This is a genomic window from Streptomyces sp. NPDC001135 (assembly GCF_053598395.1).
Map to the genome: position 1 here is coordinate 436,934 of NZ_JBSFKD010000002.1, position 56,793 is coordinate 493,726.

Here is a 56,793-nt window from a genome sequence, read left to right on the forward strand (position 1 = left end):
GTTGCCCAGGCTCGGTTTGTTGGGATTTTTGTTTTGCTCCACTCTTGCTCTGACTTCCCCAGCGCGGCCGTGCGGTGTGCACGGCCGCGCGGAGCGGGATCGGTCAGACCCTGGGCTGAGCCCGGCGCAGGCCCAGGCCGACCAGGACGGCGGTGGCCAGGACGATCGCCGCGTCCAGGGCGAGCACCGTGTGGACGCCGGTCAGCAGGTCGCCGGAGGTGGTCGCGAGCACGCCCAGCAGCGGGATGCCGACCGTGATGCCGACCTGCTGGGTGGAGGTCACCAGACCGGTGGCCAGGCCCTGTTCCTCGTCCGGGACACCCGAGGTGACGGTCAGGCCGTAGGAGATGATCGCGCCCAGGTGGCACATGCTGGCCAGGGACACGGCCGCCGTGGCGAGCCAGACCGACCAGGTGTGGGCGTCCAGCGGGAGCAGGGCCGCGATCAGCGCGCCCTGGCCAGCCAGCGAGCCGACCAGGGTGCGGCGGGCGCCGAAGCGGCCGATCACCTTCGGGGCGAGTGTGCCGGCGACGGCCGACAGCACGCCCTGGACGCCGAAGACCAGGCCCGTCTCGAACGCGGACAGGTGCAGGATCTCCTGCAGGTACAGGGTCAGGACGAAGATCACCGTCGACATCATCGAGAAGGTGACCAGACCGCCCACGTTGCCCCAGGCCACCGTGCGGCGGCGCAGCATGGGCAGCGAGACCAGGGGTGCGGCCGAGCGGGACTCGATCACCGTGAACGCGGTCAGCAGGAGGAGACCGGCGATCAGGGTGGTGATCACGTCCGGGCGGGCGAAGCCGTGGTCGGCGGCGGTGGACAGGGCGTAGATCAGGGACAGCAGGCCGGTGGTGACGGTGACCGCGCCCGGCACGTCCAGACGCGGGCCCTCGGGAGTGCGCGACTCCGGCAGCAGGCCCGGGGCCAGCGGCAGCACGATGAGCGCGAACACCGTCAGCAGGGCCATCGTGGAACGCCAGCCGAGCGCGTCCGTCAGCACACCGCCGGCGATCATGCCGACCGTGAAGCCCAGCGACATCAGGGTGCCGGAGATGCCGAGCGCACGGTCGCGGGCCGGGCCCTCCGGGAAGGTGGTGGTCAGCAGGGACATCCCCGTCGGGACGATCGCCGCCGCACCGAGGCCCTGCAGCGCGCGTCCGGTGAGGAAGGACGCCGGATCCCAGGCCAGGGTCGCCAGCAGCGAGGCCGCGCCGAACAGGGCCAGGCCGGTCAGGAACAGCCTGCGGCGGCCGTACAGGTCGCCGATGCGGCCGAAGAGGAGCAGGAAGCCGCCGGAGGGCAGCGCGAACGCGGTGACCGCCCACTGCAGGGCCGAGCGGCTCATACCGAGGTCGGTGCCGAGGTCGGGCAGGGCGACGTTCAGGACGGAGAAGTCCAGCGCGACCATGAACTGGGCCGCGCACAGCACGAACAGGACGAGCTTGTCACGCGTCGACAACCGGGGCGGCCGGGGGGTGTCGAGCGGGGTGCCCGTGGGGGTGGTGGGCTGGGTGGTGGTGTCGATCGCCATGGCACGAGCTTCCGGCCGGCGGAAGAATCGTGGGGAGTCGGAACTTATGGTGGTGGTGGCACCACCAGACACGACGGGGGAGGAGCGGTACGTGCCTGCTGCGGGGGCGACGAGGAGTGAACGGCGCAACGAGCTGCGCGAGTTCCTGATGAGCCGGCGGGCCCGGGTCAGTCCCGAGGAGGCCGGACTGCCTGCCGGGGGCGGCCGGCGCCGTACGCCGGGACTGCGCCGGGAGGAGGTCGCCGTTCTCGCCGGGGTGGGCGCCTCCTGGTACCAGTGGCTGGAGCAGGGGCGGGAGATCTCCGTCTCGCCGTCGGTGCTCGACGCGGTGGCGCGGGTGCTGCGGCTGAGCGACGCCGAGCGCCGGCACCTGTATCTGCTGGCCGGGCTGAACCCGCCGGCGCCCGAAGTGGTGCACGGCAAGCGGGACATGTGCGACGGGCTGCGGCGGCTGATCGACACCTGGATGCCGTATCCGGCGCACATCATGGACCTGTACTACAACTGCGTGATGTACAACGACGCGGCGGCGATCGTGCTCGGTATGCGGCCGGACACCACCCAGAACTGTCTCGTCGACTTCTTCACCGATCCGCTGTACCGGTCACGGAGCCACAGCTGGGAGGAGAACGCCCGTACGGTCGTGGCGCAGTTCCGGGCCGCGTCGGCGGCCCGGCCGGACGACGACGGGTTCCGGGCGGTGCTCGCAGAGGTGTCCGAGCGCAGCCCCGAGTTCGTGGCGCTGTGGGCCGAGCGGGACATCGAGGAGCAGGGGCAGGTCCGCAAGGAGCTGGACCATCCGCTGGCCGGGTTGCTGGTCGTGGAGTCGACGGTGATGAAGGTGCCGGCCCGGCCCGATCTGATGATCGTGCTGCACACTCCGCTGGAGGAGGCGAACACCGCGGCGAAGCTGGAGTGGCTGGCCTCTCCGGAGGGGCGGCGGGGCGCGATGTACCCCGTGGCGGGGTGAAGGGCGGGGCGGCGGGCGCGGCTTCGTATGCTCGGGGCATGACCGAGAGCAACGCGCTGGATCCCGAGGACCGCAAGATCGTCACCCTGGCCCGTTCCGTGCGGGCCCGTAACGGTGTGCCGGAGGGGGCGGCCGTACGGGACGAGACCGGGCGTACGTATGTCGCCGGGGCGGTGTCGCTGCCGTCGCTGACGCTGAGCGCGCTGCGTACCGCTGTTGCCATGGCGGTGGCGTCGGGGGCCACGTCGTTGGAGGCGGCGGCGGTGGTGAGCGAGGCGGAGTCCGTGGCGGCCGAGGACCGGGCCGCTGTCGCCGACCTCGGAGGTGCGGGGACCCCGGTGCTGCTGGCCGGCCCCGACGGTGTGGTGCGGCTGACTGTCCCCGCGGGCTGAGGCTGCACCGGCCGAACGACAGGTCGGCTGGAATTCAACCTTGTTGGGGCTGTGCTCCTGCGCATCAATGGAGCCGTACGTTCCGACGGGCCGTCAGATCCGCACCGCCCACGCAGTGTGTCCGCACCCGCCTGCTCAGGCCTCCCCGCCCGTCGGCGTCCCCCCACACGGCACTCCCCACAGGGAAGGGAAGCGGATCCCCATGAGAGGCAAGCGCACGGCAACAGGTGCGGCGCTGGTCGCCGGGGCCCTCGCGGTCACCGGACTCGCCTTCGCGCCCACCGCGGCCGCCGTCACCCCACAGTCGGCGGCCATCACCGCGAGCTGCGGCATCTTCGGCGGCGGCACGGCCACGCTCACCGCCACCCAGAGCGGCACCTCGGCCACCATCACCCTCACCTCCTCCGCCATCACCGCGCCGGTCGCGGTGGCCCAGGACTCCATCTCCTCCACCCTCACCCTGGCCAGGGCCGACGGCGGATCGGTGGTGTTCAGCGGGACCAGGAACCCCGCCATGAACACCGGCGACGCCGTCAGTGTCGGCCCGCTCCCGGGTACCGTCGCCTCCGGTGACAGCCTGGACGCCTACGGCGGCTCGCTGAAGATGGTGATCTTCGGCGTCACCGTGACCTGTACCGCGAGGGGTCCGCAGTCGCCCGGCCCCTTCGTGTTCGACTGACTGAACTGAGCGATCTGTTCCGGATGCCGCAGAAACTGATGATCCGTCAGCTTTCTGCGGCATCTCCATTGACTTCTCACCCGCGCTCCTCATCAATGCCCCCTGTCGGCGCAGACGAGCCGCTGCGCCCGCAACCCTCAGGAGGGGGCCCCATGGGTTCGACACCCCCAAGACCACGAAGATCCCGACGATGGCGCTGGAGCTCGCTGCTCGGGGCGACCGCGCTCGCGGTCACCGCGGGCGGCGCGCTGGCCTGTCCGGCCGGCGCCGCCGGCACGAACGTGGACTTCGCCACGCACTGCATCCCGCCCGCCGTCGCGGGCCTGCCGCCGATCGACGGCACCACGACCGCCGGTGTGTCCGTGGACAACGCCAGTCCCAAGGTCGGCGACACCGTCACCGTGACCTACACCGTGGTCACCGCCGCGGCGTCCAATCCCACCGACCTGGCCCTGCCGGCCGACATCATGACCCCGACCGGGAAGGTCACCCTCGGTGGCGCACAGACGGGCGATGTGACCGTCGCGGGGCCCAGGAAGAACCCGCCGGTGCCGGGCAAGGCCGCCTTCCCGTCCTTCTCCATGACCGGGACGTTCACCGTCACCAAGGCCGGCCAGATCACCCTCTCGCCCGGCGACTACAACATCCACACCAGCTACATCATGGAGCTGGACACCCCCTGCACGGTCACCAGTCCGCCCGCCCCGGTGTCCCAGACCGTGACGGCGACCGACGGGACCCCGGCCAACACCCGGGCCATCTCCCTGAGTTCGGCATCGGGTGACCCGGGCGCCAGTGTCACCGTGAGCGGTACGCACTTCACTCCGGGCGCGGCCGTCACCCTGGCCGGGCGCTCCGGCGGCACCCAGACCGCGGACACCGCGACCGTGACCGCGAACACCCAGGGCTCCTTCAGCGGTTCCCTCGTCGTCAAGGACAGGACGACGACCGGGATCGTGGCCTACGAGGGCGGCTCCTGGACCGCGGACAAGGGGGCCGGACCCGCGGCCTACGTCGTCAACGACAACACTCCCGTCCCGCCCGGCAGCCAGAAGCTGACCACCACCGTCAAGGCGGGCACGCTGTCCATGTCCCAGGCCGGGGACTCCGTCGCGCTGGCGGCGGTCGACTTCGGCAAGGGCGGGGCCTCCACGGGCAAGCTCCAGACGGTGACCGTGCGGGACTTCAGAGGCGGGCCCGCCGGCTGGTCCCTGACCGGCAAGGTCACCGACTTCACCGGCCCCGGCGGCAAGATCGACGCGGGCAGGCTGAGCTGGACCCCGGCCTGCGCGACCAAGCCGGGCAGCCCCAGCACCTGCAAGGCCGGCTCGGCGGGCGTCCTGGGCGGCTCGGGAGCGACCCTCGCGTCGACCTCCGACGGCACGCTGACCGGCGGTGAGTTCACCGTCGACGCCGGACTCTCCCTGGACGTACCGGCGTTCACGCCTCCGGGCGGGTACTCCGGCGTGCTCACGCTGACGCTCACCTGAGCGTACGGGCGTCCGCACCCGCCCGTTCCCCTGTCTCTCGTCCGTGGGGGTCCGCACCCATGCGCAAGCTGTACGTCCTCCTCCTGGGCCTGGTGCTGGCATGGCAGGCCGCACCCGCCCACGCCGCCGACAACGGCAGCTGGTCCGTCTACCCGGTCGCCTCGGAAGTCGCCGCGCGGCCCTACTTCTACCTCTCCGCCGACCCCGGCCAGACCCTCACCGACAAGGTCGCCGTCCAGAACAAGACCGGCAGGCCGCTCACCTTCCGGCTCTACGCGGCCGACGCCTACAACACCGCCCGGGACGGCGGGTTCGCCGTGCGGACCGTCGGGGAACGCATGCTCGGGGTGGGTGCGTGGGCGCGGGTCGCGAAGTCCCGGATCACCGTGCCCGGGCACCGGACCGTCACCGTGCCCTTCACCGTGCGCGTCCCCGACGGGGCCGGACCCGGTGACCATCCCGGTGCGATCGTCGCCCTCGACGAGCGTGTCGACCCCGGCAGCGGCCGGCTCGCGCTGGGTGTCCAGCGGGCCGTCGGCGCCCGGATCCACCTCCGGGTCAGCGGGCCCACCCTGCCCGCGCTCTCCGTCGGGCAGGTGCACATCAGCCACCACCAGCCGCTCGTCCCCGGCCTCGGCGCCAGCACGGCGACCGTCACCTACACCCTGCGCAACACCGGGAACGTCACCCTCGACCCCAAGGTGGAACTGAAGGCGCGCGGACTGTTCGGCCGTACGCTGCTCGACCGGGAGCTGACCCGGGTGCCGTCCGAGCTGCTACCGGGACAGCGGGTCCGGCTCACCGAGACCTGGCGCGGGGCGCCCCAGCTCGACCGGGCCGATGTGACGCTGACGGCGAGCGCGCCCGGTACCCGGCAGTCGGCGAGCGCGTCCTTCCTCGCGCTGCCGTGGCTGGTCGCGACGCTGGTGTTCGTCGCGGGCGTGGCGACCGGGGCGCTGCTGGTCAGAGCGCGTCGGGGCCGCGTTCGCCGGTCCGCACCCGGACGACCGTCTCCACGGGTACGGCCCACACCTTCCCGTCCCCGATCTTCCCCGTCTGCGCGGCCCTGACGATCGCGTCGATCACGGCCTCGGCGTCCGCGTCCTCCACCACGACCTCGATGCGGGCCTTCGGCACCAGGTCGACCCGGTACTCGGCGCCCCGGTACACCTCGGTGTGGCCGCGCTGCCGGCCGTAGCCGCTCGCCTCGGTCACGGTCAGACCGTGCACGCCCAGTTCCTGCAGGGCGGTCTTGACCTCGTCCAGCCGGTACGGCTTGACGATCGCGGTGATGAGCTTCATGCCTGGGTGTCGACCTTCTGGGTGGGGGCCTTGTGGGCGGAGGCGAGGACGGGCGAGGTGACCGGGGCGCCGTGGCCCAGCACGCCGTGATCGTATGCCGTCTCGGCGTGCACCGTAAGGTCCAGGCCGGTGTACTCCTGCTCCTCGCTCGCGCGCAGGCCCATCACCTTGTCGAGCAGCTTGCCGAGGCCATAGGTCACCGCGAAGGCGTACCCGGCCACGACGGCCACGGCGAGCGTCTGCCTGCCGAGCTGGGCGAGCCCGCCGCCGTAGAAGAGGCCCTCCGGGCCGCCGGTCATCGCCTTCTCGGCGAACAGGCCGATCAGCAGGGTGCCGATGACACCGCCGACCAGGTGGACGCCGACGACGTCCAGGGAGTCGTCGTAGTTCAGCTTGAACTTCCAGCTCACGGCGTAGGAGCAGACCACACCGGCGGCGAGGCCGACGACCAGGGCGCCGAGCAGCGGGACCGTGCCGCAGGACGGGGTGATCGCGACCAGGCCGGCCACCGCGCCGGAGGCGGCACCCAGGGTGGTGGGGTGCCCGTCCCTCTTCTGCTCGACGAAGAGCCAGCCGAGCAGACCGGTGCAGCCGGCGGCGAGGGTGTTGAGGAAGGCGGCCGCCGCGAGGCCGTTGGCGCCGAGGGCGCTGCCCGCGTTGAAGCCGAACCAGCCGAACCAGAGCAGGCCGGCGCCGAGGACCACCATGGGCAGGTTGTGCGGACGCATGGCGTCCTTCTTGAAGCCGAGCCGCGGGCCGAGGACCAGGCACAGGGCGAGGCCGGAGGCGCCGGAGGTGATCTCGACGGGCAGACCGCCCGCGAAGTCGAGCGCGCCGAGCTTGTCGAGGATCCAGCCGCCGGGGCCCCACACCCAGTGGGTGACGGGAACGTACACGAGCAGGGTCCACACCGGGACGAACACCAGCCAGGCCGGGAATTTCATGCGGTCGGCGACCGCGCCGCTGATCAGGGCGGCGGTGATGATCGCGAAGGTGAGCTGGAAGGTGGCGAAGAGCAGGGTGGGGACCGTGCCGTGCGCGCTGGCCGGGGTGATGTGCGCCATGCCGGCGTGGTGGAGCCCGCCGATGAGCCCCGCGAAGGCGTCGTCGCCGAAGGCGAGGGAGTAGCCGGCCGCCAGCCATACGACCGTGACCAGGGCGATCGACACGAAGCTCATCATCAGCATGTTGAGGACGCTCTTCGTGCGGACCATGCCGCCGTAGAACAGGGCCAGGCCCGGGGTCATCAGCAGGACGAGGGCGGTCGAGGCGAGCAGCCAGGCGGTGTCGCCGGTGTTCACGTGCGCGGCGGCGAGGGTCACGGGCGTCTCCAACGGGGTGGGGGCTCGTCAGAGGGTCACCGGTGCGCGTTTCCGGTCGTCTACGGGTGTGTTTCCGTGACGTTTCGTTGCGTGAGGGTTACCGAAACCTCACGGTGCGGCGGGGGGTCGTGGATCAGGGACAATGAACGGCATGAGCGTTCGCACCCAGTCTTCCGAGCAGTCGGCCGAGGCCGTCCACCGCGCCGGTTTCGCCTGCTTCGTGGGCCGCCCCAACGCGGGCAAGTCCACCCTCACGAACGCTCTGGTCGGGCAGAAGGTGGCGATCACCGCGAACCAGCCGCAGACGACGCGGCACACGGTGCGGGGCATCGTGCACCGGCCCGACGCCCAGCTGATCCTGGTGGACACCCCGGGGCTCCACAAGCCGCGCACGCTGCTCGGCGAGCGGCTCAACGACGTCGTCCGCACGACGTGGGCCGAGGTCGACGTGATCGGTTTCTGCCTGCCGGCGAACGAGAAGATCGGTCCCGGTGACCGCTTCATCGCCAAGGAGCTGGCGGCGATCAAGAAGTCCCCGAAGGTCGCCATCGTCACCAAGACCGACCTGGTCGACTCGAAGACCCTGGCCGAGCAGCTGATCGCCATCGACCAACTGGGCAAGGACCTGGGCATCGAGTGGGCGGAGATCGTGCCGGTCTCGGCGGTCGGCTCCAAGCAGGTCGACCTCCTGGCCGACCTGCTGATCCCCCTGCTCCCCGAGGGCCCCGCGCTCTACCCCGAGGGTGATCTGACGGACGAGCCCGAGCAGGTCATGATCGCGGAACTGATTCGCGAGGCCGCGCTGGAGGGGGTCCGCGACGAGCTGCCGCACTCGATCGCCGTGGTCGTGGAGGAGATGCTCCCGCGCGAGGACCGTCCCGAGGACCGCCCCCTGCTGGACATCCACGCCAACGTCTACATCGAGCGCCCCAGCCAGAAGGGCATCATCATCGGCCCCAAGGGCAAGCGCCTGAAAGAGGTCGGCATCAAGTCCCGCAAGCAGATCGAGGCCCTGCTCGGCACCCCCGTCTTCCTCGACCTGCACGTCAAGGTGGCCAAGGACTGGCAACGCGACCCGAAGCAGCTCCGCAAGCTGGGTTTCTAGCCCGTCTCGCCGGTCCGTCCGCCCGGCCGGTCAGGGTCTGCTGGGGGAAAGGTCCTGCAAGCCCACCACTCTCAGCAGCCGGAGCTGTTCGTGGGACTCCGTGCCGGGGCGGGCCGTGTGGATGATCAGCAGCTGGTGGTACTCGTGGCTGAGCAGCACCTCGCAGTCCAGCTCCAGCAGGCCGACCACGGGGTGCTGGAAGCGCTTGGTGCCCGGGCGCCGCAGGCCCACCTCGTGTTCCTCCCACAGACGGTCGAACTCCCCGCTCGCCGAGCGGAGTTCGGCGACCAGCGCGGCCGGTTCCGGGTCGTCGGGGCGGGCGGCGGCCACCGCGCGCAGGCTCGCCACGTGCCCGCGCGCGTGCTCCGGCCGGTCCTCGGGCGGGAACAGCTCCCGGGCGGCCTGGTCCAGGAAGAACCGGCGGGTCAGGTTGCGTTCCCGCGGCGGGCGGGACATCACGTCTCCGACGAGTGCCCTGGCCATCGCGTTCTGTGCCAGCACCTCACCGCAGTCGGTCACCACCTGCGCCGGGGTGTCGTGCAGCCGGTCGAGGACCAGCAGCAGGCCGGGGCGGACATGCCTCGACACCGCCTCGCGGCGCGGGGGCTCCTCGCCGGTCAGGTGGAACAGGTGGTCGCGTTCGTCCTCGCTCAGGCGCAGCGCCCGCGCCAGTGCCGTGAGCATCTGGCGGGACGGGCGCGGGCCGCGCGACTGCTCGAGGCGCGTGTAGTAGTCGACCGACATGCCGGCCAACGCCGCCACCTCCTCTCGGCGCAGGCCCGGTGTACGGCGGCGGGCGCCGGCCGCCAGCCCCACGTCGGACGGGTCCAGGCGGGCGCGGCTGCGGCGCAGGAAGTCGGCGAGTTCGGCTCGGTCCACCCCCCAAGCGTGGGGCAGCGCAGCCGGCTTATCCAGGGAGTGCCGATCCCCTGATCGACGGGTCTCTCCCGGCCCGGGCGCCACCGTTCGAGGCTGGCGGCACCGGATCGAGAGGAGCAGACCATGGTGACGACACTGGTCACGGGGACCACGGGACAGGTCGGCCGGCGCTTCGTGCCGAGGCTGCTGGCGCAGCGACGGCCGGGCGAGCGGGTACGGGTCCTGGTCCGGGACGCGGCGCGCGGCGAGCGCTTCGCCGAGCTGGGCGCCGAGGTCGTCGTCGGCGATCTGCGCGATGCGGAGGCGCTCGGCAGGGCGGTGGCCGGAGTGGACGCGGTCGTCAACGTCGCGGCGTCCTTCCGCGGGGTGCCGGACGAGGAGGCGTGGGCCGTCAACCGGGACGCGGCCGTGGCCCTGGGCCGGGCCGCGCTGGCCTCCGGAGTCGGGCGCTTCGTGCAGGTCAGCACGGGGCTGGTGTACGGCGTCGGGCGGGGGCGCCCGCTGACCGAGGACGACGAGACCCGGCCCGGCGGTGCGATGTGGGGCGCCTACGCCGAGTCCAAGGCCGTGGCCGAGCGGGAGCTGCTCGCGCTGGAGGGCATGGAGGTGCGCATCGGCCGGCTCCCCTTCGTCTACGGCGAGGGCGATCCCCATCTCGCCCAGTCCCTGCGGTGGGCCAGGCACTGGGCGTCCACCCAGCGGCTGCACATGGGCCACCACGCCGACGTCGCCCAGGGGCTGCTGCGCCTGCTGTACGCGCCGGCGGTCGGCGGGCCCGTCTACAACATCGCCGACGACGCCCCGGTGACGGCGGTCGAGCTGCACCGGCTCAACGGCGCCGAGGTGCCCGCCGACCTGCACACCCGGACCGATCCCGACCCCTGGTCGGGGATCATGTCCACCGAGCGGATCCGCCGGGACCTCGGCTTCCGCCCGCTCTTCCCGACCGTGTGGACCGCTCGGGAGGCCGGCTTGCTCTGACCTACTCGACCCCTCTGATCCGCCCCACCAGCACCGCCCCCGCCAGCCCGGTCACCGCCGCCACCAGGTACAGCACCCGGTACCCGCCGAGGTAGGTCACGATCGGCGCGGCCAGGGCGGGGGCCGCGACCTGCGGCAGGGCGTTGGCCACGTTGATCACGCCGAGGTCCCTGCCCCGGTCCAGGGCCTTCGGCAGGACGTCCGTCATCAGCGCGAAGTCGACGGAGGTGAACACGCCGAAGCCGACACCGAGCACGGCCGCCGCCACGATCGCGCCGGGCCAGGTCTGCCGGCCGGCCAGGGCCGCCGTCGCCACCGCCATCAGCACTCCCGACCAGACGACGAACGGCTTGCGCCGGCCCACCCGGTCCGACCAGGCGCCGCCGGCCACGACGGTCGCCATCAGGGTCAGGCTGTTGACGCCGGTCAGGACCAGCACGCCCCGCTCGGGGTCGGCGTAGTGCAGGCCGTCGCGGAGGTAGTAGAGGAGGTACAGCAGGACGAGGGAGTTGCTGAGGTTGATCAGGAAGCGGGTCAGCCAGGCCCAGCCGAGGTCGGGGTGGCGGCGCGGGCTCAGCCAGAACCCCGCCAGGAACGACCGCCACGACCACACCGGCCGGTCCGCCTGCGCCAGTCGCAGATCCGGGTGGCGCAGGACGTACGGCAGCACCCCCGCCGCCGTGCACACCGCGCACGCCGCGTACCCGGCGCCGATTCCGCCCGCCGCCGTGGCGAGGCCCGTGCCGCCGACCACGCCCAGGATCTGCGCCGCCCCCAGCCAGCCGCCCACCGTGCCCCGCTGGAGCCGGGGCACCCGGTCCGGTACGGCCGCCGTCACCGCCGCGAACGCCGCGTTCAGGGTGAGCTGCACCAGGCACCAGGCCACCGCCATGGACCACACCCCGCCCGCCCGCGCGAGCAGCAGCAGGGACACCGCGCCGCCCGCCGCCCCGCCCACGATCCACGGCGTACGGCGGCCCCGGCGGGCCGTCGTACGGTCGGACAGCGCGCCGAAGAGCGGGTTGGCGAGCAGCGAGACCACCGCGCCGGCGCCGGTCACCCAGGCCAGCAGCGTTTCCTTGGACATTCCGGAGCCGGGTGCGAAGCCGGTCGCCTGGGAGGCGAGCAGGATCTGCAGCGGGCCGAACCAGCCGACCCAGATCGCCCCGTTGGCCAGCGCCAGGGCCGCCGTCCAGCCCCGGCCGACGGGTTCGACGGGGTCGGCCAGGGCGGCGGCCGGAGTGCCGGCCGGGCCGCCGGCCGTGGTCATCCCTGGGTCCGCAGCAGGTCCCGGAACCAGTGGTAGGAGGCCTTCGGGGTGCGCTTCAGCGTCTCGTAGTCCACGTGCACCAGGCCGAAGCGGCGCGCATATCCCTCGGCCCACTCGAAGTTGTCCATCAGGGACCACACGAAGTAACCGCGTACGTCCACGCCGGCCTCCAGCGCGGTGTGCAGGGCGCGGAGGTGGGCGTCCAGGTAGGCGATGCGGTCCTGGTCGTCGACGCCGTCGTAGGAGCAGCCGTTCTCGGTGATGACGATCGGCGGGAGTGCGTCGCCGTACCTCTCGCGGAAGCCGCACAGCAGCTCGGTGAGGCCCTCCGGGACGACCGGCCAGCCGAAGTCGGTCACCGGGCGGCCCTTGATCTCCCGGACGGAGAAGGGCAGTTCGGCGGGCAGGGCCAGACCGCCGTACTCGCTGTCGGTGCCGCCGGGTGCCCCCACCCGTGTGGGAGCGTAGTAGTTGATCCCGTACCAGTCGACGGGCTCGGCGATGGTCTTCAGGTCGTCCCGCACATCGCCCGGCATCAGCTCGCCCAGGCCGTCCGGGTAGGCGCCGAGGACGACCGGCTCGGCGAACAGGCGGTTGAGCAGGACGTCGTAGAAGCCGGCCGCCTCGACGTCCGCCGGCTCGGCGGAGGCGGGCCAGGTGGGCCCGTGGGAGTTGGCGATGCCGACGTCCGTGGCCCCGGCCGCGCGCAGGGCCCGTACCGCGAGGCCGTGGGCGAGGAGCTGGTGGTGGGCGGCCGGGAGCGCGTCGAAGAGGAGCCGCTTGCCGGGGGCGTGGGCACCGAGGGCGTGGCCCAGGAGGGTGTGCTCGGCGGGCTCGTTCAGGGTGATCCACTTGCTGACGCGGTCGCCGAGGCGCTCGGCCACGACCGTCACGTGGTCGGCGAACCGGGCCGCCGTGTCCCGCTCCAGCCAGTCCAGCGAGGCGGGCAGGTCCCAGTGGAAGAGGGTGGGCACGGGCCGTACGCCCGCCGCGCACAGCTCGTCCACCAGGCGGTCGTAGAAGTCCAGCCCGCCGGGGGAGTTCACGCGGGGCCAGGAGACCGAGAAGCGGTACGCGTCCACGCCGAGGCCGGCGAGGAGGGCCACGTCCTCGCGGTAGCGGTGGTAGTGGTCGCAGGCCACCGCCGCCGTGGAACCGTCCTTCACCCGCCCCGGTTCGGCCGTGAACACGTCCCACACGGAGGGCTCGCGCTCCTCGGCCGCTCCCTCGATCTGGTGGGCCGAGGTCGAGACACCCCAGAGGAAGCCCTCCGGGAAACGCGGTATCGGGGGAGCCGGGTCGCCTGCGTCAGTCGCCATGGCCGGATCATCCTTACCCCCGGTAACAGAAGTCAACGCCCCGGCGGGAACCGGCGCTCACGCGCCCTCCTTCAGTACCCGGGACACCAACTCCCGCTGATCCTCGGTGAGTCGGGGATCAGCCGCGTACACCGTGCGGCCGTCCACGGTGATCTCGTACCGGAAGCCGTCCGGGACGCCGGCGGGCTCGGTGTCCTGGCCGGACGCGAGGACGCGTCCGGCCAGGGCCTGCCACTCGGGGGCGTCGGGCCGGCCCGTGGTGTCCACCTCGGCCCGGCGCTCGATGCCCGCGAAACCGCCCGTGCGCCTCACTTGAATCCGCATGGGCCCAGTGTCCAGTACGCGGGGGCGCAGTACTACAGCGTCCGCACCCCGACCTGTTCCCACGCCTTCTGCACGGCCTGGAGCTCGTCCCCGGCGCCGTAGCGCTCCCGGGCCGCCTTCACCGTCAGCGTGGCGAAGTCGGCGAACAGCGCGTCCTGCTTGAGGTCGCCGCCGGTCAGCACGTCGTACCAGACCTGCCCGGCCTTCTCCCAGGAATGTCCGCCGATGGCCGTGGCGACCAGGTAGAAGGCGTGGTTCGGGATGCCCGAGTTGATGTGCACGCCGCCGTTGTCGCGGCCGGTGCGGACATAGTGGTCCATGGTCGCCGGCTGCGGGTCCTTGCCGAGGTTCGGGTCGTCGTACGCCGTGCCCGGGGCCTTCATCGAGCGCAGGGCGGTGCCGTGGATGCCCGGCGCGAGCAGCCCGGCGCCGATCAGCCAGTCGGCCTCGGCGGCGGTCTGGCCGAGCGTGTACTGCTTGATCAGCGAGCCGAAGACGTCCGAGACGGACTCGTTGAGCGCGCCGGACTGGCCGAAGTACTCCAGGTTCGCGGTGTACTGGGTGACGCCGTGGGTCAGCTCGTGGCCGATGACGTCGACCGGGAGGGTGAAGTCGAGGAAGACCCGGCCGTCGCCGTCGCCGAACACCATCTGCTCGCCGTTCCAGAAGGCGTTGTCGTAGCCCTCGCCGAAGTGCACGGTGGCGTCCAGCGGCAGCCCGTCGCCGTCGATCGAGTGCCGGCCGTACGCCTTGAGGTACAGCTCGAAGGTGGCGCCGAGGCCCGCGTAGGCGCGGTTGACGGTGGCGTCGGAGCCCGGGGCGGAGCCCTCCTCGCGGACCTTGGTGCCGGGCAGGTCCTGGGTGTGGTGGGCGTCGTAGATGGTGCGGTGCGGCTGGTCGGCGGCGGCGCCCGCGGGAGCGGCGACGGAGGGCGCGCCGACGACCGTGGTCAGCCGGCGCTTGGTGCGCTGGTAGGCGTCGTGCTCCAGGGACCGGCGGGCCGGGGCGGAGAGCGCGGCGTCCTCGGCTTGCGCGAGCTTGTCGAGGACGTGCGGCGGCACGATCGTGCAGAAGACGGGCTCGAAGCCCCCGTTGGTCGTCATGTCCCGCACCATCGCACTCAGTGACGTAGATGTCACTAGCTGCCACCATGATTGGTGAAATACCGGGACAGGGGGCGCCACGCTCCGTGACGGTGTGGTAGGGCGATGTGGTGCGGCGCACTTTTTGTCCCTTTTATGACCTCAGTCCCGCATACTGATACGCGTCCCCCGGGTCCGGGACGGCTCGACTAGGCTGCGACGCATCATGCGTTTCGGGCTGCTTCTCCTTAGCTGCCGCGGCGAGGGCCTGTAGTCACAAGGCCGACCCCCTCCCCGCGGAGCTTTGACGTCGCGTCGTCGGCCGTCCACCCGGACATCCGGATCTCCGGACACCCTGAGGAGCCCACGCACCATGGCCAACCGCCAGCAGCCCAGTTCCCTGCCGATCCACAAGTACGGCCGCTACGAGCAGGTCGACATCCCGGACCGCACCTGGCCGGACCAGCGGATCACCGCCGCCCCCCGCTGGCTCTCCACCGACCTGCGCGACGGCAACCAGGCCCTGATCGACCCGATGTCGCCCGAGCGCAAGCGCCGGATGTTCGACCAGCTGGTCAAGCTGGGCTACAAGGAGATCGAGGTCGGCTTCCCCGCCTCCGGCCAGACCGACTTCGACTTCGTGCGCTCGATCATCGAGGAAGAGGGCGCGATCCCGGACGACGTCACGATCTCCGTGCTGACCCAGGCCCGCGAGGACCTGATCGAGCGGACCGTGGAGTCCCTGAAGGGCGCCAAGCGGGCCACCGTCCACCTGTACAACGCGACGGCTCCCGTGTTCCGGCGCGTGGTCTTCCGCGGCTCCAAGGACGACATCAAGCAGATCGCCGTCGACGGCACCCGCCTGGTGATGGAGTACGCCGACAAACTGCTGGGCCCCGAGACCGAGTTCGGCTACCAGTACAGCCCCGAGATCTTCACCGACACCGAGCTGGACTTCGCGCTGGAGGTCTGCGAGGCGGTCATGGACGTCTGGCAGCCCGGCCCGGACCGCGAGATCATCCTCAACCTGCCCGCCACCGTGGAGCGTTCGACCCCCTCCACGCACGCGGACCGCTTCGAGTGGATGCACCGCAACCTGTCCCGCCGCGAGTACGTCTGCCTGTCCGTCCACCCGCACAACGACCGCGGTACGGCCGTGGCGGCGGCCGAACTGGCCCTGATGGCCGGCGCCGACCGCGTCGAGGGCTGCCTGTTCGGGCAGGGCGAGCGCACCGGCAACGTCGACCTGGTCACCCTGGGCATGAACCTGTTCTCGCAGGGCGTCGACCCGCAGATCGACTTCTCCGACATCGACGAGATCCGTCGTACGTGGGAGTACTGCAACCAGATGGAGGTCCACCCGCGCCACCCGTACGTGGGCGACCTGGTCTACACGTCCTTCTCCGGCTCCCACCAGGACGCCATCAAGAAGGGCTTCGACGCCATGGAGGCCGACGCGAAGGCCAGGGGCGTCACCGTCGACGACATCGAGTGGGCGGTCCCGTACCTGCCGATCGACCCGAAGGACGTCGGCCGCTCCTACGAGGCCGTCATCCGGGTCAACTCCCAGTCCGGCAAGGGCGGTATCTCCTACGTCCTGAAGAACGACCACAAGCTGGACCTGCCGCGCCGGATGCAGATCGAGTTCTCCAAGCTCATCCAGGCGAAGACCGACGCCGAGGGCGGCGAGATCACGCCGAAGGAGATCTGGGCGGTCTTCCAGGACGAGTACCTGCCGAACCCGGACAACCCCTGGGGCCGCATCCAGGTCAGGACCGGCCAGTCGACCACGGACACCGACGGCGTGGACACCCTGACCGTCGAGGCGACGGTCGACGGCGAGGACACCGTCCTGACCGGTTCCGGCAACGGTCCGATCTCGGCCTTCTTCGACGCCCTGGAGTCCATCGGCATCGACGTACGCCTGCTGGACTACCAGGAGCACACGATGAGCGAGGGTGCCTCCGCGCAGGCCGCCTCCTACATCGAATGCGCGATCGACGGCAAGGTCCTGTGGGGCATCGGCATCGACGCGAACACGACGCGTGCGTCGCTGAAGGCCGTCGTCTCCGCGGTGAACCGCTCCGCCCGCTGACCGCCCTGACCGGGCCTTTCGGTGCCCTGACCGCTGTATACGGCGGTCAGGGCACCGTCGTTTATCGGCCATCGTCCCGCCCGGGTCACGGACAGGTCTCTTCCGGGGTACTGACTCAGCGTCCGTGATGTGGCTAACATCACGCCAGCGCGGCGATGTTGCCGTGCGGTTACGGAGGTGCGACGTGCTGCCAGTACGGGGACGAGACGGCCAGGCCCTGCGCTTCCTGGGCACACGCACCGCATGGACACCGATCGGGGACGGCGAGTTCTTCTGCCCCGGCTGCGGGGGCGACCGCAACTACCAGCGGCTCACCGGGCGCCGCCGGCTCACCCTGCTCGGGGTGCCCCTGCTGCCGCGCGGGACGGCCGGACCGGTCGTGGAGTGCGCCGCCTGCCGCCAGCACTACGGCACCGACGTCCTCGACCACCCCACCACGCGCCGCTTCTCCGCGATGCTCCGCGACGCCGTGCACACCGTCGCCCTCGCCGTGCTCGCCGCGGGCGGCACCTCCTCCCGTACGGCACTGGAGACGGCCGCCACCACCGTGCGCGCGGCCGGTTTCGACGGCTGCACCGAGGACCAGCTGGCCGCCCTGGTCGAGGCCCTCGCCGCCGACACCGGCCGGGTCCTCGGCGGCGAGTGCGGCACCAGCCTGACGATAGAGCTGCACGAGGCCCTGGACCCGCTCGCCCCGCACCTCGCACCGGCGGGCCGCGAGTCCCTGCTCCTCCAGGCCGCCCGCATCGCCCTCGCCGACGGCCCCTACACCCCCGCCGAACGCGACGCCCTCAGCACGGTCGGCGCCGCCCTGACCATCTGCGCCGACGACGTCACCCGCCTCCTGGCCGCCGCCCGCACACCGTCCTGACCCGCCCGGCTCCGGCCCCACGGATCGCCTGATCGAGCGGTTCCCGCCGGTTCCCCGGGGGCCCGGACGGGTGGGCCCGAGGGGCCGGTGCGGCCGGGTTCCGGGAGCCGGACCCGGGTGCGTGCGGTCCCGGTGTCGCCCGTACGAGTGATCCCCGGGACGAATCGGGACCGACGGTTCCGGGGAGCATGGGTGGGTGACACCGAAGAGCCGCACCCTGCTCACCGCCCTCGCGCTCCTCACCTCGCTCGCCGCCCGCCCACCCGCCCACGCCGCCTCCGCCTGCGTCTCCTCGCAGCCGTACGTGTCGGGGCAGGACGGCTATCACACGTACCGCATCCCGGCCGCGGTCAGGACGTGGGACGGCACGGTCCTGGCCTTCGCCGAGGGCCGGCACGACAGCGCGGGCGACACCGGGGACATCGACGTCGTGCTGCGCCGCTCCACCGACGGCGGCTGCACCTGGGGCCCACTGACCGTGGTGACCGCGGGCCATGGGGACACCCGGGGCAACCCGGCGCCGGTCCTGGACCCACGCACCGGCGCCGTCATCCTCGTGACCTGCGGCAACAGCGGCTCGGTGACCGAGGAGCAGATCATGCGCGGCGAGGTCCCCGACGAGTGGGGCCGCCGGGTGTTCGTACAGCGCAGCGGGGACGACGGCCGCCACTTCACGCCCCCGGCGGACATCACCGCGCAGGTGAAGCCGCCCGGCTGGCGCTGGTACGCCACAGGCCCCGGCCACGCGGTCGTCCTCACCCGGGGCCCGCATGCCGGCCGCCTGCTCGTCCCCGCCAACCACTCCGCCGCCCCGCCCGCCGGCTCCTCCGACACCGGCGAGGAACCCAGGTACTACGGCGGTCACGCCCTCTACAGCGACGACGGCGGGCGCACCTGGCACCTCGGTTCCGTGGACGCCACCTACGACGGGGTGACCAACACCAACGAGACGAGCGCCACCCAACTCCCCGACGGCCGCATCTACTTCAGCGCCCGCGACCAGAACGGCAGCGCGCCCGGCAACCGCCTCGACACCTACTCCTCCGACGGCGGCACCACCCTCGACCGCCCCTACGCCGTCCAGCCCACGCTGGACGACGTCCCCATGGTCCAGGGCAGCGTCCTCCAACTCCACGGACCCGGCGCCCCGTTGGTGTTCTCCGCGCCCTCCGTACCGACCGCCCGCCGCGCCCCGGCCCTCTGGACGAGCACGGACGCCGGCCGCACCTTCACCCGGCTGCTCACCCTCTCTGACCGCCCGGCCGCCTACTCCGACCTCGTCCAGCTCGGCCACGCCACGGTCGGCGTCCTGTACGAGACGGGCACCGCGCACGCCTACGACACCCTGGAGTTCCGTCGGGTGACGATCCCCTAGAGAAGGCCGGCCGCCGCCAGGAACTTGCCCACCCTCTCGGTCTCCTCCCCGGACAACGGCACCTGCGGCTCCGCGGTGACCGGGCAGTCGATGACACCCCGCAGATGCAGCGCGGCCTTGAACGCGCCCAGCGCCGACGAGCTGCCGCCCATCCGCGCCGGGTCCCCGACCGCGACCATCCCGAACAGCGCGCACAGCCGCTCCTGCTCGGTCCGTGCCCCGTCCCAGTCGCCGGCCCGGCACATCCGGTACAGCCGGACGTACCCGTGCGGGTCGACGTTGGCCAGCCCCGGCACGGCCCCGTCGGCGCCCAGCGCCAGCGCGGAGTCCACGATCAGCTCCGAGCCGGTCAGCACGCTGAACCCGGGGTTCGCCCGGGCGCCGGTGACGATCTCGCGGAAGGCGGCCAGGTCCCCGCTGGAGTCCTTGATCCCGGCCAGCACCCGGTCGGCGGCCAGCCCCAGCACCACGTCGGCGGGGAGCTTGGTGTGCACGGCGACGGGAATGTCGTAGGCGATGACCGGCACCGTGGACGCGGCGGCGATCCGGCGGTAGTGGTGGACGATCTCGGAACGGTGGGTGCGGGCGTAGAACGGGGCGGTGACGACGACCGCCTGCGCCCCGGCCGCCGTGACGGCCCTGACGTGGTCCAGGACGCGCGGGGTGGTCATGTCGATCGCGCCGGCGAGGACGGGCAGCCCCCGGCCCACATGGCCGACCACCGCCTCCACGACCTGCCGCCGCTGCCGGTCCGTCAGGAACGCCGCCTCGGAGGTCGACCCGAGCAGGAACAGCCCGTGCACCCCGCCGTCCACCAGATGGTCGACCAGCCTGAGCAGCGAGGGGACGTCCACCTCGCGCTGCGGAGTCAGGGGTGTGCAGACGGGCGGGACGACACCGGTCAGCGGGACGGGGAACGTCATTCAGGGCTCCTGGCGTGCTAGGTCGCGAGTCGACTGGTCCTCCTCGACAGGATGGTGGCAGCGGTACCGGTGTCCGGGCCGTGACGCGGCCGAGAAGTCCGGCATCGCCTGCGCACACAACCCGTCCGCCTTCCAACAGCGGGTGCGGAACGGGCAGCCGCTCGGCGGCCGGGTCGCCGACGGCACCGGCCCCGTCAGCGGGATCGGTTCGAGGGGGTCCAGCAGACCGGGCGTGGCGGAGAACAGGGCACGCGTGTACGGGTGCCGGGCGGAGTCGGTGACCCGGTCGGCCGGTGTCTCCTCGACGATTCGGCCCAGGTACATGGTGATCACCCGGTCGCTCATCCGCCGTACCGTCTGGATGTCGTGCGAGACGAACACCAGGGCCAGGCCGAGGCGCTCCTTCAGGTCCAGCAGGAGGTTCAGGATCTGCGCGCGGACCGACACGTCCAGGGCGCTGGTCGGCTCGTCGGCGACGACCAGGGCCGGGTCCAGAGCGAGCGCGCGGGCGATGGCGACGCGCTGCCGCTGCCCGCCGGAGAGCTGTCCGGGCAACGCGTCCGCCAGGGCCGAGGGCAGACCGACCAGGGCCATCAACTCCCTGACCCTCTCCTCCCGTTCCGCTCTGGTGCCACGGTCGTGCACGTCCAGCGGATCGCGCAGGATCCGCCGTACCGTCAGCCGCCGGTTCAGGGCGGTCGACGGGTCCTGGAAGACCATCCCGACGCCCGCGCCGACGGTGGCCCGGCGCTCGGCGGGCGGCATCGACCCCAGGTCGCGGCCCTGGAACACCACCGTCCCGGAGGTCGGCCGCTGGATGCCCACCAGCACCCTGGCCAGGGTCGACTTCCCGCACCCCGACTCGCCGACCACGCCCACCGTCTCCCCGGCGGCCACGGCGAGACCGGCGCCGGTCAGGGCGTACACCCGGTCGCGCCTCAGCAGCCCGCCGCTGCGCGCCCTGTGCACCACATGGACGTCCCGCACCTCGACGACGGCGTTCACTGCACCACCTCGTTCTCCACCGGTACCGCCGGGTGATGGCAGGCGGCCGTGTGGGTGGCCGTACCGGCGGGGACCGGGGCGCTGCGGTGACACACCGGCGTCGCCAGCGGGCAGCGGTCGGCGAAGCGGCAGCCCGCCGGGAAGTGGGCCGGGGACGGTACGACTCCCCTGATCTGCGTCATCCGTTCCTCGGCCGACTCCAGTGACAGCACGCTGCCGAGCAGACCGCGCGTGTAGTGGTGGGCCGGTGCCGCCACCACGTCGGCGGTCACCCCGCTCTCCACGATCTGCCCGCCGTACATCACCACCACCCGGTCGGTCACGTCGGCGACCAGCGCCAGATCGTGCGAGACCAGGACCAGCGCGAAGCCCAGCTCCCCGCGCAGCCGCAGCAGCAGCTCCATCACCTGGGCCTGCACGGTGACGTCCAGGGCGGTCGTCGGCTCGTCGGCGACGATCAGGCTCGGGTCGCGGGAGAGCGCCATGGCGATCAGGACGCGCTGGCGCTGGCCGCCGGAGAGTTCGTGCGGGTAGCTGCGCAGCGTGCGGTCGGGGTCCAGACCGACCAGCTCCAGGAGCTCGCGCGGACTGCGGCGCCCACCGCGCCGGACGAGCTGCCTCAGCTGCGCACGGATGGTCATCGCCGGGTTCAGCGAGGACAGGGCGTCCTGGTACACCATCGCCATCTCGTGCCCGAGCAGCCGCCGCCGTACCCGCATCGGCTCGGCGAGCAGGTCACGCCGGCGGAAGCGCACCTGGCCGCCGATGCGCGCGCCCCTCGGCTGCAGCCCCATGACCGTGAGCGCGGTCAGCGACTTCCCGCAGCCCGACTCGCCCACCAGCCCGAGCACTTCCCCGGGGTACACCTCGAAGCCGACCCCGGCCACGATGTCCACGCCCCGGTGCCGGTCCGGGAAACCGATGGTGAGGTTCTCCACGGCGAGCACCGGCTGACCGGAGGGGCCGGGGCGGGTCCGGGCCCGGGACCGCAGCCGCCGGGCCGCTTCGGCGAGTCCGGGCAGCGGGAGCACCTCACCGCTGCCGGGCTCCGGCGCCTGAAGCCGGTCCCGGGGCGCCGCCACCTCCCGGGGCGCCGCCACCTCCCGGGGCGCCGGTGCCGCCCACGCGTCGGAGACACCCTCGGAGAGGATGTTCAGCGACAGCACGGTCAGCAGGATCAGCAGCCCGGGGAAGACGGTCGCCCACCAGCCGCCGGTCAGCACCATGTTCTTGCCGTCGGCGATGACACTGCCCCAGGACGGGTCCGGCGGACGCACCCCGGCGCCGATGAAGGACAGCGACGCCTCGAACACGATCGCCTCGGCGACCTGGACCGTGCAGAAGACGAGCACGGGGGCGGCACAGTTGACGGCCACGTGCCGCAGCACGATGTGCGCGGTACGGGCGCCGATCACCCGTTCCGCCGTGACGTAGTCCTCCCCGTACTGATCGAGGACGTTCGCCCGTACGACCCGGGCGACGGGCGGCGTGAACAGGAAGGCGATGGCGCAGATCAGCACGCCGATCCCGCCGCCGAACACGGCGACCAGCACGGCCGCGAGCGCGATCCCCGGGAACGCCATCACCACGTCCAGGCAGCGCATCAGCGTCTCGTCGACCGCTTTGCGGGAGGTGGCGGCCACCGCTCCGACGACCGCCCCCACGACCAGGGCGAGCCCGGTGGCGCCCAGCCCGATCGCCAGCGACCAGCGGGCGCCGTACATCAGCCGGCTGAGGACGTCCCGGCCGAGGCTGTCCTGCCCGAGCCAGTGCGCGGCGGACGGATGCCCGCTGCCGCCGACCGGGTCCTGCTGGTCGAGCGGGTCGTCCGGGGCGAGGAGCGGAGCGAGTACGGCGACGAGGACGACGAGGGCCAGGAAACAGACGGCCGCCTTCGACAGCAGCGGCAGCCGACGCCGGCCGCGCGGCCGGACGCCGGGCCGGGTGAGCCGCTCGGTGAGGCGCGCACGCGTGACCATCAGACCGCCCTCAGACGTGGGTTGACGAGGAGGTAGAGGATGTCGATGACGAGGTTCACGACGACGAACCCGGTGGCCGTGGTGAGGACCACCCCTTGGACGACGGCCGGATCACCGTTCTGCACGGCGTCGATCATCAGCTTGCCCATGCCGGGCAACGAGAAGATCGTCTCGATGACGACGGCACCGCCGAGCAGATAGCCGACCCGCAGGCCGAGCACGGTCAGGGGGTTGACGAGGGCGTTGCGCAGGACGTTCCGGCCCACCACGACGCGGGGCGGCAACCCGCTCCCGACGGCCGTACGGACGTAGTCCTTGTCCAGTTCCTCCACGACGGAGGTGCGCACGATCCTGGTGAGCTGGGCGGCCACCGGCAGTGAGAGCGCGCAGGCGGGCAGCGCCATGGTCCTCAGCCAGCCGGTGACGGAGTCGGCCGGGTTGATGTAACCGCCGGTCGGGAACCAGCCCCGGTCCACCGCCAGGTACTGGATCATCAGCAGCGCCAGCCAGAACCCGGGCGCGGCCACTCCGACCAGCGAGACCACCCGGATGACCTGGTCCGGGATCCGGTCCCGGTACACGGCCGCCGTGACCCCGCCCGCCAGCGCCAGCACCACCGCGATGGCGAGGCCCAGGAAGGTCAGCTGGAGGGTGAGCGGCAGCGCGGTGGTGACCTGGTCGGCCACCGGGGCCCGGGTCAGGGCGCTGGTGCCGAGGTCGCCGTGGAGCAGGGCGCCGACGAAACGGGCGTACCGCACGGGCAGCGGGTCGAGCAGCCCGTTGCGCTCCCGGAAGTCGTGCAGCTGCCGCGGTGTCGGATTCGCCCCCTGGAAGAACGCGGACGCCGGGTCGACGTCCGAGAACCGCATCACCAGGAACACGAACAGCACGATCCCGAGCAGCAGCGGCACGAGCAGGGCGATGCGTCGCAGCAGGATCCGTACGACGGCTGTCATCCCGCTAGGCCCAGCCGGCCTGGAGGAGGTTGATGCCGGGGTACGGCTGGGCCCTTATCCCGGTGAGCTTGCGCGGGTCCCAGGCCGTCATCAGCTCGTTGTGGACGACCGGGTAGAGCACGGCCTGCTCGGCGACGACGTCGATGTAGTCCTGGATCATCGCCTTCTTCCTCGCCGGGTCCGGCTCCCGGGTCGCCCGGTCCATGTCCCTGAAGAGCTGCTTGGCGACGGGATCGCCGGCCCACCGGGTGTACCCCATCCACAGGTTCTGCGGCCCGTAGTTGTAACGCATGATCAGATCGGCGTCGAGGCCGAACTGGTTGGGGTTGGAGGCGGCTGCGACGACCTGGTAGTCCTGCCTCTGGTCCATCTTGGTGAAGACGGCGGTGGTCTCCTGCGGCGCGAGGGTCGTCTCCACGCCGACCGCGTCCCAGGAGGACTTGATGGTCGGCAGGCAGTCCACGATCCAGCTGACGTTGACGGCCAGGACCTCGATCCTCAGATCGCTGACCCCGGCAGCTTCGAGCAGGGCTTTCGCCTTCCGGGGGTCGTAGTCGTAGACGGTCTTGGCCCGCCGGTGGCTCGGGTTGCCCTCGTTGAGGAAGGAGGACGCCGGCTTCCCGTGCCCCTTCAGCGCCACCCGCACCATCTTCTCGGTGTCGATGGCGTAGTGGAGGGCCTGGCGCACCCGGACGTCGTCGAAGGGCTTGTGCCGGGTGTTGAACATCAGGAAGAGGTTGTTCATCCCGGCGCCGCCCGCGACCTTCAGCCCGCCCTGCTCCAGGCGGGCGATGTTGGCGTACGGGATGTTGTCCGCGATCTGCGCACCGGCGCCGGTCCCGGAGATCTTCGCCACGCGGGGAGCGGCGTCCACGATGGTCAGCCAGTTCATACGCCGGAAGGCGGGCTTGCGGGGTCCGTTGTAGCCGGCGAACGCCTCGAAGGTGGTGTTGGACTTCGGGTGGTGCGCGGTCTGCCGGTACGGCCCCGATCCCACGGCCAGCCCCTTGACGGCGTCGTCCCAGGCGCCGGGGCCGGCGAAGACGTGCTTCGGCATGATCTTGGCCAGGGTGAGCCGGGAAAGCCCGTCGGGGAAGGGGAACTCGAGGAGGAGCTCGACGGTGCGGGAGTCGACCTTCCGGACGCCGCTGAGCCAGCCGGCGAAGAAGCCCTTGGCGAGCGTCTGGGTCTTCGGGTCGAGGATCCGGTCGAAGACGAACACGACGTCGTCGGCGGTGACGGGCTTGCCGTCGTGGAAGGTCGCGCCCGAGCGGAGGGTGAACCGCCAGGTGGTGGCACCGGCGTCCGTGGGCACCTCGGTGGCGAGCGCCGGATACGGCACCCGGGTGATCGGGTCGGTGTCCAGCAGCCCCTCGTAGATGTGGTGGTTGGCGGCCATCGCGAACGCCGACGCCGTCTGGGTCGGATCCCAGCTGCCGTCGTTGCCGTAGCCGATCACGGCCGTCAGTGTCCGGTCCTTGCCGCTGCCGCCGCCTCCCGTGTCGTTCGTGGACTGTGGCCCGGTGCAGCCGGCCAGCACGGGCGGCAGAACGGCGGCCGCGCCCAGCGCACCGGTGCACCTCAGAAACGACCGGCGGCGCGGCGCCGGCGCGTCGGGGGTCTCGTCGTCGGTCACGTCGTCGCGCACGGGTCCTCCAGCAGGTGGGTGAGGGGAGGGTGGGGACACGACGTCCTACGTCCTACGTCCGGTCGGTAGCGCGACCATAGGAGGGGGCGTGGGGGTGGTCAAGACGGCGCACACGAATGGCCTAGCCGCCACAGGTCGCGACCACCCGCCCCCGGCGCCCGGCGGGTGTGGCGCCCGCTGAAGGCCGCCAACCCCGGCGAGCCGGCCCGCACTTGACGGGCAGGGGTTGCCGGTGAGTTTAGTGGCGGAGCGTCACATCGAATGTGCGAAGCGTGAAACTGCGAGGGGCAGGGGAGCAGGGTGTAGGTGCGGCGTAACCACCCGCGCGGCGCTGTGTGTCGAGGAGGCGGAGGAAGCGTTGGAGGAAGTGTGGTCGAAGAAGCCCGCTGTCGGCAGCCATGTCGTGGACACCCGCACGGGCAGGCTCGGCATCGTCATGGGAGCCGAGGGGCCCTATGTGCAGCTGAGACCGTATGGCGGGGGCCGGGAGTGGGACGCCGAGCCCGGTGCGCTGCGCGCCGCGACCGCCGCCGAGCGGCTCAGGGCGGCCACCGCGTACGCCAACGCCCGCAGCCGTGGGGAAACGCTCTAGCCGCTCCCCGGCATGGGCGAGAATGGTGCCATGAGCCTGTTCCGCGACGACGGCATCGTGCTGCGCACCCAGAAGCTGGGTGAGGCGGACCGGATCATGCTGTGCTGTTCCGGGGGCCAACCCCCGGACCCCCGGCCGGTGGGAAGCGGGGGTGGGCTGTGAGTCTGTTCCGCGACGACGGCATCGTGCTGCGCACCCAGAAGCTGGGTGAGGCGGACCGGATCATCACGTTGCTCACGCGGGGGCACGGGCGGGTGCGGGCCGTGGCCCGGGGGGTGCGGCGGACGAAATCCAAGTTCGGGGCCCGGCTGGAACCCTTCTCCCACGTCGACGTGCAGTTCTTCGCGCGGGGGAGTGAGCTGGTCGGGCGCGGACTGCCGTTGTGTACGCAGAGTGAGACCATCGCACCGTACGGCGGCGGGATCGTCACCGACTACGCCCGGTACACCGCCGGGACGGCCATGCTGGAGACCGCCGAGCGGTTCACCGATCACGAGGGGGAGCCGGCCGTGCAGCAGTATCTGCTGCTGGTGGGCGCCCTGAGGACGCTCGCCCGGGGTGAGCATGCGCCGCATCTCGTGCTCGACGCCTTTCTGCTGCGCTCCCTCGCCGTCAACGGATACGCCCCGAGTTTCACCGACTGCGCGAAGTGCGGCATGCCCGGGCCGAACCGGTTCTTCTCCGTGGCCTCCGGCGGCTCCGTCTGCGTCGACTGCCGGGTCCCCGGGAGTGTCGTACCGTCGCCGCAGACCCTGGTGCTGCTCGGGGCGCTGCTTACGGGAGACTGGGAGACGGCGGACGCGTGCGAGGCCCGGTACGTCCGCGAGGGCAGCGGGCTGGTGTCCGCCTACCTGCACTGGCATCTGGAGCGCGGGCTGCGTTCGCTCAGGTATGTGGAAAAGACGTAGAGGGAGACGAGAAGCACATGGTCGTACGCGGGATCCTGGGGCGCCAGCGGCGCGAGTACAAGGCGCCGGAGCCGCATCCGTCCGGTGCGCGTGCGCCCAGGCTCCCTGGCGAGCTGGTGCCGAACCACGTGGCCATCGTCATGGACGGCAACGGGCGGTGGGCCAAGGAACGGGGCCTGCCGCGCACGGAAGGGCACAAGGTCGGTGCCGAGCGGGTGCTCGACGTCCTGCAGGGGTCCATCGAGATCGGTGTGCGCAACATCTCCCTGTACGCCTTCTCCACCGAGAACTGGAAGCGCTCGCCCGACGAGGTCCGCTTCCTGATGAACTTCAACCGCGACTTCATCCGCAAGACCCGCGACCAGCTCGACGCACTCGGCATCCGGGTGCGCTGGGTGGGGCGCATGCCCAAGCTGTGGAAGTCGGTCGCCAAGGAACTGCAGATCGCCCAGGAGCAGACGAAGGACAACGATCTGCTCACGCTGTACTTCTGCATGAACTACGGCGGGCGGGCCGAGATCGCCGACGCGGCGAAGGCGCTGGCCGAGGACGTGCGGGCGGGGCGGCTGGACCCGGGGAAGGTCAACGAGAAGACCCTTCAGAAGTACCTGTACTACCCGGACATGCCGGACGTGGACCTCTTCCTGCGCCCCAGCGGCGAGCAGCGCACCTCCAACTACCTGCTCTGGCAGAGCGCGTACGCCGAGATGGTCTTCCAGGACGTGCTGTGGCCCGACTTCGACCGCCGTGACCTGTGGCGGGCCTGTGTCGAATTCGCCTCCCGCGACCGGCGGTTCGGCGGCGCCGTCCCGAACGAGGAACTCCTCGCCATGGAGGCCGCGATGAAGGGCGATTCCACCTCGTAGCCATCGGCGGTTCACACGGGGCGCCGAGGATACGGGACTCATGAGACGACTCACGCCCGTCCTCGCCCTCGGCGCCCTGCTGCTCACCGCGCTGCCCGCGCACGCCGTCGGCGACGGTCCCGCGCACCGCGACAGCTACGGCACCAAGGCCCCGTACGAGCCCCGGCAGAGCCCGCACACCTATCAGCGGCCCCCGGCCGGTTACACCGCCGTCCTCACCGAGAACGTCTCCCGGCACGGCTCCCGTGCGGCGACGGACGGCGAGGACGGCGACCTGGTCCTCGCCCTGTGGGACGAGGCGCGGGAGCAGGGGCAGCTCACCGGGAGAGGCGAGGAGTTCGGTCCGCGTGTGCGGGCGCTGACGGCCGCCATGGAGAAGGTCGGGTACGGCAACCTCAGCGGGCGCGGGCGGCAGGAGATGCGGGACACGGCGACGCGCATGGAGCACCGGCTGCCCGACCTGTTCGCGGAGATCGCCGACCGGGGCGAGAAGATCGACGTGGTCAGCTCCGGGCAGGGGCGGGCCGTGGACAGCGCGGGGGAGTTCACCGGGGCGCTCGCGGCGGCCGACCCGGCGCTGGAGCCCTTGATCGGGGCGACCCGCACGGACAGGGACCTGCTGTACTTCCACAAGGCGGCGGGCGGCGCCGCGTACCGCGACTACCTCGCGAACGACCAGCGCCTCAAGGACACCCTGAACGCGATCACCGACCAGCCCCGGACGCACGAGGCCGCGCGCAGTGTCCTGCGGCGGATCTTCAAGGACGCCTTCGTCGACCGGATCCCCGACCAGGTCGGCGCCGCGCGGGCCGTCTACGACCTGTACGCCATCGCCCCGGCGATGAGCGAGGAGAGCCCGGACGGTGAGGGCTGGGGGATGGAGCGGTTCGTCTCCCGGTCGGACGCCGAGTGGTTCGGGTATCTGTCGGACGCCGAGGACTTCTACGAGAAGGGGCCCGGCTTCTCCGACAGCGACATCACCTACAGGATGGCGGACGTCCTGCTCGACGACTTCTTCCGGCAGGCCGAGGCCAAGCGGGCCGGTACCGGCGATCTCGGGGCCGAGCTGCGCTTCACCCACGCCGAGGAGATCATTCCCCTGGCGGCGCTGATGGGGCTGCCGGGCAGCGCGAGGCCGGCGGCGCCGGGGGAGGCGTACACGTACGCCGGCAATCCCTGGCGGGGGGCGTCGGTGGCTCCGCTGGGCACGAACATCCAGTGGGACGTCTTCAGGAAGGGCGACCGGTTCCTGGTCCGCATGCTCTACAACGAGAAGGAGACGGCGTTCAAGGCGGGCTGCCGTCCGATCGGCAAGGGGAGCGCCTTCTACGACCTGGACGAACTGGAGCGCTGCTTCGGAAGAGCCTGAGGCGAGGAGCCCGGGGCTCAACCGGCGGCGCACTCCGCGCACGTGCCGAAGATCTCCACCGTGTGCGCCACGTTGACGTAGCCGTGCTCCGCCGCGATGGCCTCGGCCCACTTCTCCACCGCCGGGCCCTCCACCTCCACCGCCCTGCCACAAGCACGGCACACCAGGTGGTGATGGTGCTCACCGCTGCTGCAGCGGCGGTACACGGACTCGCCGTCGGACGTGCGCAGGACGTCGACCTCACCGGCCTCGGCGAGGGACTGCAGCGTGCGGTAGACGGTGGTGAGCCCGACCGAGTCGCCCTTGTGCTTGAGCATGTCGTGCAGTTCCTGCGCGCTGCGGAACTCCTCGACCTCGTCCAGGGCCGCCGCCACGGCTGCACGCTGGCGGGTCGCGCGGCCCTTCACGGGCGGTCCAGCGGTCGTCACCGTTGTCTCCTCACGTTTCGCTTGTGCCCGGGCGGCCATTGTGCCAGCCCGGACCGTCAGCGGTCAGACGCCGATCTCGTCCGCGGCTCCCCTCGTGGCCGGAATCGTGCACTCCGCCGGGTCCCCGGCGGGGTGCGCGGCGGCGGCCGAGCGGGCGCGTCGGCGGGCCAGCGGGGTGGCCAGGGCGGTGAGCGCGACGAACGCGGCGATGGTCAGCAGGACGATCGTCGCGCCGGGCGGGACGTCCTGGTAGTACGAGGTGACCGTGCCGCTGATCGCCACGGTGACGCCGAGGGCGACGGCGATCGCGAAGGTCACCGCGAAGCTGCGGCTGAGCTGCTGTGCGGCGGCGACCGGCACCACCATGAGCGCGGAGACCAGGATCAGGCCGACCACCCGCATGGCGACGGTGACCGTGACGGCCGCGGTGATGGCGATGAGGAGGTTCAGGGCACGCACCGGCAGCCCGGTGACCCGCGCGAACTCCTCGTCCTGGCTGACCGCGAACAGCTGGCGGCGCAGTCCGAGGGTGACCACGACGACGAACGCGGCGAGCACGGTGATCGCCGTGACGTCCGACGGGGAGACCGTCGACAGCGAGCCGAACAGGTACGAGGTCAGGTTCGCGTTGGAACCGCCGGGTGCGAGGTTGACGAACATCACACCGCCGGCCATGCCGCCGTAGAAGAGCATCGCGAGGGCGATGTCGCCGCGGGTCCTGCCGTACCAGCGGATCAGTTCCATCAGGACCGAGCCGAGCGCGGAGACGGCCGTGGCCATCCACACCGGCGAGGCGTGCAGCAGGAAGCCGAGGCCGACGCCGGTCATCGCCACGTGCCCGATGCCGTCGCCCATCAGGGGCTGGCGGCGCTGGACGAGGTAGATACCGATCGCGGGCGCGGTGATGCCGACCAGGACGGCGGCGATGAGCGCCCGCTGCATGAAGGCGTAGTTCAGGAGGTCCATCAGCTCAGCAGTCCCGTGCGGATCGGTTCGGCGCCCGCGGGTGCGTGCGGGTGCACGTGGTCGTGGCCGGGCAGGGCGTGCTGGCCGAGTGCCTGCGGGGGCGGGCCGTCGTGCAGCACGCAGCCGTCGCGCAGGACGACCGCCCGGTCGATCAGGGGCTCCAGCGGCCCGAGTTCGTGCAGGACCAGCAGGACCGTCGTACCGGCGGCCACCTGCGCGCGCAGGGTCCGGGCGAGCACCTCCTGGCTGGCCAGGTCGACGCCCGCCATCGGCTCGTCCATGATCAGCAGTTCGGGTTCGGCGACGAGCGCGCGGGCGATCAGCACCCGCTGGTGCTGTCCGCCGGACAGGGCGTTCACCGAGTCCCGGGCGCGGTCCGCCATGCCGACCAGCTCCAGGGACCGGCGCACGGCCGCCCGGTCGGCCTTGCGGAAGACGCCGAAGCGGGTGCGGGAGAGGCGGCCGGAGGAGACGATCTCGGTGACCGTCGCGGGGACGCCGCCGGCGGCCGTCGTGCGCTGCGGTACGTAGCCCACGCGCGCCCAGTCGCGGAAGGAGCGGCGCGGGGTGCCGAACAGCTCGACCGTGCCGCCGCTGACCGGGACCTGGCCGATGATCGTGCGGATGGCCGTGGACTTGCCGGAGCCGTTGGCGCCGAGCAGGGCGACGACCTCGCCGCGGCCGACGGTGAGGTCGATGCCGCGCAGCACGGGACGCGCGCCGAGTTCGGCGGTGACCCCGCGCAGGGTTATGACGGGCTCTCCCATGATCCTGCCTTCCCTGTCGGTCACTTGGCGCCCAGGGCCTGCTGGAGCGCCCTGAGGTTGGCCTGCTGGACGGAGAGGTAGTCCTTGCCGCGGGACTTGGCCGTGATGCCCTCGACCGGGTCCAGGACGTCCGTCCTCAGGCCGGCGTCGTGCGCGATGGTCTTCGCGGTCCTGTCGCTGACGAGCGTCTCGTAGAAGACGGTGGAGACGCCGTCGGCCTTGGCCATCGTCTCCAGGTCCCTGACCCGGGCGGCGCTGGGCTCCGACTCGGGGTCGAGACCGTTGATGGCCTCCTCGGTCAGGCCGTAGCGCTCGGCGAGATAGCCGAAGGCGGCGTGGGTGGTGACGAAGACCTTGGTCTTCGTGTGCGCGAGTTTGTCCCTGAACTGCTTGTCCAGGCTGTTCAGCTGCTCGACCAGCGCCGCGGTGTTCTTCTTGTAGTCGGCCGCGTGCTTCGGGTCGGCCTTCTCGAAGGCCTTGCCGACCCCCTCGGCGACCTGGGCGTAGCGCACCGGGTCGAGCCAGATGTGCGGGTCCTTGCCCGCCGACTCCTCGTTCTGGTGGGTGTCGTGCGCGGCCGCGTGGCCGCCGACCTCGTTGCCGTGGTCCTCCAGCGTGGTCAGGGAGGCCGCGTCGATCTTCGTCTTCACCGGGGACTGGGCCACCGCGTCGTCGACGGAGGGCTGGAGGTTCTTCAGGTACAGGACCGCGTCGGAGTCCTCGAGACCCGCGATCTGCCGGGGGCTGAGCTCCAGGTCGTGCGGTTCCTGGCCGGGGGAGGTCAGACTGGTGACGTGGACGTGGTCCCCGCCGATGCGCTCGGCGAGGAATGCCATGGGGTAGAAGGACGCTACGACGTCGAACTTGCCGGTGTTCGCCGCTTCCGCCGTGTCCCCGGAGCAGGCCGTGAGGGTGCCGAGGCCGAGGGCGGTCACGGCGGTGATCGCGGCGGCGGGTATGAGGCGTCGTCGTACGTTCATGACAGTCATTTTCAACAAATATGGAAACCGTTGTCAACAATGCCTGTCGGGGCTGCTAAGCAGGGGGCCGATTTGGTCGTGGGGGAGCCTGCGCCGGTAACCTGAATCATTCGCAAGCTGGAAGCATCTCGCTTCAACGCCAGTCGCCGTAATCGTCATGAAGAGAGCACCGTGGCCGCCGACAAGATCGACACCATCGTCAGCCTGAGCAAGCGCCGTGGCTTCGTTTTCCCGTGCAGTGAGATCTACGGCGGACAGCGTGCCGCCTGGGACTACGGACCGCTGGGTGTCGAGCTCAAGGAGAACATCAAGCGCCAGTGGTGGCGCTACATGGTGACGTCGCGCGAGGACGTGGTCGGTATCGACTCGTCCGTCATCCTGGCCTCCGAGGTCTGGGTCGCGTCCGGCCACGTCGCCACCTTCACGGACCCGCTGACCGAGTGCACCGCGTGTCACAAGCGGTTCCGCGCCGACCACCTGGAAGAGGCGTACGAGGAGAAGAAGGGCCACGCCCCGGCGAACGGCCTCGCGGACATCAACTGCCCGAACTGCGGCAACAAGGGCCAGTTCACCGAGCCCAAGCAGTTCTCGGGTCTGCTGTCGACGCACCTCGGCCCGACCCAGGACTCCGGCTCGGTCGCGTACCTGCGCCCCGAGACCGCCCAGGGCATCTTCACCAACTTCGCCCAGGTGCAGACCACTTCGCGCCGCAAGCCGCCGTTCGGCATCGCGCAGATGGGCAAGTCCTTCCGCAACGAGATCACGCCCGGCAACTTCATCTTCCGCACCCGCGAGTTCGAGCAGATGGAGATGGAGTTCTTCGTCAAGCCGGGCGAGGACGAGAAGTGGCAGGAGTACTGGATGGAGCAGCGCTGGAACTGGTACACCGGCCTGGGCCTGCGTGAAGAGAACATGCGCTGGTACGAGCACCCGCAGGAGAAGCTCTCCCACTACTCCAAGCGCACCGCCGACATCGAGTACCGCTTCCAGTTCGGCGGCAGCGAGTGGGGCGAGCTGGAGGGTGTCGCCAACCGCACCGACTACGACCTCGGCGCCCACTCCAAGGCCTCCGGCCAGGACCTCTCCTACTTCGACCAGGAGGCCGGCGAGCGCTGGACGCCGTACGTCATCGAGCCCGCGGCGGGTGTCGGCCGTACGATGCTGGCCTTCCTGCTCGACGCCTACGTCGAGGACGAGGCGCCGAACGCCAAGGGCAAGATGGAGAAGCGCACGGTGCTGCGCCTCGACCACCGTCTGGCCCCGGTGAAGGTCGCGGTTCTGCCGCTGTCCCGCAACCCTGAGCTCTCCCCGAAGGCGAAGGGTCTCGCCCAGGCGCTGCGGCAGAACTGGAACATCGAGTTCGACGACGCCGGCGCCATCGGCCGCCGTTACCGCCGCCAGGACGAGATCGGTACGCCGTACTGCGTGACCGTCGACTTCGACACGCTCGAGGACAACGCCGTCACGGTGCGCGAGCGGGACTCGATGAAGCAGGAGCGCGTGTCGCTGGACCAGATCGAGGGGTACCTGGCCCAGCGCCTGCTGGGCTGCTGACGCCCGCTGCCCGAGCCGTCGCCCGCCCTCCAGCCGACCCGGTCGGCCGGAGGGCGGGCGTTTTGCTCACAGCTCCAGGTCCACGAACAGCGCGGCGTGGTCGGATGCCTCGTCGGCCTTCGACGTCACGGTGTCGAAGTGGTTCGGGTGCGCGAAGATGCCCCGCGTCTCCAGGCCCACCCGCTGCACCTTCGACCACGGATCGGGCGGCAGCAGGATGTAGTCGAGCTTGTCCCGCGTCGAGTGGCAGGTGCCGTGGGTGCCCGGCTCGCCCCGGTACAGGGGGTGGCTCATCACGTCGCGCGGCGGGGGGTCGGCGCCCAGCAGCACCCCGACGGGCTTGCTGTCCGGGAAGTCGTTGAGGTCTCCGGCGACCACGACGTTCGGGGTGCGCTTGAGCGCGGCCCGGTAGATCTCGGCGACCCGTTCCGCCTGGGACAGGCGCAGCCGGGGGTCGTCGTTGAACTTGCTCTTGAGGTGGTTGCCGAGGAGCACCAGGCTCTCCCCGCCGCCGAGCTGGATCTCGTACTCGGGGCAGTCGCGGCTGAACAGGGGCTTCGTCGGGTCCGCCGGGTCCGGGTCGAAGAGGTGCGGCCGGACGGAAGTGATCGGGAGGCGGCTGAGGATCCCGATGTCGATGCCCCGCGGGTCGTTCCCGTCGATCAGCAGATTGAAGGGGTACGGCTGCCAGCCCAGGCCCAGGCCCAGGACGTGCTGGTTGAAGCGCGCCAGGGTGAGCCGGTCCTCGACCTCGGGGACCAGCAGGACGTCGGCGTTGACCTCTCTGACCACCCGTCCGGTGTTCTTCACCGCGGCCATGTCCAGGTCGTCCTGCCGGAGTTCGGCCCAGCCGGCCCACTCGCCGCGGCCGCCGGCGCGGATCTGCAGCTCCGTGGGGTGGGACCCGGGCGCAGGCGTGTCGAAGAGCCCGCTGCCCTTCCCGGGGCGGTTCTGGTTGACGTAGATGAGCGGCGGGTTGTCGGGGTCGCTGCTGTAGGCCTGGTAGGCGAGGATCAGGTCGGCTATCTCCTTCTTGTCCGACTCGGAGTACGTCGGCTTGTCCAGGAGAGTGACCAACTTGTCGAAGGCGTCGAGGACTTGCTTCCGCTGTGCCGCGTCGGAGAGACGGAAGACGGAGGGGCGGCGGAAGAGGTTCTCGGTGTTGAAGGTGGCGATACGGACGACCATGGCGGGCCTCCTTCGGGCGGCGCGAGGGCACCGCACGGCCGGCGGCAGGCGCCGCCGAAGTGACTGCTCGCCGACAACTTCATTGTCCGAGGGACGGCGAACCATGTCCAACGGGGGCAATCCAGCTCATATCGCCGCTCGCTGATTGGTCCCGTGAACCGCTCGGTGTTTGGCCCTGTCTCGCGGGCCGCGCCGGCGGGAGGGTGACCCCATGAGCCTCGCCTTCCTCCTCACCGCCCTCGTCATCGTCGCCACCCCCGGCACCGGTGTCGTCCACACCCTCGCCGCCGCCCTCTCGCACGGCCGTCGCGCCGGTGTCGTCGCGGCGTTCGCCTGCACGCTCGGGATCGTCCCCCATGTACTGGCCACGGTCACCGGGCTCGCCGCACTGCTGAACGCGAGTGCGACCGCCTTCCAGGCCGTCAAGTACGCCGGTGTGGCCTACCTGCTCTACATGGCGTGGGCGACGCTGCGGGACAAGGAGGCGATCACCGTCGGGCAGGACACCGCGCCCCGTTCCCCGGTGCGGGTGATCGTCCGGGGTGTGCTGGTCAATCTGCTCAACCCCAAGCTGACGATCTTCTTCTTCGCCTTCCTGCCCCAGTTCGTGAACCCGGCCGACCCGCACGCGCTTGCGCGCATGCTCGGCCTGAGCGGTGTCTTCATGCTGCTGACCTTCGTCGTCTTCGCCCTGTACGGCGTCCTCGCCGCCTCCGTGCGCAGCCATGTCACCTCACGGCCGAAGGTCATGACCTGGCTGCGGCGGAGCTTCGCCGGATCCTTCCTCACCCTCGGAGCGAAGCTCGCCCTGACAGCCCGGTAGTGGGCCTGCAGTGACATCTATGGAATGACAGATATTGAAATCTGTCAGCTGTCATGGCAAGGTGAGGGCATGACGATGCGAACCCGAACCCTCGGAACCACCGGACCCCAGGTCTCCGCCCTCGGCCTCGGCTGCATGGGCATGTCCGCGCTGTACGGCGACGCCGACCGCGCGGAGTCCGTCGCGACCGTCCACGCCGCCCTGGAAGTGGGCGTCACCCTGCTGGACACCGGCGACTTCTACGCCATGGGGCACAACGAGATGCTGATCGGCGAGGCCCTGCGCACCGCCCCGGCCGCCCGCCGCGAACAGGCGCTGCTCAGCGTGAAGTTCGGCGCCCTGCGCGACCCGGAGGGCAACTGGAGCGGCTACGACGGCCGCCCGGCCGCCGTGAAGAACTTCGCGGCCTACTCCCTGCAGCGCCTCGGTGTCGACCACATCGACGTCTACCGGATCGCCCGCCTCGACCCGGACGTGCCGATCGAGGAGACCGTCGGCGCGATCACCGAACTGATCGAGAAGGGGTACGTCCGGCACGTCGGCCTGAGCGAGGTCGGCGCCGAGACCGTCCGCCGGGCCGCCGCCACCGCCCCCGTCGCCGACCTCCAGATCGAGTACTCGCTGATCTCCCGCGGCATCGAGCGGGAGATCCTGCCCACCGCCCGCGAACTGGGTATCGGCATCACCGCGTACGGCGTGCTCTCCCGCGGTCTGATCTCCGGCCACTTCGCCCGCGACCGGCAGCTGGCCGCGAACGACTTCCGCGCCCACTCGCCCCGCTTCCAGGGCGAGAACCTCCAGCACAACCTGAACCTGGTCGAGGCCCTGCGCAAGATCGCCGAGCAGAAGGGGGTGACCGTTGCGCAGATCGCCATCGCCTGGGCGCTCTCCCGTGGGGACGACATCGTTCCGCTCGTGGGGGCCCGTACCCGCGAGCGGCTGACCGAGTCGCTGGGCGCGCTGGACGTCACCCTGGACGCGGCCGACCTGACGGCGATCGAGGAGGCCGTACCGGCGGACGCGGCGGCCGGCGACCGCTACCCGACCGCGCAGATGGCACACCTCGACAGCGAGCGCTGACCGGGATGCCGGGTACGGTCTAGGGCATGGCACCGACCAGCGAGACCCTGACCGCCGAGCGCATCCTCGAAGCGACCGAGGAGGTGCTGCGCCGCCACGGCCCGGCCAAGGCGACGGTGGTCGACGTGGCCCGCGCCCTCGGCGTCAGCCACGGCAGCGTCTACCGGCACTTCCGGACCAAGGCGGCGCTGCGCGAGGCGGTCACCAAGCGGTGGCTGGACCGGACGGCCGAGAAACTGGCCGTCATCGTCGCCGCGGACGGCGCTCCCGAGGAGCGGCTGCGGGCCTGGCTCGCGGCCCTGTTCGAGGCCAAGCGGCACAAGGCGGGCGACGACCCCGAACTCTTCGCCACCTACACGGTGCTGACCGACGAGAACGGCGCGGCGGTCGGCGAGCACATCGCCGACCTGACCGCGCAGCTGACCCGGATCATCGCGGCAGGGGCCGGGTCGGGCGCCTTCCCGGTGCCCGACCCGGCCGCCGCGGCGCGGGCCGTCTTCCAGGCCACCGGCCGTTTCCACGACCCCTGTTACGCCCGGGAGTGGACCGCTCCCGGCGTCGACGAGGAGTTCACGGCCGTCGTGGACCTGCTGATACGGGGGCTCAGCTCACCGTCACGCTGACGGTGGGCGAGTGGACCGTTCCGGACATGGTCGCGCTGGAGACCCGCACCTTCTCCGTGCCCGGGGTGTTGAGTGTGGTGGTCAGGGAGTATGAGCTGCCGCTCTTGACCTTGGTGGTCGCCTTCATCGGGATCCACTTGCCGGACTTCTCGTGCTGGAGCACCAGCGGGGAACCGACCTTGAGGCCGGTGGTGTTGCCGGAGAACGTCACCGAGTCACCGGCCTTCACCGAGGTCTTGTCGGCCGTGATGGTGATCGTGGCCTTCGCGGGGCTGACGACGGGCTTGCTTCCGGCGGCGAAGGCTCCGGACGTTCCGCCGGAGAGCAGTGCCACGGAGAGTGCACCGGCGCCGAGCGCGCGGCCGTAGCGGTGGCGGAGTACCGAGGTCATGTTCGTCTCCTGTCGCTCGATGAACCTTTCCCAGGCTGAACCGACTTGGCGAAAGCGGCCACTCGAGCGGGTAAGAGCGCAGGTCAAACAGGGTTCCGGGATCCGGCGCCGCTACCTCGACGGCTGCCGGGCCGCCGCCGGATCGACCGTCGCCTGATGGGCCTCGGCCAGATGCTCCTCCGCCTTCAGCCAGGGCAGGAACTGGGCGCCCTTGCGCCAGCCGCAGGTGTCGCACCTGATCGTGCGCTGCACCCCCGTGCGCTGGACCCGCACGACGTGCTCCCGGCCGTGCTGGTCCCAACGACTCACCTTGCTGGTGCTGTTGGTCTGCGGCATGTCCCCTCCCCGGTCCCGGCACACAGGAGTGTGCGGCAAGAGCGGCATCGGCGGGGAGGGCTTCACCCGGGCTTGTCCAAGCCGTGGCCTCGGCTCAACCGACCTCACGGGGCAGGCGCAGGCTGAGCAGGCCGGTCAGCACGATCCCGGCCAGCTGCACCAGCAGCGTGCTGACCAGCGCGTCCCGCATGCCCAGGCTCGCCGAGAGAGTGAGGAACAGGGTGCCGAGGGTGGCCACACCGAGGGCGAGCGCGGACTGCTGGGTGGTGACCATCACACCGCTGCCGACACCGGCCCGGGCCGGCGGCACCTCCGACATCACCAGCCGCATCACGTTGGGCAGTTGGAGTGCCTGTCCGGCGCCGGCCACGGCCGCGCCCGGCAGCAGCGAGCCGATGTCCAGACGCGGCCAGTCCCGCCAGGCGGCCAGCACGATCAGCAGCACGCCCACGCCCTGCACGACGGAGCCGGCGGTGACGACCCGGCTGCCGTAGCGGCCGACCAGCCGGGGTCCGGCCAGGGAGACGCACAGGAACGCCACGGCCATCGGTGCGAGGGCCAGTCCGGCCGGCACCGGTCCGAGCCGGGCGCCCTGCTGCAGCGCCAGCGCGATCACGAACATGAACCCGCTGAAGCCGATGGAGAACGGCACCATCAGCACCAGGCCGCGCCGCAGCGAGGCCAGCGCCAGCAGGCTCGGCGGCACCAGCGGGGTCCGGCCGGCCCGGTCGGCCCGCCGCTCCACGGCCCAGAACGCGCCGGCGGCGAACGGGAACGCGGCCAGCGACAGCCACGTCCACAGCGGCCAGCCCGCGGCCCGGCCCTCGGTGAGCGGGGCGAGCAGCGTCAGCAGGGACACCGCGAGCAGGAGGGTGCCGGGACCGTCGACGGGTTCCGGGTGCTGCGAGCGGGTCTCCGGTACGACGCGCACGGCGAGGACGAGACCGAGCACGACCACGGGCACGTTGACGAGGAACACCGACCGCCAGCCGGTTCCGGCGACATCGGCGGCGACGAGCACCCCGCCGAGTATCTGCCCCGCGACCATGGACAGCCCGGCCGTGGCGCCGTACAGGCTCATGGCCTTCGCGCGGCGTGCGCCGTGCGTGGTGGCCTGGATGGTGGCGAGCACCTGCGGCAGCATCGCGGCGGCCGAGGCGCCCTGCGCGACCCGTGCCGCGACCAGGCTCCAGGCGTCGGGGGCCAGCCCGCAGGCCAGCGAGGTCAGCCCGAACGCGGCCATACCGCCGAGGAACAGCCGGCGCCGCCCGAACAGGTCCCCGAGCCGCCCGCCGAGCACCAGCAGCACGGCGTAGGCGACCCCGTACCCGGCCACGACCAGCTCCAGCACGGCCTCGCCCGCGGCGAGATCGGCGCCGATGGCCGGCAGGGCGACGTTGACGATGAAGAAGTCGACCAGCGGCAGTGCCGCGGCCAGCAGAACGGTGAACAGCCCGAGCCCGCCGAGTGCGGGCGGTGCGGCCGTCGCGGGAACGGTCCGGATGGTGACGGTTTCACTCATGACCACGAGCCTGCGCCACCGCCCAGACGGGTACCAGAGTGTTCTGATCCTGGTAGAAGAACTACCCGGCAACAGGATGAGGGGAAGGTGGGGCCGGGCGCCGTGGTGGGCTCAGCGGGACCGCCCCGGCCTTCGCCGGATCCGGGCGAAGGGCAGGAAGCCCGCCCCAGCACCCCCATCCCTCCGACGAGCCCCCACTGCGGGTGGGACGTGACGCCGTGCCGGACTCATCGGCCACCGACGGCTCTTCCACGAGAGCCGAACCGGCCGTTCGAAAACGGGCGAGGACACCTCGGCCAGACGGGTACCGGAGCGTCCTCATCCTGGTGGCAGAACCACCTGGCAACAGGATGGGGATGCGGGCACCCTGGAGCCATGACGACGACGGCCACGGCCCGGGAGACCACCGCACAGCCGACCCGGGGCTCGGAGATCCGGAGGCACGAGCTGGGCGCGTTCCTGCGCAGCCGCCGCGAGCGCATCGCCCCCGAGCAGGTGGGCCTGCCGCGCGGCGCCCGGCGCCGCACCCCCGGCCTGCGCCGGGAGGAGGTCGCGCACCTCTCCGCGGTCGGCGTCACCTGGTACACCTGGCTCGAACAGGCCCGTGACATCCAGGTCTCGGTGCAGGTCCTGGACGCCCTGGCCCGCACCCTGATGCTGGACGCCAGCGAGCGCGCCCACCTCTTCCAGCTGGCCGGCGCCACCGATCCGACCCCTGCCGCGAGCTGCCCGAGCGTCACGCCGGCGCTGCGCGGGATGCTGCGGCAGCTGGAGCCGATCCCGGCCTGCATCCAGAACAGCCGGTACGACATCCTCGCCTACAACCGCACCTACGGCCGCCTCCTGTGCGACCTGGACGCGCTGCCGGCACAGGACCGCAACTGCATGCTCCTCGTGTACACGAACAAGGAGTGGCAGGCGTCGGTCGTGCACCTGGAGGAGACCCAGCGCCTGATGGCCGCCCGGCTGCGCGCGTCCCTGGCCGGTCATCTCGGCGAGCCGGCCTGGAAGATGCTGCTGAAGCGGCTGGAGGAGTCCCCGAAGTTCCGCGCGAACTGGGAGCGTTACGAGGTGATGGGCGTCCGCTCCAAGACCAAGGAGTTCCTCAACTCCCATGTCGGTCACCTCAAGCTGGAACACACGGACCTGTGGCTGGGCCCCGAACTGGGCGCCCGGATGGTGACGTACTCCCCGGCCGACGAGGAGTCCCGCGAGCGGCTGGAAAGGCTGCACGACATCGCCCTCGGCGCCGCGGCCACGGTCTGAGGGGCAGAGGGTTTCCGGACGGTCGGGCGGCGGCCCGTCCTCGGTCCGAGGACGGGCGCCGGTCGTCACCGACCGCTGACACCGCCTGCCCGGCAGGGGGGTGAGTGCCGGCACATGCCCGTGGGGGCGACCCGCCGCCAGGCGTGTCAGGGCGCGCCGACCGGCTGGCGGATCTCCGTCGACTCCAGCTTCTCTGCTGTGCGCTCCGCGGTGCGGTGGGCCCAGTGGCCGCTGGTGAGGAGGCCGAGGAGGAGGACGGCCAGGCCGCAGGCGGTGAGGATCCACCAGCCGGGGCGGGCCGCCGACACGAACGCGGACTTGTCCGAGGACGTGCCGATGCCGGAGGCCAGGACCGCGCCGATCACCGCGACGCCGAGGGTCTGGCCCAGCTGCCGGCTGGTGGAGGCGACCGCGGCGGCGACCCCGGCCTGGGCGCGCGGCATGCCGGAGACGGCCGTGTTGGTGATCGGGGCGTTCACGAAGCCGAAGCCGACGCCGAAGAGGACGTAGCCGACGAGGAGGGCGGTGTGGGACGTCTCCGCCTCGAAGGCCGCGAAGAGGACGCCGCTCGCCGTCATCGCCGTACCGGCCACCAGGAGGGGCAGGCGCGGGCCGCGGCTGCCCACCAGGCGGCCGGACAGGGGTGCGCACAGGAACGTCGGCGCGGCCATCGGCAGCATCCACAGGCCCGCGTGCAGGGCGTTCAGGCCGCGGACGTTCTGCAGGTAGAGCGTGGACAGGAACAGGAAGCCGCCCAGCGCCGCGAACGCGCTGACCGCGATCACCGTGGCGCCGCTGAACGGAGCCGAGCGGAAGAAGCGCAGGTCGATGAGGGGTTCGGAGCGCCGGGGCTCGTACCGGAGGAGGCCCGCGAGGGCCACGAAGGCGATCGCCATGTACGGGGCCACCGCGGTCGTGCCGGAGTCCGGGGCCGCGATGATCGCGTACGTCAGCGAGCCGAACAGGGCGATGACCAGCAGCTGGCCGACCGGATCGGGGCGGCGGGCCTTCGGTGCGCGGGACTCCGGGACGTAGCGGAGGGTGAGGAGGAGGGCGGCGAGACCGACCGGGAGGTTGATCCAGAAGATCGCGCGCCAGCTCACCGACTGGACGAGGAGGCCGCCCACCAGCGGGCCCGCCGCCATCGAGATGCCGACCACCGCGCCCCACGCGCCGATCGCGCGGGCGCGCTCACGGGCGTCGGTGAAGGTGTTGGTGATGATCGACATGGCGACCGGGTTGAGCATCGAGCCGCCGATCGCCTGCACCATGCGGAACACCACCAGCAGGGTCAGGCTCGGCGCGAGCGAACACAGCAGTGAGCCGACGGAGAAGACCACCAGACCGGCCATGAACACCCGCTTGCGGCCGACACGGTCGGCCGTCGAGCCCGCGAGCATCAGGAGCGAGGCGAGCACCAGCGTGTAGGCGTCGAGGGTCCACTGCAGGCCGGAGGTGGTGGCGTGCAGATCGCGCTGCATGGAGGGCAGCGCCACGTTCAGCACGGTGTTGTCCAGGCTCACGATCAGCAGGCTCATACAGCAGATCGCGAGCACCAGCAGACGGCGAGGGTGGGTCAACTCGGGCATGGCTTCGATCGTACGCCCATATCGATAGTGCGTCTAACTAATAGCGTGCCTAATTAATGTCCACTACACGATCATCGCGGTGGCTCCTGCCGGCGGCTATCCCAGTACCCGGGGCAGCCGCAGGCCAAGCCACCCCAGCCCCAGCAAACCCGCCGCCTGCACCGCCAGCACCACCGCCAGCGCCTGACGCATGCCGAGACCGGGCACGAGGGACAGGAACAGCGAACCGAGCGTCGCCACCCCGACCGCCAGACACGACTGCTGCAACGTGGCCGCGAGCCCACTGCCCGCACCCGCCAGCCGCGCCGGGATCGCCGCCAGCAGGATCCGGTAGTACAGCGGCAGCTGCAGCCCCTGGCCGAGCCCGCACAGCACCAGGCCGGGGGAGAGCGCGAGCGGGCTCAGCCGGGGCCAGGGGCCCAGGAGCACGGTCGCCGTCACCGCCACCAGGCCCACGACGTGCACCGCCGCGGCCAGTGTCACCGTCCGCCCGCCGAACCGCCGTGCGGCATGCGGCGCCAGCATCGACGCGGCGAACTGCGCCACCCCCATCGGCACCAGCGTCAGCCCCGCCCGCAGGGCCCCGTAACCCAGGCCCTGCTGCAGGGTCACCGCGCTCACGAACATCCAGCCGGCGAAGCCGACGAACACCGGCAGCCCCAGCAGCAGGCCCCGGCGGACCTCCGGGGCGGTGAGCAGGGACGGCGGCAGCAAAGGGCTGGCGCCGGCCCGCTCGCCGCGCCGCTCCACGCCGTAGAACCCCGCCGCGAGCAGCGGCGCCGCGCACAGCAGCAGCACCGACCACAGCGGCCAGCCCGCCGCCCGGCCCTCGGTCAGCGGCAGCAGCAGCGCGATCAGCGCGGCCGCCAGCAGCGCCGTACCGGCGAGGTCACCGCGCGCGGGCCGCTCGGCCCGGCTGTCCGGTACCGACCGCAGGGCACAGACCAGGGCGGCGGCGGCCACCGGCACGTTCACCAGGAACACCGCACGCCAGCCGGTGCCCGCCGGATCCGCGGCGACCAGCACCCCGCCCAGCACCTGCCCGAGCACGACGGACACCCCGCCGACCGAGCCGTACAGGGCGACCGCCCGGACCCGCCGCTCACCGGACGTCGTCGCGTGGATGGTGGCCAGCACCTGCGGCAGCAGCGCCGCCGACGCGGCGCCCTGCGCGGCCCGCGCCGCCACCAGCCACCAGGCGCCCGGCGCGAGTCCGCAGGCCAGCGACGTCAGCCCGAAGGCGGTCACGCCCCACAGGAACAGCCGCCGCCGGCCGTAGGTGTCGCCGAGCCGGCCACCGAGGACCAGCAGCACGGCGTACGCCACCGCGTACCCGGCCACCACCATCTCCAGCGTGGCCGGCGGGGCGTGCAGATCATGCTCGATCGTCGGCAGGGCGACGTTGACGATGAAGAAGTCGATCATCGGCAGCGCGGTCCCGAGAAGGAGGGTGAGGAGGCCGAGGGCAGTGAGGCCGCGGGGCGGGGCTGCCGTCCGGGAAGAGGTCGTCGTCATGGTCACGCCCCGACTCTCCGGCAGCTCCCAGCCGGGTACCAGGCGGTGGTCATCCAGGTACCGGCACCAACTGGAATCCGGGTACGACGGGACGGCACCCTTGGTGCATGACCATCGCAGCGCCGGAACACCGCACCGAGCAGCCCAGGGCGCAGCACATCCGGCGCCGGGAACTGGCCGCCTTCCTGCGCAGCCGCCGCGAGCGCGTCACCCCGGAGCAGGTCGGCCTGCCGCGCGGCCCGCGCCGGCGCACCCCCGGCCTGCGCCGCGAGGAGGTCGCCCAGCTCTCCGCCGTCGGCGTCACCTGGTACACGTGGATCGAGCAGGCCCGCGCCACCCATGTCTCCGCGCAGGTACTGGACGCCGTCGCCCGCGCCCTGCTCATGGACCCCGCCGAGCGCGCCCACCTCTTCGCCCTCGCCGGGACCGCGGACCCGCGCGTCGACCCCGAGTGCCCGGTCGTCTCCGCAACCGCGCGAAAGGTCGTCGAACGGCTCGCGCCCTACCCCGCCTCCCTGCAGAACGCCCGCTACGACGTCCTCGCCGCCAACCGCCCCTTCGCCCAGCTCTTCGGCGACCTCACCGAGCTGCCCGTGGCCGACCGGAACTGCCTGTGGCTGCTGACCACCAGCGAGCGCTGGAAGCGGGACTTCCTCGACCGGGACGAGATGCTGCGCGACCTGATCGCCAAGTACCGGACGGCCATGGCCGAGCACGTCGCCGAGCCCGTGTGGAAGGAGCACCGGGACCGGCTGCTGGCGGCCTCCGAGGAGTTCCGCGCGCTGTGGGAACGGCACGAGGTCGCGCCGCTGTCCCCGCACGTCAAGCGGTACCGGCACCCGGTGGTCGGCCTGGTCCGCCTGGAGCACCGCACCATGTGGCTGGCCCCGCAGTCACCGGCCCACCGGGTGGTCGCGTACATCCCCGCCGACGAGGAGACCGAGCAGCGGCTGGAGCGGCTGGCGGAGCTGGCGGACGGGTGAGGGACAATGGGGGCTCGCCCCTGTGCCGTACGTCCGTCCCGGAGCCCTGACGATGACCCACCCGCTCTCCATCGGCCCGCACGCCGTGACGCCGCCCGTCGTGCTCGCACCCATGGCGGGGATCACCAACGCGCCCTTCCGGACCCTGTGCCGGGAGTTCAGCGGCGGCAAGGGCCTGTTCGTGAGCGAGATGATCACGACCCGGGCTCTGGTCGAGCGCAACGAGAAGACCATGCAGCTGATCAGGTTCGACGCCAGCGAGCAGCCGCGCTCGATCCAGCTGTACGGCGTCGACCCGGCGACCGTCGGCAAGGCCGTCCGCATGATCGCGGAGGAGGACCTCGCCGACCACATCGACCTGAACTTCGGCTGCCCGGTCCCGAAGGTCACCAGGAAGGGTGGCGGGTCGGCCCTCCCGTACAAGCGGAACCTGCTGCGGGCGATCCTGCGCGAGGCCGTCTCCGGCGCCGGTGACCTGCCCGTGACGATGAAGATGCGCAAGGGCATCGACGACGATCACATCACCTACCTCGACGCCGGCCGCATCGCCGTCGAGGAGGGCGTCACCGCGATCGCGCTGCACGGCCGTACGGCCGCCCAGCACTACGGCGGCACCGCCGACTGGGAGGCCATCGCCCGGCTGAAGGAGCACGTCCCGGAGATCCCGGTGCTCGGCAACGGCGACATCTGGTCGGCCGGGGACGCCCTGCGGATGGTCCGCGAGACCGGGTGCGACGGGGTGGTCGTCGGGCGCGGGTGCCTGGGCCGGCCGTGGCTGTTCGCGGACCTCGTGGCGGCCTTCGAGGGGCGCACGTCCTTCGCCCGCCCGGCCCTGCGCGAGGTGGCCGACGTCATGGTCCGGCACGCCACCCTCCTCGGCGAGTGGACCGGCGACGAGTCCAAGGGTGTCGTCGACTTCCGCAAGCACGTGGCCTGGTACCTGAAGGGCTTCGCGGTCGGCTCGGAGATGCGCAAGCGGCTCGCGGTCACCTCCTCGCTGGCCCAGCTGCGGGCGGGGCTGGACGAGCTGGACCTCGACCAGCCGTGGCCGGCCGGCGCGGACGGGCCCCGCGGCCGTACGTCCGGCAACAACCGGGTGGTGCTGCCGGACGGCTGGCTGAAGGACCCGTACGACTGCGCGGGCGTGAGCGAGGACGCGGAACTGGACACCTCCGGCGGCTGATCAGCCCTTCTTCGGGTGCGGGGTCGAGCCGTAGGCCGTCAGGAAGCGGTCGCGGAACGCGCTCATCCTCCAGACCGGGGCGTCGTGGGCCGGGCGCAGACCGTCCGTCCACCCCCACCCGGCGATCCTGTCCAGCACCTTCGGGTCCTTGGCGACGATCGAGACCGGCACGTCACGGCTGGCGTGGTTGCCGCTGACCCGGGCGATCGGCTGGTGGTCGCCGAGGAAGACCAGGACGGTGTCCTTGGAGCCGTAGCGCTCCAGCCACTGGGTCAGCGCGGTCACCGAGTACTGGATCGTCTTGCCGTACTCCTGGCGGGACTTGGTGGTGTCGGCGATGACGTCGGCCGGCTTGTTGCCCGCCGCCTGGATGCCCTTGAAGATCGAGCCGTCGCCCAGCTGGTCCCAGCCGACCATCTTCGGGATCGGCGCCCACGGCTGATGGCTGGAGGTGAGGATCAGCAGGGACATGCGCGCCTTGCCGTCGGCGGGCTTCTTGCTGTGCACCCGGTCCTGGTACTGCTGCAGCGCGTACTGGTCGGGCATGGTGGACCAGCTGAACTTCGGTCCCTTGTAGCCGAGTTCGAAGGCGTTGTAGACCTTGTCGAGGCCGTACCACTTCTGCTCCGGCCACGCCTTCTGCACACCCGGCATGACCCCGACCGTGTCGAACGCGCCGGTCTTCTTGAACGCCTCGGTGAGGCTGAGGTGGTCGCTGGCCATGACCGTGCGGTAGCGCTGCTGGTTGCTGATCCACAGGCCGGACATGGTCGTGGAGTGACCGAGCCAGCTGCTGCCGCCGTAGGTCGCCGAGGTCAGCCAGCCGCTCTTGGCGTGGAACCCGGCCTTGGCCAGCGCCTTGGTACGGGCGTCGAGCGTGCTGTCCACACCGGGCGCCATGATCGGGTCCTCGACCGCGCTGCGGCCGTAGCTCTCGATGAACGTGAAGACCATGTCCTTGCCGCGCAGAGCCGGGACCAGCTGGCTGCCCGGGGTGTTGCCGAAGGCGTCGACCTTGGCCACCTTCCGGAACTCCGCCTCGTCCCTGAGGGTGTCGGAGATGCGCCGGGCCTGGGTCTTCAGCGCCGCCGCGGTGGTGTCGGAGGCGATCGGCACGCCGGAGATCTGCAGGCCGAGCGAGGTGCAGGTGATCCAGACGACACCGGCGATCAACGTGCCCCGGGTCGCGACACCGGCGTGCCGGGCGAGCAGGTTGCTCAGCCGGACCATGGACAGCGCCAGCAGCACGCACAGCAGCAGGACCGCCGCGATCACACCGGCCACGGCGGCGACGGTGGTCGTACGGCCGAGGGAGTCCTCCAGATACGACTCCGCGTCACCGAACAGGCTCCAGTCGAGGATCACGTTGAAGGGGCGGCCGAGGTACTGGTTGAAGCCCATGTCGAGGGCGTTCAGCACGGTCATCGCGGCCAGCGCCACCCCGGACACGGCGGCCAGCACCACCCGTGGCCGGCGCGGCAGCGCGAGCATCACCGCCGCGCCGATGACGGCTTCGGCCGGTATGCGGAAGAACTTCCCGGGCCCCAGCCGCACCACCGAGTCCGGCATCACGAGCGCGGCGACGACGAGAGCGGCGGCGAGCACGGTGATCGTGACGGACAGGGCTCGGGTGGCTGCGGGATGCGTGCCGCGCCAGCGCCGGACGTGCGCCGACAGCACGGTCCAGGGGCGCTGGGAGGGGCGGGGAGTGGGCGCGACAACGTCGGCGGAGGCGTCGTCTTCCGGCGCATCGGCTTCCAGCTGGCGCGTGCTCGTGTCCTGAGACACCCGAGGGTCCTTCCGTACGACACCGTGACGCCACTCCGTACGGCCACCCCGCAACCCCTGTTCAGGGCCCTGAGCAAACACCGGGCAAATACAGGGCCCTGAAGGGGCGCGGGGCGGTGCCGGCATGCGGCTCCGCCGCGTGGGCGCGAGCAACCACACACGACCCGCGGCGACCCACCCGCACGAGCCGCGACGGCGCTAGGTGTATTGATCACCAGCGTTAACAACGCTCGTGATCAATACACCTAGACCCCGCCCACCGCCGTCAGCAGAGCGAGCGGCGCCGCAGCCGACCGGGATTCCCGCACACACGCATGCGGATAGGGCACCGGCTCCGGATGCGTGTCCCGCCCGTACCCGGCCAGCACCTCCGGCAACCGGTACCCCGCCACCACGGCCGCGTCCACCAGCGCATGCGCCACCGTCCGGGCCTCGTCGTGCAACCCGTACCGCGCGAGCCCCAACGTGATCAGGGCGTTGTCATGGGGCCACACAGAACCCCGGTGGTAGGACAGCGGGTGGTACGCCGCCTGCCCCGCGGCCAGCGTCCGCACCCCCCACCCGGAGAAGAAGTCCGGCTCCAGCAGCCGCCGGCCCACCACCTCGCCGTACTCCTTGTCCAGCAGCCCGGACCACAGCAGGTGCCCGGCGTCGGAGGCCAGCGCGTCGATCTGGTGGCCCTCCCCGTCCAGTGCGAGCGCCGGGAAGGAGTGCTCCTCCATCCAGAAGTCCCGCTGGAAGCGGTCCCGGAGATCGGCCGCCGCCTGCTCCAGCAGGGCCGCGTACGTCTCGTCGCCCCACGCCGTGCGCGCCAGCCACGCCGTGCGGCGCAGCGCGTCGTAGGCGTAGCCCTGCGCGCCCGCCGCCATCACCGCGCCGGTGGGCCGGGTGCCGTCGGCGCAGCAGATCGCGCCGGGGGAGTCCTTCCAGTTCTGGTTGGCGAGGCCGCCCTCGTCGGCGCGGTAGACGAGGTAGCCGCGCGAGGTCAGGCCGCCGTGGTCGAGCATCCAGCCGACGGCGGCCCGGGCGTGGGGCTCCAGGCGGCGGGCCGGTCCGGTGTCCCCGGTCTGTTCGACGTACGCACCCAGCAGGACCAGGAACAGCGGGGTCGCGTCGACCGAGCCGTAGTACCGCCGGAACGGCACCTGCCCGAAGTGCGCCAGCTCGCCGTGCCGTACCTCGTGGACGATCTTGCCGGGCTGGGCGACCGGGGACATACCGGTACCGGTCGCCTGGGTCGCGGCGAGCGCGGGCAGCGTGGCGGCGGCCAGTTCCGGGCGGTACGGCAGCGCGAACAGGGAGGTGAGCAGGGCGTCCCGGCCGAGGAGGGTGAGGAACCAGGGGGCGCCGCCGGACGGGACGCGCAGTTCCTCGCCGTCCGGTCCGGTCGCCGGTACCTGGAGCGCGGCCAGGTCGGCGAGGCCCCGCGCGCAGGCCTCCGCCAGTTCCGGCCAGCCGGTGGGGAAGGCCACACCCTCCATGAACTCCCCTTCCGCACCGAGGAGTTGATCGTTCACGGACGCGGGGTCGCGGGGCACGCGCAGGGCGCGTTTCTCGCCGTGCGGGCGGGCGATGACGCGCAGCACCAGCTCGGCCGTGCCGTGCGGCTCGAGGTCGAGGGCCCACACCAGGCGGCGGGCGCCGGTACCGGTCTCCTCCACGGCGTCGGGGGCGGGGTCGGCCGTGATGGTCGTACAGGACCGCCATTCGGCGCGACGGTAGGTGAACTCGATGCCGTCGTCGAGGACCTCACGGGAGCGTACGGCGCCCGCCTTGGCGTAGGTGCGGTGGTCGGAGCGCAGCTCGAACTGGTCGGTGAAGTCGGCGTCGGCGGTGATGGCGAGGCGGACCGTCGTCGGCACCGGGCGGTTGCTGGTCACCCGGAGCGATTCGACGAAGGAGCTGTCGCCCACGGCCTGGTGGCGGAAGAGCGTGTGCGCGGGGGGTTCCTGCCGGCCGCCGCGCGGGACCAGCACACAGCGGGCCGCGTCGCCGTCGGCGACCGGGGTGAGCACCTCGGGCACGGCGCCGTCGACGGTGAGCTGCCAGCGGCTGAGGTGCCGGGCGTCCCGTACGAACAAGCCGTCCGGGGAGCCGCCGCCCCGGACCCCGCTGATGTCGCCCCGGTCGCCCACGGCGGCGAACGTCGCCCCGCGCACGAGCAGATGATGCCGGTCCGTCATCCCCGGTCGCCTCCTTCGTCTTTTCTGTCGAACGTGCCGGTGGCCGGCTTGGACACGCCCTCGCGGGCGCCCTTGAGAAGCTCTTGGTGCAGCTCGTGTTGCAGGTCGAGGGCGAGCGCGGCGGTCCAGCCGAAGCCGGTCGCGCCGCAGGCCTCGCCGGTGCGGGGGTCGACATACTCCGCGAAACCGGTGGCTTCGGCGAGGTGCAGCACGGCCGCGCGCAGCGCGTCGGCCCGCTCCCGCTCGCCGTGCACGCGCAGCCCCCGCTCCAGCAGCCAGCTCGTGTTGAACCAGGCCGGGCCGCGCCAGTACCGGTGCGGGTCGAAGGCCTCGCCGAGGAGGTCGTAGCTGGGGACGAGCCGGGTGCGCTCGCCGAGCCCGAAATGGGGCCCGCACAGGGTGCGGACGAGCGTGGTGGCGATCTCGCGCGGCAGACCGGGGAGGAGGAGCGGCACCAGGCCGGAGACACTCCGCTCGCGGATCAGGCCGAAGGCGCCGTGCGCGCGGGCCTGCCCGGGGCCGGGTGCCTGCGGGGCCGGTCCGGGGCCGTGCGTTTGCGGGGCCGGTCCGGGGCTGTGTGTTCGTGGGGTCGGTCCGGGGTCGTGTGCTCGCCGGGCCGGTGCGGGGCCCTCGCCCGGTCCGTCTCCCGCGTCGCCGCGATCGCCGCCGCCGCGGACCGGGCTCCCACCGTGCGGTGCGGCCCGCAGGTCCCGGCACAGGAACATGCCCGCCGCCGGGTCCCACAGCCGCTCCACCAGCGCCGCCGTCAGCCGTTCGGCGCGCGCGTGCCGGGCGGTGCCCGACGCGCCCAGTTCCTCGGCGATCCGGGCCAGCGCGTGTTCGGAGGCGATGAGCAGGGCGTTGAAGGCGGGGTCCTCGACCGTGAACTCCCCGCCGCCGTCGGCGTACCCCCCGTCCCGGTAGTCGGCGGCCAGCCGCACATAGCGCCCGTAGTCCAGATCCGTCGGCCGGTCCTCGGGCGCGCCGTGGTCGAGGTCGGCGCGCCGGAAGGAGCGGGCCGGGGCGGGCGTGATCCGGGCGAGCGGGGCGTCCCAGCACGGGCTGTTGTCCATGCCCTGCTCCCACGGGTGGACGACCGACACCAGCCCCGCGCCTCCCAGGTCCCTCCGGTGCAGCAGATAGCGGTGCCAGGCGGCCAGGTGCGGGTGGACCCGGGCCAGGAAGCCGCGCGAGCGGGACAGACCGGGGTCGGCGCGGTGCACCAGCCAGGCCGCCAGCGCGTGCACCGGTGGCTGCACGATGCCCGACGTCTGTACGGTGCGCGGGGCGCCGGCCGTGCGGCCCGCGGTGACGGAGCGCCAGAAGTCGGGGCTGGGGAAGTAGGCGTCGAGCGGTACGGAGGGGTTGAACACGATGTGCGGGACGCGCCCGTCGGCCCACTGGGCGGCCAGCAGCGTCTCCAGCTCCGTCTGGGCCCGCAGGGGTGAGAGGTGCCGGAGTCCGATCGCGATGAACGCGCTGTCCCAGGACCACTGGTGCGGATACAGGTTCCGGGAGGGGACCGTGGAGCGGCCCGTCCAGTTCGCGTCGAGCACCCGGGCCGCTGCGACGCGCAGCGACGTGCCGGGGGCCGGGGGGTCGTATGCGTTCTCGTACTCCGTGGGACGGGCGGTGAGCTGCGTGCTGCGATCCACTCGGGGCTCCCCGAAGACGAAGACACCCGGCCGGCCCGGCCGGGTTCGGTGGCAACGACCGTAGAGTTACGTCTATTTAACACGCAAAACTCACTATGTAATGCAGGCTTGGGAAACACAAGGGGGTGCGCATGACCGGACGTCCGGGAAGGACCGTCAGAGCCGGCGGCCAGGCCGGCGCGGGAGAGCTGCTCGAACTCGTCCGCAGCGGACGGGCCGTGACACGCGGCGCCCTCCAGCAGGCGACCGGACTCTCCCGTGCGACCGTCGGCCAGCGCCTGGACCGGCTGTTCCGGGCCGGCTGGCTGCGCGAGGGCGCCGGCGGCCCGGTCGACTCGCCGCTCGGCGGCCGCCCCTCCATCACCCTGGAGTTCGACGGCTCCCATGCCGTCGTCCTCGCCGGCGACCTGGACACCCGGCACGCCCGCGTGGCCGTCCTCACACTGACCGGCGAGATCCTCGCCGAGCACTCGGGGACCCTGGTCGTCGAGGACGGACCGGAGGCCGTGCTCGGCGAACTCGGCCACTGGTTCGGTGAGTTGCTGGAGAAGGCGGGCCGCGCGGCGGCGGACGTCTGCGGCATCGGACTCGCCGTGACCGGCCCGGTGGACAGCGCGACCGGCCGGGTGGTGCAGCCGCCGATGATGCCGGGCTGGGACGGCTACGACATACGGGGCCGCCTCTCCCGCGCCTTCACCGAGCACACCGGCGCCGGCCCGCTCCCCGTCCTGGTGGACAACGACGCCAACCTGATGGCCTACGGCGAACAGCGCGCCGGACATCCGGGCTGCGCGGCCTTCGTGCTGGTCAAGGTGTCCACGGGCATCGGCGCCGGGGTGGTGGTGGACGGCGCGATCTACCGGGGGATCGACGGCGGCGCGGGCGACATCGGGCACATCCGGGTCGGCACGGACGCGCTGTGCCGCTGCGGTTCGTACGGCTGTCTCGCCGCCGTCGCGAGCGGGGGCGCCGTGGCCCGGAGGCTGGCGGAGAGCGGGGTGCCGGCCGCCTCCGGCGCGGACGTACGGGACCTGCTGGCCGCCGGGCATCCGGGGGCGGCGGCGCTGGCCCGGGAGGCGGGCCGGCAGGTGGGGGACGTCCTGGCCACCGTCGTCACCCTGCTCAACCCGGGCGTGCTGATGATCGCGGGCGACCTGGCCGGCACCCCGTTCCTCACCGGTGTGCGCGAGTTGCTCTACCAGCGGGCGCTGCCGCGCTCCACGGCCCACCTGGACGTCGTCACCTCCCGGCTGGGGGAGCGGGCCGCGCTCATCGGAGCGGGGGCGCTGGTCGTGGAACACCTCTACGCGCCGGAGCGGGCCGAGGAGCGGCTGCTGGCGCTGGGCGTGTGACGTCGGTGTTCTCCTCCCGTTCCCGCGTCCGCATGGTGAAATCCGGCGCGCTGTGGCAGCGTGATTCTCGCCACCCTTGATAAGGGTTGCGCTCAGATGAGCGGATCTTGAGCGGCTGCACTTCTCCAAGGGGTGGCACTCGGTGCCACCCCGTGATCGTTCATCGATCGAAATCAGACGTGTCGAGGGGTGCTCATATGAGCGGAAAACCCGTCCCTGGGGAGGTGTATGCGTTCAAGAAGTGAAAACATGCGCCTGTCTTGGCTTGCCAAGCTTTGACTTTCGATCCGCTGGCGGACGAGTGGTTACAGGCGCATGACGCGCAAGTGGACGTACCCATGCGCCTTCGATCTGGGTATGTTCCTGGCCGTCAGGGCAGCCACCGTGGCCTCAAGGAGTCGAGACCCGTGTCGGAAAACAAAGAACCCCACGTAGTGAAGTTCGTTTACGACTTCACCGAGGGCAACAAGGACCTCAAGGACCTCCTCGGCGGCAAGGGCGCCAACCTCGCCGAGATGACCAACCTCGGTCTTCCGGTCCCTCCCGGCTTCACCATCACCACCGAGGCCTGCAAGGTCTACCTGGAGAGCGGTGCGGAGCCCGCGGCACTGCGTGACGAGGTGAGTGCGCACCTCGACGCCCTCGAGTCCCGCATGGGCAAGAAGCTCGGCCAGGCCGACAACCCCCTGCTGGTCTCCGTCCGCTCGGGTGCCAAGTTCTCCATGCCCGGCATGATGGACACGGTCCTGAACATCGGCCTCTCCGACAAGTCGGTGCAGGGCCTGGCCAAGCAGGCCGGCGACGACCGCTTCGCCTGGGACTCCTACCGCCGCCTGATCCAGATGTTCGGCAAGACCGTCCTCGGCGTCGACGGCGAGCTGTTCGAGGAGGCCCTCGACGCGGCCAAGGCGGCCAAGAAGGTCACCGTCGACACGGACCTCGAAGCGGCCGACCTGAAGAAGCTGGTCACCAAGTTCAAGAAGATCGTCAAGACGGAAGCCGGCCGGGACTTCCCGCAGGACCCGCGCGAGCAGATGGACCTCGCCATCAAGGCGGTCTTCGACTCGTGGAACGGCGACCGCGCCAAGCTCTACCGCCGCCAGGAGCGCATCCCGCACGACCTCGGTACGGCCGTCAACGTCTGCTCGATGGTCTTCGGCAACCTGGGCCCGGACTCCGGCACCGGCGTGGCCTTCACCCGTGACCCCGCCTCCGGCCACCAGGGCGTCTACGGCGACTACCTGCAGAACGCCCAGGGCGAGGACGTGGTCGCGGGCATCCGCAACACCGTCCCCCTCGCGGAGCTGGAGTCGATCGACAAGAAGTCGTACGACCAGCTCATGCAGATCATGGAGACCCTGGAGAACCACTACAAGGATCTCTGCGACATCGAGTTCACCATCGAGCGCGGTCAGCTGTGGATGCTCCAGACCCGCGTCGGCAAGCGCACCGCGGGCGCGGCCTTCCGCATCGCGACCCAGCTGGTCGACCAGGGCCTGATCGACGAGACGGAGGCGCTCCAGCGCGTCACCGGCGCCCAGCTGGCCCAGCTGATGTTCCCGCGCTTCGACGAGCAGGCGAAGGTCGAGAAGGTCGCGCGCGGCATCGCCGCCTCTCCTGGCGCCGCGGTGGGCAGGGCGGTCTTCGACTCCTACACGGCCGTGAAGTGGTCCCGCTCGGGCGAGAAGGTCATCCTGGTCCGCCGCGAGACGAACCCGGACGACCTGGACGGCATGATCGCGGCGGAGGGCATCCTCACCTCGCGCGGCGGCAAGACGTCCCACGCGGCCGTGGTCGCGCGCGGCATGGGCAAGACCTGTGTGTGCGGCGCGGAGGAGCTGGAGGTCGACACCAAGCGCCGCAGGATGACGGTCCCCGGCGGCCACGTCGTCGAGGAAGGCGACGTGATCTCGATCGACGGCTCGTCGGGCAAGGTCTACCTGGGCGAGGTCCCGGTGGTCCCGTCCCCCGTGGTGGAGTACTTCGAGGGCCGGATGCACCCCGGCGCCGACGACGCGGACGAGCTGGTCGAGGCCGTCCACCGCATGATGGCCTTCGCCGACCGCAAGCGCCGCCTGCGGGTGCGCGCCAACGCCGACAACGCCGAGGACGCCCTGCGCGCCCGCCGCTTCGGCGCCCAGGGCATCGGCCTGTGCCGCACGGAGCACATGTTCCTCGGCGACCGCCGTGAGCTGGTCGAGCGCCTGATCCTGGCGGACACGGAGGGGGAGCGCGAGGAGTCCCTGAAGGCGTTGCTGCCGCTCCAGAAGAAGGACTTCGTGGAGCTCTTCGAGGCGATGGACGGCCTTCCCGTCACCATCCGCCTCCTCGACCCCCCGCTGCACGAGTTCCTCCCCGACATCACGGAACTCTCGGTCCGCGTGGCCCTGGCCGAGTCCCGCCAGGAGCCGCACGAGAACGAGCTGCGCCTGCTCCAGGCCGTGCACCGCCTGCACGAGCAGAACCCGATGCTGGGTCTGCGCGGCGTGCGCCTGGGCCTGGTCATCCCCGGCCTGTTCACGATGCAGGTCCGCGCGATCGCCGAGGCGGCGGCGTCCCGCAAGTCGGCGAAGGGCGACCCGCGCGCGGAGATCATGATCCCGCTCGTCGGCACGGTCCAGGAGCTGGAGATCGTCCGCGAGGAGGCCGACAAGGTCGTCGCGGAGGTGGAGGCGGCGACGGGTACGTCGCTGAAGCTGGCGATCGGCACGATGATCGAACTCCCGCGGGCGGCCCTGACGGCCGGCCAGATCGCCGAGGCGGCGGAGTTCTTCTCCTTCGGCACGAACGACCTGACGCAGACGGTGTGGGGCTTCAGCCGGGACGACGTGGAGGCGTCCTTCTTCACCGCGTACCTCGAAAAGGGCATCTTCGGAGTCTCCCCCTTCGAGACGATCGACAAGGACGGCGTCGGCTCCCTGGTGAAGTCGGCGGCGGAGGCGGGCCGGCGCACCCGTCCCGACCTGAAGCTCGGCGTCTGCGGCGAGCACGGCGGTGACCCCGAGTCCGTCCACTTCTTCCACGAGGTCGGCCTGGACTACGTCTCCTGCTCCCCGTTCCGCATCCCGGTCGCCCGCCTGGAGGCGGGCCGCGCGGCGACGAACTCGGCGGGCAGCGACCACCGCTAGGCCCTCCGGGCTCCCGGACCCCGGAGCCGCCGCTGGTCCCCGACCCTCACCGATCGGCAGCGGCTCCGGCGCACGAAAGAGAGGCGGCACCCTGTGCGGGGGTGCCGCCTCTCTGCGCATCATCTGCGGAGACTGCCAAGCTATGTCGCTGACCAGGCGAAATGGATATGTTCACGGCGTCTCCGCTCGCAGCGTGGACGACCTGGTCAGGGCCTTGGGAGCGGACAGCGGGATGTCCAAGAGTGAGGTCTCCCGGC

At 71.6% G+C, this 56,793-nt stretch carries 50 protein-coding genes and 1 pseudogene (1 of these 51 running past the window's edge); 25 read left to right on the top strand and 26 right to left on the bottom strand.

Annotation, left to right across the window (positions count from 1 at the left end; all coding sequences use genetic code 11):
* Positions 1-103: 103 nt before the first annotated feature.
* A complete protein-coding gene (locus ACWC94_RS04985) occupies positions 104-1,534 on the bottom strand; it encodes an MFS transporter (protein ID WP_450794962.1) in 1,431 nt (476 codons plus the stop codon).
* A 148-nt stretch (positions 1,535-1,682) separates the two neighbouring features.
* Between ACWC94_RS04985 and ACWC94_RS04990 the strand changes: the two genes are divergently transcribed.
* The 5 genes from ACWC94_RS04990 to ACWC94_RS05010 all read left to right on the top strand — a co-directional run bounded on the left by ACWC94_RS04990 (position 1,683) and on the right by ACWC94_RS05010 (position 6,135).
* Positions 1,683-2,504, top strand: a complete 822-nt coding sequence (locus ACWC94_RS04990; RefSeq protein ID WP_450795027.1) for a helix-turn-helix transcriptional regulator — start codon at positions 1,683-1,685, stop codon at positions 2,502-2,504.
* A 38-nt stretch (positions 2,505-2,542) separates the two neighbouring features.
* Positions 2,543-2,896, top strand: a complete 354-nt coding sequence (locus tag ACWC94_RS04995) for a cytidine deaminase (protein WP_450794963.1) — start codon at positions 2,543-2,545, stop codon at positions 2,894-2,896.
* A gap of 202 nt (positions 2,897-3,098) precedes the next feature.
* Positions 3,099-3,575, top strand: coding sequence for a hypothetical protein (locus tag ACWC94_RS05000; RefSeq protein WP_450794964.1), 477 nt, complete (start codon positions 3,099-3,101; stop codon positions 3,573-3,575).
* 152 nt (positions 3,576-3,727) lie between these two features.
* Positions 3,728-5,065, top strand: coding sequence for a beta-xylosidase (locus ACWC94_RS05005; RefSeq protein ID WP_450794965.1), 1,338 nt, complete (start codon positions 3,728-3,730; stop codon positions 5,063-5,065).
* 59 nt (positions 5,066-5,124) lie between these two features.
* Complete coding sequence (locus ACWC94_RS05010) at positions 5,125-6,135, top strand: WxL protein peptidoglycan domain-containing protein (protein WP_450794966.1); 1,011 nt, start codon at positions 5,125-5,127, stop codon at positions 6,133-6,135.
* Here the strand turns inward: ACWC94_RS05010 and ACWC94_RS05015 are convergent.
* Both ACWC94_RS05015 and ACWC94_RS05020 read right to left on the bottom strand, forming a co-directional pair.
* The gene (locus tag ACWC94_RS05015; RefSeq protein WP_450794967.1) at positions 6,029-6,367 is read right to left on the bottom strand and encodes a P-II family nitrogen regulator; all 339 of its coding nucleotides are present in this window, start codon (positions 6,365-6,367) and stop codon (positions 6,029-6,031) included. The genes ACWC94_RS05010 and ACWC94_RS05015 overlap by 107 nt on opposite strands.
* On the bottom strand, positions 6,364-7,689 hold the full coding sequence (locus ACWC94_RS05020; protein WP_450794968.1) for an ammonium transporter: 1,326 nt from the start codon (positions 7,687-7,689) through the stop codon (positions 6,364-6,366). The genes ACWC94_RS05015 and ACWC94_RS05020 overlap by 4 nt, the downstream gene beginning before the upstream one ends.
* Positions 7,690-7,840: 151 nt before the next feature.
* On the opposite strand from ACWC94_RS05020, the gene era reads away from it, so the two are divergent.
* Entirely contained in the window at positions 7,841-8,794 is a 954-nt protein-coding gene (gene era / locus ACWC94_RS05025) for a GTPase Era (protein ID WP_450794969.1), read from the top strand.
* Positions 8,795-8,824: 30 nt separating this feature from the next.
* Here the strand turns inward: era and ACWC94_RS05030 are convergent, their stop codons facing one another.
* Entirely contained in the window at positions 8,825-9,673 is an 849-nt protein-coding gene (locus ACWC94_RS05030) for a helix-turn-helix transcriptional regulator (protein ID WP_450794970.1), read from the bottom strand.
* 126 nt (positions 9,674-9,799) lie between these two features.
* On the opposite strand from ACWC94_RS05030, the gene ACWC94_RS05035 reads away from it, so the two are divergent.
* Entirely contained in the window at positions 9,800-10,654 is an 855-nt protein-coding gene (locus tag ACWC94_RS05035; RefSeq protein WP_450795028.1) for an NAD-dependent epimerase/dehydratase family protein, read from the top strand.
* Between the two features lies 1 nt (position 10,655).
* Here the strand turns inward: ACWC94_RS05035 and ACWC94_RS05040 are convergent, their stop codons facing one another.
* The 4 genes from ACWC94_RS05040 to ACWC94_RS05055 are packed head-to-tail and all read right to left on the bottom strand — an operon-like array spanning position 10,656 to position 14,670.
* Positions 10,656-11,924 carry an MFS transporter gene (locus tag ACWC94_RS05040; protein ID WP_450794971.1) on the bottom strand — a complete coding sequence of 423 codons (1,269 nt, stop codon included), beginning with the start codon at positions 11,922-11,924 and terminating at the stop codon, positions 10,656-10,658.
* On the bottom strand, positions 11,921-13,243 hold the full coding sequence (locus ACWC94_RS05045) for a GH1 family beta-glucosidase (RefSeq protein ID WP_450794972.1): 1,323 nt from the start codon (positions 13,241-13,243) through the stop codon (positions 11,921-11,923). Before ACWC94_RS05045 ends, ACWC94_RS05040 begins: the two co-directional genes overlap by 4 nt.
* Positions 13,244-13,300: 57 nt before the next feature.
* The gene (locus ACWC94_RS05050) at positions 13,301-13,567 is read right to left on the bottom strand and encodes a protealysin inhibitor emfourin (protein WP_450794973.1); all 267 of its coding nucleotides are present in this window, start codon (positions 13,565-13,567) and stop codon (positions 13,301-13,303) included.
* A gap of 32 nt (positions 13,568-13,599) precedes the next feature.
* Entirely contained in the window at positions 13,600-14,670 is a 1,071-nt protein-coding gene (locus ACWC94_RS05055) for a M4 family metallopeptidase (protein WP_450794974.1), read from the bottom strand.
* Positions 14,671-15,022: 352 nt separating this feature from the next.
* Between ACWC94_RS05055 and leuA the strand changes: the two genes are divergently transcribed.
* The 3 genes from leuA to ACWC94_RS05070 all read left to right on the top strand — a co-directional run bounded on the left by leuA (position 15,023) and on the right by ACWC94_RS05070 (position 18,990).
* On the top strand, positions 15,023-16,744 hold the full coding sequence (leuA, locus tag ACWC94_RS05060) for a 2-isopropylmalate synthase (protein WP_450794975.1): 1,722 nt from the start codon (positions 15,023-15,025) through the stop codon (positions 16,742-16,744).
* Between the two features lie 184 nt (positions 16,745-16,928).
* A complete protein-coding gene (locus ACWC94_RS05065) occupies positions 16,929-17,615 on the top strand; it encodes a TerB family tellurite resistance protein (RefSeq protein WP_450794976.1) in 687 nt (228 codons plus the stop codon).
* A 196-nt stretch (positions 17,616-17,811) separates the two neighbouring features.
* The gene (locus tag ACWC94_RS05070; RefSeq protein WP_450794977.1) at positions 17,812-18,990 is read left to right on the top strand and encodes a sialidase family protein; all 1,179 of its coding nucleotides are present in this window, start codon (positions 17,812-17,814) and stop codon (positions 18,988-18,990) included.
* Here the strand turns inward: ACWC94_RS05070 and ACWC94_RS05075 are convergent.
* Genes ACWC94_RS05075 through ACWC94_RS05095 form a run of 5 tightly spaced genes read right to left on the bottom strand, consistent with a single transcriptional unit; the run spans position 18,987 to position 25,501 of the window.
* Positions 18,987-19,913, bottom strand: a complete 927-nt coding sequence (locus ACWC94_RS05075; protein WP_450794978.1) for a dihydrodipicolinate synthase family protein — start codon at positions 19,911-19,913, stop codon at positions 18,987-18,989. The two genes, ACWC94_RS05070 and ACWC94_RS05075, sit on opposite strands and share 4 nt — an antisense overlap.
* Positions 19,914-20,918, bottom strand: coding sequence for an oligopeptide/dipeptide ABC transporter ATP-binding protein (locus ACWC94_RS05080; protein WP_450794979.1), 1,005 nt, complete (start codon positions 20,916-20,918; stop codon positions 19,914-19,916).
* On the bottom strand, positions 20,915-22,897 hold the full coding sequence (locus ACWC94_RS05085) for a dipeptide/oligopeptide/nickel ABC transporter permease/ATP-binding protein (RefSeq protein WP_450794980.1): 1,983 nt from the start codon (positions 22,895-22,897) through the stop codon (positions 20,915-20,917). The genes ACWC94_RS05080 and ACWC94_RS05085 overlap by 4 nt, the downstream gene beginning before the upstream one ends.
* Positions 22,897-23,853: an ABC transporter permease gene (locus ACWC94_RS05090; protein WP_450794981.1), complete on the bottom strand. Its 957-nt coding sequence runs from the start codon at positions 23,851-23,853 to the stop codon at positions 22,897-22,899. The genes ACWC94_RS05085 and ACWC94_RS05090 overlap by 1 nt, the downstream gene beginning before the upstream one ends.
* A 4-nt stretch (positions 23,854-23,857) precedes the next feature.
* Positions 23,858-25,501, bottom strand: a complete 1,644-nt coding sequence (locus tag ACWC94_RS05095; RefSeq protein WP_450794982.1) for an ABC transporter substrate-binding protein — start codon at positions 25,499-25,501, stop codon at positions 23,858-23,860.
* A 367-nt stretch (positions 25,502-25,868) separates the two neighbouring features.
* Between ACWC94_RS05095 and ACWC94_RS05100 the strand changes: the two genes are divergently transcribed.
* The 5 genes from ACWC94_RS05100 to ACWC94_RS05120 are packed head-to-tail and all read left to right on the top strand — an operon-like array spanning position 25,869 to position 29,236.
* Positions 25,869-26,093: a hypothetical protein gene (locus ACWC94_RS05100; protein WP_450795029.1), complete on the top strand. Its 225-nt coding sequence runs from the start codon at positions 25,869-25,871 to the stop codon at positions 26,091-26,093.
* 30 nt (positions 26,094-26,123) lie between these two features.
* The gene (locus ACWC94_RS05105) at positions 26,124-26,255 is read left to right on the top strand and encodes a hypothetical protein (RefSeq protein ID WP_450794983.1); all 132 of its coding nucleotides are present in this window, start codon (positions 26,124-26,126) and stop codon (positions 26,253-26,255) included.
* Positions 26,252-27,001, top strand: a complete 750-nt coding sequence (gene recO / locus ACWC94_RS05110) for a DNA repair protein RecO (RefSeq protein WP_450794984.1) — start codon at positions 26,252-26,254, stop codon at positions 26,999-27,001. Before ACWC94_RS05105 ends, recO begins: the two co-directional genes overlap by 4 nt.
* A gap of 17 nt (positions 27,002-27,018) precedes the next feature.
* Positions 27,019-27,867, top strand: coding sequence for an isoprenyl transferase (locus ACWC94_RS05115; RefSeq protein WP_450794985.1), 849 nt, complete (start codon positions 27,019-27,021; stop codon positions 27,865-27,867).
* A 40-nt stretch (positions 27,868-27,907) separates the two neighbouring features.
* Positions 27,908-29,236 (top strand): histidine-type phosphatase, encoded by a 1,329-nt coding sequence (locus tag ACWC94_RS05120; RefSeq protein WP_450794986.1) that lies wholly within the window; start codon positions 27,908-27,910, stop codon positions 29,234-29,236.
* A 17-nt stretch (positions 29,237-29,253) separates the two neighbouring features.
* Here ACWC94_RS05120 and ACWC94_RS05125 read toward each other — a convergent pair whose 3' ends face one another.
* The 4 genes from ACWC94_RS05125 to ACWC94_RS05140 form a co-directional block, all read right to left on the bottom strand.
* Positions 29,254-29,664 (bottom strand): Fur family transcriptional regulator, encoded by a 411-nt coding sequence (locus tag ACWC94_RS05125; RefSeq protein ID WP_450794987.1) that lies wholly within the window; start codon positions 29,662-29,664, stop codon positions 29,254-29,256.
* 63 nt (positions 29,665-29,727) lie between these two features.
* A complete protein-coding gene (locus ACWC94_RS05130; RefSeq protein WP_450794988.1) occupies positions 29,728-30,630 on the bottom strand; it encodes a metal ABC transporter permease in 903 nt (300 codons plus the stop codon).
* On the bottom strand, positions 30,630-31,400 hold the full coding sequence (locus ACWC94_RS05135) for a metal ABC transporter ATP-binding protein (protein WP_450795030.1): 771 nt from the start codon (positions 31,398-31,400) through the stop codon (positions 30,630-30,632). The genes ACWC94_RS05130 and ACWC94_RS05135 overlap by 1 nt, the downstream gene beginning before the upstream one ends.
* Before the next feature lie 17 nt (positions 31,401-31,417).
* Positions 31,418-32,377 (bottom strand): metal ABC transporter substrate-binding protein, encoded by a 960-nt coding sequence (locus tag ACWC94_RS05140; RefSeq protein WP_450794989.1) that lies wholly within the window; start codon positions 32,375-32,377, stop codon positions 31,418-31,420.
* Between the two features lie 171 nt (positions 32,378-32,548).
* Here ACWC94_RS05140 and ACWC94_RS05145 point away from each other — a divergent pair, with 171 nt between their 5' ends.
* A complete protein-coding gene (locus ACWC94_RS05145; protein ID WP_450794990.1) occupies positions 32,549-33,931 on the top strand; it encodes a glycine--tRNA ligase in 1,383 nt (460 codons plus the stop codon).
* Positions 33,932-33,997: 66 nt separating this feature from the next.
* Here ACWC94_RS05145 and ACWC94_RS05150 read toward each other — a convergent pair whose 3' ends face one another.
* Positions 33,998-35,119 (bottom strand): endonuclease/exonuclease/phosphatase family protein, encoded by a 1,122-nt coding sequence (locus ACWC94_RS05150; protein WP_450794991.1) that lies wholly within the window; start codon positions 35,117-35,119, stop codon positions 33,998-34,000.
* A gap of 211 nt (positions 35,120-35,330) precedes the next feature.
* Here ACWC94_RS05150 and ACWC94_RS05155 point away from each other — a divergent pair, with 211 nt between their 5' ends.
* The 3 genes from ACWC94_RS05155 to ACWC94_RS05165 all read left to right on the top strand — a co-directional run bounded on the left by ACWC94_RS05155 (position 35,331) and on the right by ACWC94_RS05165 (position 37,645).
* Positions 35,331-35,942, top strand: a complete 612-nt coding sequence (locus tag ACWC94_RS05155; protein ID WP_450794992.1) for a LysE family translocator — start codon at positions 35,331-35,333, stop codon at positions 35,940-35,942.
* A 69-nt stretch (positions 35,943-36,011) separates the two neighbouring features.
* Positions 36,012-37,022, top strand: a complete 1,011-nt coding sequence (locus ACWC94_RS05160) for an aldo/keto reductase (RefSeq protein ID WP_450794993.1) — start codon at positions 36,012-36,014, stop codon at positions 37,020-37,022.
* A gap of 26 nt (positions 37,023-37,048) precedes the next feature.
* Positions 37,049-37,645: a TetR family transcriptional regulator gene (locus ACWC94_RS05165; protein ID WP_450794994.1), complete on the top strand. Its 597-nt coding sequence runs from the start codon at positions 37,049-37,051 to the stop codon at positions 37,643-37,645.
* On the opposite strand, the gene ACWC94_RS05170 is transcribed toward ACWC94_RS05165, so the two are convergent.
* The 3 genes from ACWC94_RS05170 to ACWC94_RS05180 form a co-directional block, all read right to left on the bottom strand.
* On the bottom strand, positions 37,626-38,036 hold the full coding sequence (locus ACWC94_RS05170; protein WP_450794996.1) for a hypothetical protein: 411 nt from the start codon (positions 38,034-38,036) through the stop codon (positions 37,626-37,628). The two genes, ACWC94_RS05165 and ACWC94_RS05170, sit on opposite strands and share 20 nt — an antisense overlap.
* 111 nt (positions 38,037-38,147) lie before the next feature.
* Entirely contained in the window at positions 38,148-38,372 is a 225-nt protein-coding gene (locus tag ACWC94_RS05175) for a hypothetical protein (protein ID WP_450794997.1), read from the bottom strand.
* A 94-nt stretch (positions 38,373-38,466) separates the two neighbouring features.
* The gene (locus ACWC94_RS05180) at positions 38,467-39,894 is read right to left on the bottom strand and encodes an MFS transporter (RefSeq protein WP_450794998.1); all 1,428 of its coding nucleotides are present in this window, start codon (positions 39,892-39,894) and stop codon (positions 38,467-38,469) included.
* A gap of 375 nt (positions 39,895-40,269) precedes the next feature.
* Between ACWC94_RS05180 and ACWC94_RS05185 the strand changes: the two genes are divergently transcribed.
* Positions 40,270-41,160 (top strand): helix-turn-helix transcriptional regulator, encoded by an 891-nt coding sequence (locus tag ACWC94_RS05185; RefSeq protein WP_450794999.1) that lies wholly within the window; start codon positions 40,270-40,272, stop codon positions 41,158-41,160.
* A 146-nt stretch (positions 41,161-41,306) separates the two neighbouring features.
* Here the strand turns inward: ACWC94_RS05185 and ACWC94_RS05190 are convergent, their stop codons facing one another.
* A complete protein-coding gene (locus tag ACWC94_RS05190; RefSeq protein ID WP_450795000.1) occupies positions 41,307-42,749 on the bottom strand; it encodes an MFS transporter in 1,443 nt (480 codons plus the stop codon).
* Between the two features lie 96 nt (positions 42,750-42,845).
* On the bottom strand, positions 42,846-44,264 hold the full coding sequence (locus tag ACWC94_RS05195; RefSeq protein WP_450795031.1) for an MFS transporter: 1,419 nt from the start codon (positions 44,262-44,264) through the stop codon (positions 42,846-42,848).
* 107 nt (positions 44,265-44,371) lie between these two features.
* Between ACWC94_RS05195 and ACWC94_RS05200 the strand changes: the two genes are divergently transcribed.
* Positions 44,372-45,247 (top strand): helix-turn-helix transcriptional regulator, encoded by an 876-nt coding sequence (locus ACWC94_RS05200; protein WP_450795001.1) that lies wholly within the window; start codon positions 44,372-44,374, stop codon positions 45,245-45,247.
* A gap of 52 nt (positions 45,248-45,299) precedes the next feature.
* Positions 45,300-46,430: a tRNA dihydrouridine synthase DusB gene (gene dusB, locus ACWC94_RS05205; RefSeq protein WP_450795002.1), complete on the top strand. Its 1,131-nt coding sequence runs from the start codon at positions 45,300-45,302 to the stop codon at positions 46,428-46,430.
* On the opposite strand, the gene ACWC94_RS05210 is transcribed toward dusB, so the two are convergent.
* The 3 genes from ACWC94_RS05210 to ACWC94_RS05220 form a co-directional block, all read right to left on the bottom strand.
* On the bottom strand, positions 46,431-48,218 hold the full coding sequence (locus ACWC94_RS05210) for a CDP-alcohol phosphatidyltransferase (protein WP_450795003.1): 1,788 nt from the start codon (positions 48,216-48,218) through the stop codon (positions 46,431-46,433).
* 245 nt (positions 48,219-48,463) lie between these two features.
* On the bottom strand, positions 48,464-50,401 hold the full coding sequence (locus ACWC94_RS05215) for an amylo-alpha-1,6-glucosidase (protein ID WP_450795004.1): 1,938 nt from the start codon (positions 50,399-50,401) through the stop codon (positions 48,464-48,466).
* A complete protein-coding gene (locus tag ACWC94_RS05220) occupies positions 50,398-52,056 on the bottom strand; it encodes an MGH1-like glycoside hydrolase domain-containing protein (protein WP_450795005.1) in 1,659 nt (552 codons plus the stop codon). Before ACWC94_RS05220 ends, ACWC94_RS05215 begins: the two co-directional genes overlap by 4 nt.
* Before the next feature lie 131 nt (positions 52,057-52,187).
* Between ACWC94_RS05220 and ACWC94_RS05225 the strand changes: the two genes are divergently transcribed.
* The 3 genes and pseudogenes from ACWC94_RS05225 to ACWC94_RS05235 all read left to right on the top strand — a co-directional run.
* Positions 52,188-53,408 carry an ROK family protein gene (locus ACWC94_RS05225; protein ID WP_450795006.1) on the top strand — a complete coding sequence of 407 codons (1,221 nt, stop codon included), beginning with the start codon at positions 52,188-52,190 and terminating at the stop codon, positions 53,406-53,408.
* Positions 53,409-53,815: 407 nt separating this feature from the next.
* Positions 53,816-56,536, top strand: a complete 2,721-nt coding sequence (gene ppdK / locus ACWC94_RS05230; RefSeq protein ID WP_450795007.1) for a pyruvate, phosphate dikinase — start codon at positions 53,816-53,818, stop codon at positions 56,534-56,536.
* A 166-nt stretch (positions 56,537-56,702) separates the two neighbouring features.
* Positions 56,703-56,793 (top strand): annotated as a pseudogene (locus ACWC94_RS05235) (transposase) (its annotated part continues 26 nt past the right edge of the window); the annotation flags it as partial.

Excerpts from the sequence above, each read along its gene's own strand:
- ACWC94_RS04985 (WP_450794962.1), bottom strand. The coding sequence starts at position 1,534 with ATGGCGATCGACACCACCACCCAGCCCACCACCCCCACGGGCACCCCG.
- ACWC94_RS04990 (WP_450795027.1), top strand. The coding sequence starts at position 1,683 with ATGAGCCGGCGGGCCCGGGTCAGTCCCGAGGAGGCCGGACTGCCTGCC.
- ACWC94_RS04995 (WP_450794963.1), top strand. The coding sequence starts at position 2,543 with ATGACCGAGAGCAACGCGCTGGATCCCGAGGACCGCAAGATCGTCACC.
- ACWC94_RS05000 (WP_450794964.1), top strand. The coding sequence starts at position 3,099 with ATGAGAGGCAAGCGCACGGCAACAGGTGCGGCGCTGGTCGCCGGGGCC.
- ACWC94_RS05005 (WP_450794965.1), top strand. The coding sequence starts at position 3,728 with ATGGGTTCGACACCCCCAAGACCACGAAGATCCCGACGATGGCGCTGG.
- ACWC94_RS05010 (WP_450794966.1), top strand. The coding sequence starts at position 5,125 with ATGCGCAAGCTGTACGTCCTCCTCCTGGGCCTGGTGCTGGCATGGCAG.
- ACWC94_RS05015 (WP_450794967.1), bottom strand. The coding sequence starts at position 6,367 with ATGAAGCTCATCACCGCGATCGTCAAGCCGTACCGGCTGGACGAGGTC.
- era (WP_450794969.1), top strand. The coding sequence starts at position 7,841 with ATGAGCGTTCGCACCCAGTCTTCCGAGCAGTCGGCCGAGGCCGTCCAC.
- ACWC94_RS05040 (WP_450794971.1), bottom strand. The coding sequence starts at position 11,924 with ATGACCACGGCCGGCGGCCCGGCCGGCACTCCGGCCGCCGCCCTGGCC.
- ACWC94_RS05045 (WP_450794972.1), bottom strand. The coding sequence starts at position 13,243 with ATGGCGACTGACGCAGGCGACCCGGCTCCCCCGATACCGCGTTTCCCG.
- ACWC94_RS05050 (WP_450794973.1), bottom strand. The coding sequence starts at position 13,567 with ATGCGGATTCAAGTGAGGCGCACGGGCGGTTTCGCGGGCATCGAGCGC.
- ACWC94_RS05055 (WP_450794974.1), bottom strand. The coding sequence starts at position 14,670 with ATGACGACCAACGGGGGCTTCGAGCCCGTCTTCTGCACGATCGTGCCG.
- leuA (WP_450794975.1), top strand. The coding sequence starts at position 15,023 with ATGGCCAACCGCCAGCAGCCCAGTTCCCTGCCGATCCACAAGTACGGC.
- ACWC94_RS05075 (WP_450794978.1), bottom strand. The coding sequence starts at position 19,913 with ATGACGTTCCCCGTCCCGCTGACCGGTGTCGTCCCGCCCGTCTGCACA.
- ACWC94_RS05085 (WP_450794980.1), bottom strand. The coding sequence starts at position 22,897 with ATGGTCACGCGTGCGCGCCTCACCGAGCGGCTCACCCGGCCCGGCGTC.
- ACWC94_RS05090 (WP_450794981.1), bottom strand. The coding sequence starts at position 23,853 with ATGACAGCCGTCGTACGGATCCTGCTGCGACGCATCGCCCTGCTCGTG.
- ACWC94_RS05105 (WP_450794983.1), top strand. The coding sequence starts at position 26,124 with ATGAGCCTGTTCCGCGACGACGGCATCGTGCTGCGCACCCAGAAGCTG.
- ACWC94_RS05115 (WP_450794985.1), top strand. The coding sequence starts at position 27,019 with ATGGTCGTACGCGGGATCCTGGGGCGCCAGCGGCGCGAGTACAAGGCG.
- ACWC94_RS05120 (WP_450794986.1), top strand. The coding sequence starts at position 27,908 with ATGAGACGACTCACGCCCGTCCTCGCCCTCGGCGCCCTGCTGCTCACC.
- ACWC94_RS05130 (WP_450794988.1), bottom strand. The coding sequence starts at position 30,630 with ATGGACCTCCTGAACTACGCCTTCATGCAGCGGGCGCTCATCGCCGCC.
- ACWC94_RS05140 (WP_450794989.1), bottom strand. The coding sequence starts at position 32,377 with ATGAACGTACGACGACGCCTCATACCCGCCGCCGCGATCACCGCCGTG.
- ACWC94_RS05150 (WP_450794991.1), bottom strand. The coding sequence starts at position 35,119 with ATGGTCGTCCGTATCGCCACCTTCAACACCGAGAACCTCTTCCGCCGC.
- ACWC94_RS05155 (WP_450794992.1), top strand. The coding sequence starts at position 35,331 with ATGAGCCTCGCCTTCCTCCTCACCGCCCTCGTCATCGTCGCCACCCCC.
- ACWC94_RS05160 (WP_450794993.1), top strand. The coding sequence starts at position 36,012 with ATGACGATGCGAACCCGAACCCTCGGAACCACCGGACCCCAGGTCTCC.
- ACWC94_RS05165 (WP_450794994.1), top strand. The coding sequence starts at position 37,049 with ATGGCACCGACCAGCGAGACCCTGACCGCCGAGCGCATCCTCGAAGCG.
- ACWC94_RS05170 (WP_450794996.1), bottom strand. The coding sequence starts at position 38,036 with ATGACCTCGGTACTCCGCCACCGCTACGGCCGCGCGCTCGGCGCCGGT.
- ACWC94_RS05175 (WP_450794997.1), bottom strand. The coding sequence starts at position 38,372 with ATGCCGCAGACCAACAGCACCAGCAAGGTGAGTCGTTGGGACCAGCAC.
- ACWC94_RS05180 (WP_450794998.1), bottom strand. The coding sequence starts at position 39,894 with ATGAGTGAAACCGTCACCATCCGGACCGTTCCCGCGACGGCCGCACCG.
- ACWC94_RS05185 (WP_450794999.1), top strand. The coding sequence starts at position 40,270 with ATGACGACGACGGCCACGGCCCGGGAGACCACCGCACAGCCGACCCGG.
- ACWC94_RS05190 (WP_450795000.1), bottom strand. The coding sequence starts at position 42,749 with ATGCCCGAGTTGACCCACCCTCGCCGTCTGCTGGTGCTCGCGATCTGC.
- ACWC94_RS05195 (WP_450795031.1), bottom strand. The coding sequence starts at position 44,264 with ATGACGACGACCTCTTCCCGGACGGCAGCCCCGCCCCGCGGCCTCACT.
- ACWC94_RS05200 (WP_450795001.1), top strand. The coding sequence starts at position 44,372 with ATGACCATCGCAGCGCCGGAACACCGCACCGAGCAGCCCAGGGCGCAG.
- dusB (WP_450795002.1), top strand. The coding sequence starts at position 45,300 with ATGACCCACCCGCTCTCCATCGGCCCGCACGCCGTGACGCCGCCCGTC.
- ACWC94_RS05215 (WP_450795004.1), bottom strand. The coding sequence starts at position 50,401 with ATGACGGACCGGCATCATCTGCTCGTGCGCGGGGCGACGTTCGCCGCC.
- ACWC94_RS05225 (WP_450795006.1), top strand. The coding sequence starts at position 52,188 with ATGACCGGACGTCCGGGAAGGACCGTCAGAGCCGGCGGCCAGGCCGGC.